The sequence below is a fragment of the Flavobacterium sp. T50_26 genome (assembly GCF_057652995.1).
Window position 1 is genome coordinate 3,827 of sequence record NZ_JBYFCC010000009.1, and the last position, 57,671, is coordinate 61,497.

Consider the following 57,671-nt stretch of genomic DNA (forward strand, 5'->3'; position numbering starts at 1 on the left):
TTCGTGCAATCCGTGTCAAATAAACCTCACCCCAACCCATCTCCAAAGGAGAGGGGTGCAAATGATGAAGTAAAATTATGAGATTTCTATTTTTTAAGTTTTACAGGATTTGTGAAATTTTTTAATCCGTGACAATTCGTGCAATCCGTGTCAAATAAACCTCACCCCAACCCATCTCCAAAGGAGAGGGGTGCAAATGATGAAGTAAAATTGTGAGATTTCTATTTTTTAAGTTTTAAAGGATTTGTGAAATTTTTTAATCCGTGACAATTCGTGTAATCCGTGTCAAAGAAGAATCTAAAAATTTATCCAATTGGAATTTGTAATTTCAATTTGTATCTTTGATTTTATTATATATTTTACTATGAACAACATAAAAAACTACGTTCAACAAAACAAAGAACGATTCATTAACGAACTCATCGAATTACTTAAAATACCTTCTGTAAGTGCCGATTCCGCTTATTCACAAGATGTTATCAATACAGCCGAAGCCGTAAAAACCAGCCTCGAAAAAGCCGGCTGCGATTTCGTAGAACTGTGTGAAACCCCCGGATACCCAATTGTTTACGGAGAAAAAATCATCGACAAGAATTTACCAACCGTTTTGGTTTACGGACATTACGATGTTCAACCGCCCGATCCAATGGAATTATGGACTTCACCACCGTTTGAACCGGTTATCAAAACCACAGAGATTCACCCCGAAGGTGCCATTTTTGCCCGTGGTTCTTGCGATGACAAAGGTCAAATGTATATGCACGTGAAAGCATTTGAATATATGATTGCCAACAATTGCTTACCTTGCAACGTTAAATTTATGATTGAAGGCGAGGAGGAAGTAGGTTCAAAAAGCCTTAGCTGGTTCGTAGAACGCAATCAAGAAAAATTGGCCAACGACGTAATTTTGATTTCCGATACCGGAATGATTTCCAACCAACAACCTTCCATTACCACCGGATTACGCGGATTGAGTTATGTTGAAGTCGAAGTGACCGGACCCAACCGCGACTTGCATTCCGGACTTTACGGCGGTGCGGTTGCCAACCCAATCAATGTTTTGACCAAAATGATTGCGTCACTTCATGATGAAAATAATCACATCACCATACCTGGTTTTTACGATAAAGTAGAAGAATTATCCTTGGAAGAAAGAGCCGAAATGGCCAAAGCTCCGTTCTCGCTCGATAACTATAAAAAATCAATAGATATCAATGATATTCATGGCGAAGCTGGATATACCACAAACGAACGCAACTCCATCCGTCCAACGTTAGACGTCAACGGAATCTGGGGCGGCTACACTGGCGAAGGTGCCAAAACAGTAATCGCCAGCAAAGCTTTTGCCAAAATTTCAATGCGATTAGTGCCAAACCAAGATTGGCAAGAAATCACCGAATTGTTCAAAAATCACTTTGAAAGCATCGCTCCAAAATCGGTAAAAGTAAAAGTGACGCCACACCACGGCGGTCAAGGTTATGTAACGCCAATCGACAGCATCGGTTATCAAGCGGCCAACAAAGCCTATACCGAAACTTTCGGAGTACCTGCTATTCCTGTGCGTTCCGGCGGAAGTATTCCAATTGTCGCTCTGTTCGAAAAAGAATTGAAATCCAAAACCATCCTCATGGGATTTGGTCTCGACAGCGATGCCATTCACTCGCCAAACGAACATTTCGGAATTTTCAATTACTTAAAAGGAATCGAAACCATTCCGTTGTTTTACAAGTATTTCGTGGAGTTGAGTAAATAGCATCACGCTTTTTTTAACAAAATAGATATTTGCGTCTTTGCGACTTTGCGTGAAATAATCTCGCAAAGTCGCAAAGACGCAAAACATTAAAACCGCTAATTCATTAGAGTAAGCGGATTTTTTTTGGCCCCATTTCGGGCTGTTCGCTGCAAGTCCTCACAAAAAATGCCATTTTCTACAACCCAAAAAGAGCTTCCGTTGGTCGCTTTTTTGGCTCGAGAAAATTGGCATTTTTTTGTTCCGGGCTTTTCGCTGCCATCCCGGGTGCAATCTGTGCAATCAACCCATTTCTTAAAACAAATTCCACTAATCACCAATTTTTCAACAAATTACAACAATTTGAAACTTTTGGCGTTAAATTTGTACTAATCAATCATCAATCAAAAATCAATCATCATGCTTAAAAAATTCTTCCTACTCTGTTCGGGTTCCGACAAGCAAATCATCGAAAGTTGTTCCAATGGCGAACAAAACAAATATGCCGGAATTGGTGCCACGGTTTTCTTTACGGCAGTTATGGCTTTTATTGCCGGCAGTTATGCACTTTACACCGTTTTTGATAACGTTTACACCGCTGTATTTTTTGGTTTCGTTTGGGGTTTACTCATTTTCAACCTCGACCGTTTTATTGTTTCCACCATCAAAAAAAGAGACAGTTTTCTGGACGAATTGATTCAAGCTTCACCCCGAATTGTGTTGGCGGTTATCATAGCCATTGTCATTTCAAAACCATTGGAAATCAAAATTTTTGAAAAAGAAATTAATACCGTTTTGTTGAAAGAAAAAAACGAAATGGCAATGAATAATAAAAAGCAAGTCGCCAATTATTTTCAGTCTGACGTTGATCAAAACAAAGCTCAAATCGATAGTTTAAAATCAGACATCTTAAAAAAAGAAAAAGAAGTCAACGATTTATATTCCGTTTTCATCACCGAAGCAGAAGGAACTGCCGGCACAAAAAAACTCGGTAAAGGTCCGGTTTACAAAGAAAAACGTGAAAAACACGATGCTGCTTTACAGGAATTAGCAGCTTTAAAAGCTACTAATCAAACAAAAATTACTGAATTGGAAGCAAAAGGTAAAACGCTTCAAACCGATTTAGATAAAAAAGTAGCCGAAACGCAACCTATCATTGATGGTTTTGATGGATTAATGGCTCGCATCAATGCCCTAGGAGATTTACCCTGGTTGCCGTCGTTTTTTATAATGTTACTTTTCTTAGCCATTGAAACTTCACCCATTATTGCCAAATTATTATCACCCAAAGGTGAATATGATTTTAAACAGGAAGAAGGAGAATTGGCGGTAAAAAACGTTTTAGCCCAAAATAAATACCAAAGTGATTTGCAAAAACAAACCGATGCATCTATTTACGATAAAGTTTATGCAGACATTCGGGAAGACAAAGGCTTATACGATTACAAGAAAAAAAGAGCTATCGAATTGTTAGAGTTGCAAGCCGATGGTTTCGTGGAGAAGCAGAAGAAATCACTTTAGTTTTAAAATAAATCCTTCCAGAGTTTTAAACGCTGGAAGGGTTATATTACATATAGCTCAAAATTTCTTTTTTAAAATTATCGTATTCGCCTTGTAAAATTAATCCGTTATCGAGCAGTTTTTTGTAGTTCTGTAATTTTTCAAATAATTCATCTTGAGACAGTTCACTCAATTTTCTCTCTGGAGTTGAGCTTGAAGAGGGAGTTTCTGTTTTAGGTTGTTCATAAGTGGTGTAATTGGAAACCGGAACAATCTCTGCAAAGTTAGTTACTTCTTCCGTTTCAATTTCTTCAATTTCAATGGTCGGCTGAACCGGAATTTCTTCATTCAAAATCTCATCTGTCACAATTTCTTCTTGCGAAACAAAAGAATTGACATTGTTGTTTTTCAATAAATCCAATTGTTCTTTTGCAAAAGTATATAGTTTTCGGGCTTGGGTTTTAGGTAAATAATCAACTGTATGCGTTAAATCCGATTTGGTGGTAAAAGTGAACTCGGCACCCAAAATTCCTTCTTTCACAAAACTAGCCGAAATATCATCCCAATCATAATCAATAAATTCCATTGATAAACCCAAATTTTTTGGTTTGCATAGTAAAATTCTTTTGTTGGTAACCACAATACTGTCGGGAAGAATCGTAACAGCAGGCTTTTTTTGAACGGCGATGTAGCCAATTTCTTCGTTCGTCATCAAGAGATTATGCAACTTAGCTGTAATCTTTTCGATAGCTTTTGGGTCTTGATCTTCGTTTAATATTTTCTTTAAATTTTCTATCATGGCTGTGTTGCTTTTTATATTTTGGTTGGTAAGAACTAATTTAGCACAAAAATACTACCTAATTTTCTAATTCAAGAATTTCATTTTGAATTTTCTTCGTCAAACTTTTGAAAACCAATTCATACGAATGGTTAATCAATTCCCGCATCATTTTGTCATCCACATCACTGTGAAAAGCAATTGTGTTCCAATGCACTTTACTCATGTGATAGCCCGGATTAATCGCATCGTATTCGGCACGAAGTTCCAATGCTTTTTCAGGATCACATTTCAGGTTTAAGGAAGGAGTTCTACTTTCCCAATCTTTTAAAGAAGTGAGACAGAACATTTTTCCGCCGACTTTAAAAACTAAGGTATCTTCATCGAAGGGGAAATGTTCGGTGACGCCTTTTTTGGACTGACAAAATTCGTAGAGTTGTTCAATATTCATCATTTAAATTATAAAATTTGAAATAGAATTGGTTTAGACGGCGAAGCATCATTTTCAAACGAAGCAATCTGCAAATTCAATAAATAAAAACCATCTTTTACATCCTCATCAACAAAAATCAATTCCGTAATTGTTGCATTTTTTCGTGCATCTTCATTTAAATTATTCACGTCTTTCACATTCCAAAAGCCTTTGTGAGCTAATAATTTGCCTTCGTCCTTTTCTTTGTCAACACTTGGCAAATCAATAAGAAGATGCTGAATACCTTCTTCGCGAATAAAAATAGCTGCATCTTCGTGTAAATAAGGCGGATTGGTATTCGAATAATTCTTGGTTTTTTTTTCGTTTAAATTGGGTAAGGTGCGAATCACAATCGCTTCGGGATTTGAATTACCTAAAGCTTTTTCCACTTGATTTTTCGTAATCACAAAATCATCTCCTTGTTTTTCAGATTGAATAGAAATCAGTTGAGCCGTAAAGAAAAATGTTTTCAGTGCTTGATTGATGCTGAAAAATTCCTTCGTAATATGTCCCAAACATTCAGTATGCGTTCCATGTCCGTGCGGATTGAAAAAGATGTTGTTGAAATTAGTTGTTGCTCCGCCTTTCACACTTCCCACCCAAGAGCCAAAACGAACGGGTTCAATTTGTGGTTTTTCAATGTACCAAGCAATCGGATTGTTTTCAGTATTGGATAATGGAAGTGAAATATCAATTGGTTTTGATAAATCTACTTGAAAGGTTTTGTTTTGGTGCGTGATTATTGCTTTCATATTTTTGTTTAACCGCAAAGGTCGCAGAGTTTTAAGCAGAGTTCGCAAAGAGATTATAAGTTGTTAGCAATACGTTTAATACCATTTTTAATTAAAGCGACATTGAAATTTAATAGTAATCCCAATTTACAGTTTGTCAATTTTAAATAGGTTAATAATTGTGCAAAATGGACATCATTTAATGATTCCACAGACTTTATTTCTAAAATTAATTTATTTTCAATGATTAAATCGATTCTATATCCAATCTCTAATTTCACTTCTTCATAAATAAGTGGTAAAGCTTTTTGTTTCTCAATTTTTAGTCCAGTTTTGTTTAGTTCATAAAATAGACATTCTTCATAAGCACTTTCCAATAAGCCTGGACCAAGACTGTTATGTACTTTAAAAGCACAATTAACCACAATTTTTGATAATTCATTTTCTGTCATACTAATTTTTTTTGGCGTTTATTTATTCCTTAACTCTCCGTCCTTTGCGTAAACCTTTGCGACCTTTGCGGTTAATTACTCCAAATTTAATAAAAATAAGTCTGATGCAATTCCATCACTTAAAAACTTTCCTTTTCGTGTGGTTCGCAAAATGTTTTCATCTACAAAAAGCAAATGATCTTCGATGTATTTGGCAGCTTGTTGGTTGAGGTAATCTAAATAGGTTTGACCAAATTCAGTATGAATTCTATCTAAGGAAATTCCCCAAATCGTTCGCAATCCCGTCATCACATATTCGTTATATCGATCGGTTTTGGACAACGTTTCGGTTTCAATTGGCAATTTTCCTTCTTGAATTGATTTGATATATATCGTATTATTAGACACATTCCAACCTCGCTTTTCGCCATCATAACTATGAGCAGACGGACCAATTCCTATGTATTTTTTGCCCAACCAATAACTCGAATTGTTTTTAGAAAAATAGTTTTCCTTTCCAAAATTGGATAATTCGTAATGAATAAAACCGGCTTTTTCCAGTTTTTCAACTAAAATTTCAAAATGTTCCTGAGCTACTTCGTCTTCCGGTGCAGAAATAATTCCTTTTTGAATAAACGAATGCAAAGCGGTTTTTGGTTCAACTGTCAACGCATAACTCGAAATATGCGGAATGCCAAAAGACAAAGCAGTGTCAATATTTTGAATCCATTTTTCATTGCTCATCCCCGGAATTCCATAAATTAAATCGAGGGAAATGTTGTCGAAATGTTTGGATGCTTCTTCTAAACAATTTTTGGCTTCATTGGCATTATGAGCACGATTCATCATCTTTAAATCGTCTTCAAAAAAGGATTGAATGCCGATGGAGAGACGGTTAATTCCGATTACTTTTAGTTCCTCAAAGAGATTGCTTCGCCAGTTCGCTATTGCTCGTGTTCTCGTTCCTCGGAATGACAAATCGGAGGATAAATCGTCAGGATTTGCTTCAACAGTAATTTCAGGGTTTTCAACAACGTTGTAATTCGCATAAACTGCATCAATCAACAACCTCAAATCTTCAATCGCTAAAACTGATGGTGTTCCTCCACCAAAATAAATGGTTTCAACAACATCATTTTTGAATTCTTCTTTTCGCAACTGAATTTCTTTCGCTAAAGCCAGAACCATCTCGTCTTTCTTCTTCATTGAAGTTGAAAAATGAAAGTCACAGTAGTGGCAAGCTTGTTTGCAGAAGGGGATATGTATATAAATTCCGGACATTTTAAGTGTTCAGTGTTCAGTTTTAAGTGTTCAGTATTTAGTTCTCAGGTTTCAGTATTCAGTTATCAATGACTACTAAAATCTGATAACTGGCAATTATTTTTTAACTCCAAATTTTTCAGGATTTAACATCATATAGTTTATCAACTTTCCAACTTCCAAACTAAAGTTTGTTAGTACATTAAATTTTTCTTCGGAAATATAATTACAAGCAAAACAGAACTCTAGCCATCCTTGTGTTTCAGAGTTTTCTGCATCGGCATCAGTTAATTTGCTATGGAAGTGTTTCGGATATTCTCTTTTTCTATAAGCTTCCGCAATTGTTATTGAAACACTTCTTGAGCTTCGCCTGATTTGATCGGTCAAAGAATAAATCTCTTCTTTTGGAAATGATTTTGATAATTCAAAAATGTTCATTGCTAAAGATAATGATTTTTTATAGGCTAATAAATCTTGAAATTTCATATATTTTGAATGGTTTATAATTATAAATTTTTTATGAAAGTATAACGATGCTGGGATTCACTGATCACTAAAAACTGACCACTGACCACTATTTCTTCACTCGACTCTCATTATTTTTCACAAACGCATCCCATCCAGAATAGCTAGTATTACCAACAATTTTTCCTGAATTAAAAAAATGACAAACCGCTGCCGCCAAACCATCGGTAGAATCTAAGTTTTTGGGTAATTCTTTCAAACCTAATAACTGTTGCAGCATTTTGGCCACTTGTTCTTTACTTGCATTTCCGTTGCCGGTGATGGCCATTTTTATCTTTTTTGGTTCATATTCGGTAATCGGGATTTGTCGTGATAATCCTGCCGCCATTGCGACACCTTGAGCTCTTCCGAGTTTGAGCATCGATTGTACGTTCTTGCCAAAAAACGGAGCTTCAATCGCAATTTCGTCAGGATGATGAGTTTCAATCAATTCGATGGTTCGTTCAAAAATCACTTTTAACTTGGTGTAATGGTCGTCGTATTTACTCAAAATCAATTCGTTCAACTGAATGAATTCCATTTTTTTGTTCACGACTTTAATTAAACCAAATCCCATAATGGTAGTTCCGGGGTCGATGCCTAAGATGATGCGTTCGTTTGCCAATCTTTTTTGTTTAAAATTTAATGTTTCAAGTTTAAAGTTTGTTTCTTTGTGTTGATGAATTCAATTCCTTACAAAGCTAAACAATTCCTCTTGGTTCTCCTCAAACTTTTAATCGTTTGTGGTGCTGTAGCATTTTTATATAGTCAACTAAAAACCAAAGACTTGTCCGATTGGCATTTGGTTTCCCAAAAATTTACTTTTCTGAGTTTTTTAGGAATTCTTTTTTTGTCATTTTTAAATTGGTTATTGGAATGTTTAAAATGGAAAAATTTAGTCTCAAGTTTTACAAAAATTAAGTTCAAACAAGCTGTCGATCAAACATTGGGTTCATTAACCGCTTCTATTTTTACACCCAATCGAATAGGAGAATATATAGCAAAAGGCATGTATTATTCTAAAGAAAAAACAAAAAAGATCATTTTTTTAAATTTTTTAGGGAACAGTGTACAAATGATTGTAACCGTTTTTTTTGGACTAATTGGATGTGTTTTTTTCTTTATTTTGTCGCCCAATCTTTTTGATGAAAATTATTTTACTTCCGGTTTTTTATTTTGGCTTCCGGTTATTTTTGCTTTCGGACTTGTTTTAGGTTTGATTTATTTTAAAAAATGGAAATTTTATGGCTATTCAATCGATAATCTAATTGGAAAAATTCACCTATTTCCCTCCAGAAAACATTTTGCTAATATTCAGTATTCTATTTTTCGGTACCTGGTTTTTTCTCACCAATTTTATTTTTTATTAGTACTGTTTCAAGTCGATTTGCCATATCCGGATGCAATTTTGACAATTTTTACAATGTATTTTTTGGCTTCTATAGTTCCGAGTATTCATGTAATGGATGTAGTTATAAAAGGTAGTGTAGCCGTCTTTTTATTTGATAAACTAGGAGTAAACCAATGGGCGATAGTTTCAATAACTACTATAATGTGGATTTTAAATTTAGTTATTCCGGTGCTAATTGGAAGTCTTTTTGTAATGAAGTTTAAACCAAAATTGCAATTATGATTTACCTACTAATTTTAGTGATTTCGGTTTATGTTTTTTTGATGATTTTCTTTTGGATGGGATTTAAAAATGTGCCAAAATCAAATGAAAATTCATCTACAGAAAAACTTTCTTTTTCCATAGTTATTCCTTTTCGAAATGAAGCTGAAAATCTTCCCATTCTTCTAAAATCTATCGAAAATTTAAATTATCCGATTGAGAATTTTGAAGTGATTTTGGTAGATGATGAGTCGGTGGATGGTTTTCGGGTTGCGAGTTGCGGGTTTCGGGTTTTGACTGTTGTAAATGAACGACTAACAAATTCGCCAAAAAAAGATGCCATTCAAACAGCAATAAAAAATTCAAAATTTGATTGGATTATAACCACTGATGCCGATTGTATAGTTCCTGAAAACTGGCTTTTAGATTTAAATAATTACATATTAAACACCAAAAAACAAATGGTTTGCGGACCGGTTTTTTTTCTAAATAAGTCCGGTTTTTTATTCGATTTTCAGCAAATTGAAATGATTAGTTTGCAAGCAGTCACGATAGGAAGTTTTGATTTCAACTTGGCTTTTATGTGCAACGGAGCCAATTTTGCCTATTCCAAAAATTTCTTTCATCAACTAAACGGTTTTGATGGAAATAATGAAATTGCCAGTGGGGACGATGTGTTTTTATTGCAAAAAGCAGTTCATAATTTTCCAGATAAAGTTGGATTTTTAATAAAGCAAGATTTTCAAGTTATAACCAATTCTGCAGAAAGCTGGTCTCAACTTTTTCAGCAACGCGTGCGATGGGCTGGAAAATCAAAAGCATATTCTTCCAGTTTTGGTAAATTTGTTGCTTTAACAGTTTTCTTAGCCAATTTAGCTTTTATCATTTCCTTAATTCTCCTCTTCTTCGGATTTTTTGAAATGATAATTTTACTTCTTATAAAAGTTATTTTCGATTTACTATTAGCCAATCAAACCGCACGATTTTATCAGATAAAAATAAAAAACACATTGTTAACGGCTTTATTTTATCCTTTTTTCAGTTCGGCCGTAGCATTTTATTCCTTATTTGGAAAGTATGAATGGAAGGGGAGAAGTTTTAAATCTTAATCTGTTTTTAAAACAACTGGCAAAATAAATTGAGTTTTCACCGGAATTCCTTCTTTTTGTGCAGGTTCAATTTTAGGAAAATCGGTTAATCTTGCTTTGATAATACTATCAGTTTTTTGCTTATCGTAAGCTAAACTATCAGTTGGAAAAAGCGGTTCAAACGTGATTTTAGAATCCGGAAAAACAGTCACTCTTACCTCAATAGTATCTAATATTTTTGTGTTGGTTAGCAATGAATCCGGAGCAATTTTCTGGTGAATGATTTCTGTCAAGTATTTAAAGAAGCACTCTTTTTGTAATTCTTTATCCAAAATACTATCGCATTCCGCTACCGACGGATAAACGGTAACTTCGTTCCAATTGATTTCCTTCAATCTTTTTTGTAATAATTCATCCTCCGAAGGCACACGCTTTTCGAAGTATTGGCACGAAACCAAAATTGAAATGAGGAGTAAAAAACAAAAGTATTTCAAGTCAAATAATTAAAGACAATTTGTTCAAAATTACAATTATTTTTAAAAATCAACCTTTTAAATGAATTTCTTTTTTAATTGCTTTGATTCGATAATCGATATAGGAAAGTTTTTCGCTGTCCATATCAGGAAATTTAGCTTTCAAATTTTCGAATGTTTTGAGTTTTATAGCCAAATCTTTTAAAGTTTCATCGGTAATAATCGCAATTTGATAATGAGCTTCCAGATATTCCGGTTGTTCCTGAATTGTTTTTTTGTAAAACGTTAATGCTTTAGTCAAATTTCCATTTTCTTGATTAAAAAGAGCAATTGAAAAATATTCATTTTCAAATGTCGCCGTTTTCAATTCTTTAGAAATCATAAAATGTTTTTCTGCTTTTTTCAGATTTTTTAAATAGCCGTAATTTAATCCGATATTATAATGAAAATCAGGATTGTCAATTTCTTCAAATTGAATCATCATTGCTTCGTAAGCATCAATTGATTTTTGATATTCTTTTAATTTCAGTAAACAAAGAGCTATTTTTTCATAGACAAATTGTTCTTTAAAATTTAATTCAATCAAATACTCAAATGCTTTTTTGGCATTCTTAAAATCAGATTTTCCATAAAGACATTGTGCTTTTAATGACAGAAAATCAGTATTTTCCTGTTGTTGTTTTAGTATTTTGTCAATAATTAGCGTTGCTTTTTCCCATCGTTCTGCTCGCATTTCAAACAAGGCTACTTTGTAATTGCTTTTTAAATGAAAATCATCCAATTCAATTACTTTTTGAAAAGTTTTTAATGCTTCAATAATTTTTAAATCTTGTTCATAGGCTAATCCTAAATAATAAAAGTAGGTTGGATTTTCGTTTTCCTTGGTTAGTTTTTCAAAAGTTGCTATCGCTTTTTTTGTTTCTTTAAGATGTAACAAAGTCTTTCCATACATAAAATTTGCCGAAGAATTTAAACTATCAATAGCGATAAATTTTTCTAAATGTTTTAAAGTATTTATAAAATCACCATTAGCTTCATGCACTTTGGCAATTTTAAATTCCTTTATATTTTCTTTGGAAAGCGAATAGTTTTCAATGGCTTTGTTATAAAAACCAGCGGCAAACAAATTATCGCCAGTTTCTATGTGTTGAGCGTTAAGATTAACAAATAGAATGTAAAATAGAACTAGAATAATGTTATTTCTTTTTAGCATCTTCTTTATCATCAAGTTTAAAAGTGATTGGAATAGACATTGACATATTTACTTCTTTTCTTTGATGAACTGCCGGTTTTAGTTTTGGCATTTTCATCATTAATTCATAAACACTTTTTTCTAAAATTTCTTCTGAAGCTCGAATGGCTTTGATAACAACTGCTCCATCTTTTTTAATAATAAAGCTGACAAAAACTTTACCGGAAATATTTTTTTCAATTGCTTCTTCAGGATAATAAAAATTTTGTTTGATATGATTTTGTAATTCATTTTGAAAGCATTCTTTCGTTTTGTCTTTTTCACAATTGTCAAAAAGTGGGACTTGGTCAACTTCTGCAAAGGGAATGGTTTCTTCATTCAAAACATCAGCCGGAACTAAATATTGATTTGTTTTTATTAATTCCGATTTTTTGTTGTTTTCAGTTTCTTGCTTTTTCCATTTAACATATTCGTCGTAACTTCTTCCTGTTTTAGTAAGGTTTGGGAACTCACTTTCTTTAATGATGCCTTTTTCGATAGATTCTTCGGCCATTAATTTCATTAACATCATAAATTTGTAATATGTTTCTTTTGATTGGATTTCATCTTCAGAAGATTTTTCTTTATCAATAAGGCGACTCAATTGCTCATAGGCTGATTCGCCTTTTGACGATTTTAGTCTTAATTCATCATAAATAAATTGCTTCATTTCATCATCATTCATTTTTTCCAGTTCTTGAGCTTGAATTTCCAACAATGATGACAGAAACAATACAAGCAGCAAACTTGGAATTAGCGATAAATACTTTAGTCCGGCCATTTTTTTAGATTTTTTGTTTAACATAATAATTCTTTTTTGTAGTAATGATTTTGTAGAAAATGAATTGGTAAAAGAAAAATTTTCTGTTCCAAAAACTTCCCGTAATAAGATTTCATATTTTTTATTTTTTTCAATACTTTGATCAGCAATAAATTCGTGAACTTCTGAACTGTATTTTTGATACAAATAAATCAACGGATTAAACCAAAGAAAAATTCTCAACAATTCAAAAAACAACAAATCATAAGAATGTTTTTGTTTAATATGAATCAATTCATGTTTTAAAATTGATGAATAGGATTCGTTTTTGACATTTTCACCAATAAAAAAACAATTCAAAAACGAAAAAGCAGCTTTCGAATCAGGAATTCTATATTCCACAAAATCTTCAGAAACAATTTTAGTGCTTTTCTGTTTTAATTGTTTTAAAAGATAAAATTTCCGCAAAAGTAATATCGCAAAAACAACGCACCCTAAAACATACAAATGTTCCAAGGAAAAGGAGAAATTTGATGGTTCTTCACTAATAATTTGAATACTATTTTCTTTCTTACTAGCCGAAGCATACAAAACAATTTCATTAATTGTTGTAGAAACCTTTTCCGAAATCGGTTTTCTAAACCAATTTATTTTTACAAAAGGAATAATAATCGAAAGAGCAGCTGTTGCCAACAAATAAACTCTATTCCATTGAAAAAAAGTTTCTCTTTTTAACAAGGTTTCATAAATCAGCAAAAAAACAAATTGACAAATGACTATTTTTAAAATAATTTCAATCATAATTATTCTTTTTTAGTATTTATTTCCTTTAAAATATCTTCTAATTCTGCCAAACTCATATCATTTTTCTTCATAAAAAAAGATACCATACTTTTAAACGATCCTTGAAAATAACCATCAACTAATTTGTTTATCGATTCGTTGCTATAATCTGTTTTCTTCACAATCGGAAAATATAAATAACCCTTTCCATCTTGTTCATGGTTCACAAAACCTTTGTTTTCTAAAATTCTAACAATGGTTGAAACCGTATTATAAGCTGGTTTTGGTTCGGGCAAATGCTCAATAATATCTTTTACAGAGGTTTTTTCTAACCTCCACAAAACTTGCATGATTTCCTCTTCGGCTTTCGTTAATTGTTTCATTTTTTGAACTAAGTTTTTAGTTGAATAAAACAAATGTACAAACTAAACCTTTAGTTTCAACTAATTTTTTAGTTTTATTTTTTAAAACAATAAATTTATACCTTTGAAACATGGATATCGCACTTTTACTCATCGCATTCATTTTAATGATAGTTGGCATTCTCGGCAGTTTTTTGCCCGTTTTGCCCGGACCGCCCATTAGTTGGGTCGGACTTTTGTTGTTGTATTTCACCAAAGCTGTACCAATGAGTTACACCGTTTTAGGCGTAACCTTATTCGTTGCACTAGTAGTCGGGATTCTCGATTACGTCATTCCCGCCAAAGGAACCAAGCGATTTGGTGGAAGCAAATATGGTATTTGGGGAACAAATATTGGTTTAGTCGTTGGCATTTTGGCACCCATTCCATTCGGATTCATCATCGGTCCTTTCGTAGGAGCTTTTGTCGGCGAAATGATCAATGACTCCAAAGATTCTCAAAAAGCATTCAAAGCTGCAACCGGCTCTTTTATTGGTTTTTTGGCTTCAACGTTTATGAAATTTGTCGTTTCGGTTGTGTTTTTCGGTTTGTTTCTCCTTAAAGTTTGGGAATACCGAAGCGAATTATTTTAATTTTTTGGGCCTTATCGGGCTTTTCTCTCCAAGTCCTCACAAAAAACACAATTTTCTATAAACCAAAAAGAGCTTCCTTTGGTCGCTTTTTTGCTTCAAGAAAATTAGTGTTTTTTTGTTCCGGGCTTTCCGTTACAATCCCGGGCAGGGGTTCAGAGCTTTAAAGGATATTTTGGCTCACAATAAACCCACTCGTCCAAGCATTTTGAAAATTGAACCCGCCCGTAATCGCATCAATATTCACAATTTCTCCTGCAAAATAAACTTTGGGAAGTAGTTTACTTTCCATTGTTTTAAAATTAATTTCCTTTAAATCAATTCCACCTGCGGTAACAAATTCTTCTTTAAACGTACTTTTTCCGTTTACTTGAAATTTTCCATTCGTCAATTGCAAGGTTAAATTTTGAAGTTGTTTTTTAGACAAATCTGCCCACTTGGTTTCCAACGAAATTTCTGAAGCCAAAACCAAACTTTCCCATAAACGATTCGGTAAATCAAATGGAGATTTTTTGGCTACGACTTTTTTCGCGTGTTCTAATTTTAAATCTTTTAACTGGTTTTCAGTTTCTTCTAAAGTTGAATCGTTGAGCCAATTGACTTCTAATATAAATTGGTAATTTTTATCAAATAATTCTCTTGCTCCCCAAGCGGAAAGTCGCAAAATTCCCGGCCCACTCATTCCCCAATGTGTGATCAAAAGCGGTCCCGAAGCCGAAAGTTTTGAGTTTTGCACTTTTACCGAAGCAAAAGCCGATAAACCCATCAAATCCTTAATTCGTTTGTCTTTAATGTTAAAAGTAAATAGGGAAGGAACCGGCGGAACAATGGAATGACCTAATTTTTCAAGCATTTCCCAAATTTTTGGATTGCTTCCGGTGGTCATCACTAAATTTTCACAACGAAAAGTTTGCTGATTGGTATCTACTTTCCAATTATCTTCGGAACGAAAAATAGATTGTACACTTTGTCCGGTTAGGATTTCAATGTTGTATTTTTTGGTTGCATTTAAAAAACAATCGATAATTGTTTGCGAAGAATCTGAAACCGGAAACATTCGTCCATCTTCTTCAATTTTCAACTCAACACCATGCTTTTCAAACCATTCAATCGTATCGCCGGAACAAAATTGATGAAAAGGACCACGTAATTCTTTTTCGCCACGCGGATAAAATTTCACTAAATCATTCGGAATAAAACAAGCATGCGTCACGTTGCATCTTCCGCCACCGGAAACACGTACTTTTGTGAGCACTTCCTTTCCACGTTCAAGAATCGCGATTTTATAATTAGGGTTTTTTTCGGCGAGGTTGATAGCGGTAAAAAAACCGGCTGCACCACCACCTACAATCAGGACATCATACATTAGTGTAATCTTTCGGGGAAATTACAAAAAATTCCATCCACACCCAATTCTGTTACAAATTTAATGTCTGAAGGTTCGTTAACGGTGTAGGTATAAATAAGAAAACCTTCGTTTTGAATTTGTTCTACGTTTCCTTTTGTCAAGGTTTTCCACCACGGATTGATGGCAACAGCTTTTAATTTTTTTCCTATCTCAATTGCATTTATAGGATTTTCTTCCGTTAGAATTGCGATAGATATTTTATCATCCAATTTTCTGAATGTTTCCAATTCATCCCATAAAAAACTAGAAATCACAAAATCGTCTTTCTTCAAGCCTTTTTGATAGTACTTTTCCAATAATTCAAAAGTCGGTTTGGCTGTATTTTTGCCTTTTAATTCAATGTTTAGTGGTACTTTTTTGTCAATCGTTTTAATAACTTCTTCTAACGTTGGAATTTGATGGTTTCCTTTCACTACCACTTTTTGTAATTCTTCAAGCGTAAAATCTTCAATCTTCCCGGAAGTATTAGTTAAACTGTCTAAAGTTTCATCATGAAAAACAACCAGCTCACCGCTTTTTATCAAAAAAACATCAATTTCAATCATATCCACATTTAACTCCAATGCTTTTTTAACGGAAGCAATCGTGTTTTCTGTTTCGTGTCCCATCGCACCTCGATGACCAATGTTGAGTGGTTTTTTCATTTTAGAGCAATTCATTAATGTCAAAGCGAAGATAACTAACAAATAGAAATTTGATTTCATTGGAAAAGATTTTCACAAAGTTTAGAAATCAATTTCACAAAGCTTATTTTTCAGCATCAAGATTAGGTTAATTTTTAGCCGCTGATTCGCTGATTTTTTCAAACTCAATCAGCGAATCAGCGGCTGTCAAAAAAATATTCGTGAATTCGTGGTAAAACCTAAAAATTAAATTTCATCCCAAACGCAATCCTACCTCCATCACTCGAATGAAAATACGAAAGTGTAGAAGAAATCATGTTACTGCTATTTAACCACAATCCAAACCCGGTTGATTGATGCCACTTTGAAGTGCTTTCGCCAGGAAACCAAACTCTTCCATAATCAAATCCAACAAAAGCACCATAATTTACAGGAGCAAATGGGTTTTTAATTTGTCCGATTGCATACCGCAAATCGGTTCCTTGAAAAGCAGCTGTTTTTCCGGAAAAGCGATTGTCTCTAAATCCTCGTAAATCATTATCGCCACCCAAATTAGCCGCTTGATAAAATTCGTAATCAGAACTAAAAAGTGATTTTCCTTTTATGGTAGTTTCCAAAATCCATTGAGCATCCGGTGTCAATCGGAATACAAAGTTTACAGCAGCTTCGGCCGAAGGAACTTGTCTTGAAAAATCACCCAAATTTGCATTCCATTTTCCTAAAACCTGAAAGCCCATTCCCAACGAAGGAATAAAAGGATTGTCATAATTTTTGAATTGATATTCTAATCCAACACCGGCAAAATTTTGATAATCAAAAACACGTTCATCTACAACTCCGGTTGAAATAAATCGTTCGGGTGTGTCTTCCACTTTGTAGGCTTCAAAATTTACACGACCAGTAAAACTGGAACTTTTGGTTTTTTGCCATACCAATCCGGGACTCACTTTGTAGGAAGCAATCCGAACCCGATTGAAATCAAATTCATCAGCATCATTGTTGGTGGCGTTTCCAAAACCAAAAAAGTTTTGTACAAAATTAGAGCTGGTCGCTTGAGCATCAATTACCAAATCAAAAAAGGAAAATGCTTTTTTTACAATTCCGGAATAACCTAATTCATAGCCTTTGGTAGCAAAATAATAGTTGAGATCGGCTGTGTGTTTTTGTGAAAACGGATTGCCTAAATATCCTTTTTTGGTAAAATCTAATCGAACGCCTAATCGAATGCCGTCATCAGGGTTATAGCCAACTAAAGGAACTCCGGTAAATTCATCAAAATTTGGTTTTTTATAATTGTAGGTGTTTGTTTCATAATCGTTTGAAAGTAAGACAGTTGTTTTCTTATCTACATTCAATATATTATTTGATTTGAAATCATGGATTTTGACTTTTTTACCGTTTTCAATCACATACGAATCTTGATTCAAACCACCAATTAATCTAATCTTGACGTTGCTGAATTCTTTTCCTTCCATACTAAATTCGTCTTTTCCTTCTAAGCCAAAAAGCCATATTTCTTTGGTTTGTTTTTTGGTAAATGTTTTTTCATACACAATGTTGGCGGGTACTTTTTTCCCATTATAAACCACAACAGAAGTTTTGCCGTTGGATAAACGATTAATCACAAAAACATCATCTTGCATTGTTCCAACAATCAACGTTTTTTTGTCTAATAACTTTTGATAATGTTGAGCGGTTTGATTTAATTTTTTGAGACGATTTCTCAAATACAATTTCAGTTTGGAAGTCGTTTCGTCCTGCAATTCATAAGGCAATTGTAAAAATGCTTTATTAATGATATCGTTGGTTAAATTGTCTTGAATAAATTTTGCCTGTTTTTCCCATGCTTTTTCATCAATATCCGATAAAAGAGCTAAGTCCAAAGCATACGCTTGTTTGTTGAATTCTTTGGTTTTTTTGTGATTATAAGAGTAGGAATGCATTTGTCCCATGGCCGGAATACTTTTCAAAAGCCATAAAAAGGCTCCGTCGTATTTGGCAAAAGCTTGGTCGCGATTCAATGGTATCGGGCGATAAATTGTTTTTCCTTTTTCTTGATGAACGCCCCATCGCCAATTTTTTTCCTGTCTATCACCATCGCCGATGAGCATATCAAAAAGACGAGCTCGGATATAATTTTCTTTGTCAACCACATGATTTTTATCGGTTCTAATGTTGTGAAGCATTTCATCCGTATCAATAATCGAAGACGGTTTTCCGAAAGTAGAAAGGCTTTTTTGAGAAGAATTTATTTTCTCTGAAATCAAATATAAATTACCACCAAAATTTTCGTTGTAATTGCCTAAGCTATTTTGATTAGGAACAAAAAATAATTTCGGTTGAGTTGAACTAACGCCAATCGCCTTAGAAAGTCCTGAAATAACTAACGGCGTAAACGGATGAATAGTTGTAAAATAATCCCTCAAAAAATCTTCTGAAAGAGCATTATCGGCCTGGTTTTTTTGTTTTTCATTTTTATAAGCTAACGATTTAAAAAACGAAGAAGCATCTTTTTCGAGCGGAGTCATTACAAATTCTTTTCCGTTTTTATCTTTTAACAAAAGGGAATTTGTTGTTCCTTCATTATCCAAACCGATTGGTTTTAAACCGCCATAAAGCGTGTCTAAACCAACAGTTCTTAATGCAATTTCTTGTTTATAATAGCCTTTGTAATGTTTTCCCCAAAGAAATTGATAAACGTCGCTTTTTCGACTAACCGGCTTTCCGAAAATAGATCTTTTTATTGTAGGGTCAAATTGTTTAGGATAATTTTGATGTTTGATGTTTAGCTCCGGTTCTCTAATTTTTTGTTTAAAAAGTAACACTTCTTTTCGGTTGGAAGTAGTGTAATAAGAAACGGTTGAAGCTCCGTTTTCATACACATCTACCACGGCATAGCCATAGCCTCCATAGCTAAAATCTTTTGGGTTAACTGCTCTTGCTGCTGAAAAATGAGCACCGGAACCACTTATGATTTGCTGAATTCCGTCTTTGTTGATGTACTGCAAGTTTTGTTCATGACCGGAAACTACGACAACATGATTGTATTTTTGAACGGTGGCTTTTATTCTATCGGCCATTTCGCGATAGGAAGCATGTTGCAAATCCTCGGTTTTATAGCCGCTTGCTTTTCGGAAAAGGTTATAAAAACTTCCGGCAATTGGAAGCGGAATTTTAGTATCAAACGGAAAAAGTTGTTCGTCCAAGGAATACTGACCGCCATAAATTCCGTTACTCAAAAGTGGGTGATGAATGGCTAAGAGAATTGTTTTTTCTTGATTTTCCAAAAGATGACTGTCGAGTTCATCAAAAAATTGTTCACGGGTTTTAATGCTACATCCTTTGTTGATTTCGGTGTGCTCATTCCAATCTTCCAAAAACCATTGCGAGTCGATGGCAACCAATTCAACTTCATTACTCAACGAAATAAATTCGATTCCGCATGCATTTTGAGGAATTAGTTTGCTTTCCTTTTTCTTATATTTTGAAATAAAATTTTCTTGAGCCAAAATGGAAGAAGTCGAATTTCCCCAATCGCTTTTGCCGGGAATAAAAAATACTTTTCCTTTGAATTTTTCGGTTAAATTTAATTGAGACGTGATTTTTTCTTCCGCTTTTGTTTTGTTTTGATTGAATCCGTTTAACGGAAAAATATTATCGCCTAAAAAAAGAGTCGTACTATTTTTTGAAGCTTTTTCCAATCGTTTTTTAAAATTGGATAGGGAAGGAGTCGCTCCATCATTTTGAGTATTAGCTGCGTTTCCCGTTAAAAAAACCGAATAAACAATGGTGGTTGTATCAAGTGTTTGATTACTGTAAAAAGATGTTGCCTGACTTCCCATTTGGGTTTTGTAGGAAGTGCAAGCGGTTAATAATCCAATAAAAAACACAAGAATAATTCGTTGGAGAAGTGGCTTTGAAACAGAATTTATGCTGAAAAAATTCATTAAAAAGGTTGTTTTTTATTGATGTGTTCAAATATAGGAATAAAGCAATTAATCTTTTAACTCTAAAAAAAATGATTTAAAAAAAGCGTTTACAATCTTTTTGATTATAAACGCTTTTGGTTAGGTAAAAGTATTTTGAATTTATTTTCTCTCCAATAATACAATTCCCATTTGACTATCAATTATCACTTTTCCATCTTTTACAATAGTTGAAATTCCGGAAAAAGCATCGTGAACTTCTGTTCCATCTTCAAAAATGGATGAGACATTAATTTCTTTTTTTCCGAAAGGCAATTCCAAACCAATTACCACTTTATCGGTAAAATCTCCTTTTGTAAATGTTCTGCTAAAAGTATAAAACGGAGCTTTTGAAATTTCTTTATGAATTCCTGCTCCAATCGCCGGATGATTTTTTCGGAATTGACCAATTTTTTGAAAGTGTGTCAATACGTTTTTGGTGTTTTCATTGGTTTTAATATCTTCCCAATTCATAAACGAACGCAAGGTAGCATCACCTTCGGTTCCTTCAATTTCTAACGAACGAGCTGTTTCATCGCCATAATACACTTGCGAAATTCCGGGAGTTAATAATAATTTAGTTCCGGCATCAAATACTTTTTCTCTTTTTTTATCAAATGGCCAACCGTCATCATGCGAAGAAACATAGTTCATCACACTCAACCCTTTTAAATCGGAACTTAAAACCGAAGAATAATTACTAAAAAGTTCTTCATACGGTTTATTGGCATCACCTTTAAAATCAAAATTGATGAGTGACTCAAAACCGTTTTCAAAATAGTTAACTTTTTTATCGCCAAAATTATAAAGTTGTTTACCACTGATTCCGTAACCGTATACTTCACCAACGATAAAAAATTCATTATCGTCCAGCACTTTAGCAGGATTGTCTTTTTTGTATTGTGCAAAAGCGTCTTTACACACTTTTTCAAAATCAGCCCAAACGTCTTCGGTAGTATGTTTCACGGTATCCACTCGATAACCATCAATTCCAAAATCGGTGATGTAATCGGACAACCATTTCATAATGTAGTATTTCGGAGCTCTTGGATAACCTGTTCGTTTGAAAAATTCATCCAATTCGGCAACTTCTTGGTCATAACGACCTTCTTTTTTCCATTTTTCTACTAAAGCCGGAGGCAATTCAACATCCTCATTGCTTTCGGTTTTAATGTCGGGAAGATTTTCAACCAACGTACAATCAATGAAGTTTTGATACGTGTCATACGAACATTTTGGCCCGGTTCGCACCCAACTTTCCGGCCAAACCGGGTCTAGTTCAGTAACTGGTCCGGTATGATTAATTACAGCATCCAACACAATTCTGATTCCTTTGGCGTGAGCTTTTTCAACCAATTCTTTCAAATCATCTTTTGATCCATAACTTGGGTCGATGGCGGTCCAATCTTTGGTCCAATAGCCGTGAAAACCATACGAATTTCCTGTTCCTTCATCCACTGATCCGTGAATTTGCTCTACAACAGGTGTCATCCAAATGGCATTAATTCCCAAATCGGTAAAATAACCTTCGTCAATTTTTTGCGTAATTCCTTTGATATCGCCACCCATAAAATTACGGAGAACGCCTGTTTCTTTATCTCTTCGAATGATTGAGTCATTTTCAGGATTTCCGTTGTTAAATCGGTCGATTAACAAGAAGTACAAATTGGCACCTTCCCAGACAAAAGGTGTTTCCACCTGAACGGTTTCTTTTTTTGGTGAACATCCTACAATCATACAGCATAAGATTAATGTGGAAAAGAATTGTTTCATTATAATTTAATTTTTATGTTCATTTTAGTAGTACTTAGCAAATAATCGAATTCCAATTTTTTTGATTTTTTGTTGTATTGAAATTTCATTTTTTTATTATTGACGATGATAGATTTCGGTTTTTTATTCAAATGATAAATGTGAAATTTACCGTTTTTCCCTTTAGATTGTAATGAATTACTTTCCATCGAAAGAAGAAGTTCTTTTTCTGAAATTTCTGTTTCGCAAGTAAGCAATTCTGGATTATTTTCAGATGAATTATTTCCTTCATCAAAATAAAATTGGCGTTCGCTTGACGTTATTTTTTCATCAAAATAAAGATGTAAATCTAAGTTGGAATTATCATAATTTTGAGTGGTTTGCACAACTTTTGTCATCGGAATCAAAACGCCATTTCGCACAAAAGTTGGAATGTAATTTTCACTTACATTTATTTTTTCAGTTGAACCGCCGCTATATTTTTTAGTAGAATTAATTTCCGTCCAATTACTATTTTTAGGAAAATACACTTCTTTTACTGTCTGTTTTGCTTCCATAATCGGATAAACCAGAAAATCTTTTCCCCATAAATAACCATCGGATTTAGTCAATAATGCTTCATTTTCAGGTTCTTCAAAAAACAGTGGACGCATCAACGGTTTTCCCGTTTGCGAATTTTCATAAGCCAAACTATAATTGTAAGGAAGCATTTGATAGCGTAATTCGATCGCTTGTTTGGCTAAACTTTTTGCCCAATCACTTCTAAAAATAGGTTCAGAAGCCACATCCGATTGTGCGTGCGGTCGAAATATCGGATTGAAAACGCCGTATTGCAACCAACGAACATACAATTCGTCATCTAAGTTGGCACCCGCAAATCCGCCCAAATCAGAATGCATATAGGCCAAACCTTGCATTCCCATTTGGAGTGAAATTTCCACCTGACCCGAAAGTCCGCCCCAAGTTCTGTTCACATCGCCACTCCACGGAATCATTCCATATCGCTGCGAACCCGAATAACCGGAACGCATCAAAATAAAAGGTCTTTGCGTTGGAAAATCGTTTTGATAACCTTCAAAAACTAATTTTGCCCAATTGTGACCGTAAATATTGTGTACTTCATCAGCGGTTCCGCCAAATGTATTTGCTGCTGCCGGAAAAACTTCGGGTTCACCCAAATCACCCCAAACTCCACTTACGCCTTTGTCGGCTAAATCTCGGTAAATATCCCAAAACCATTTTTTGCCAGACGGTTTAAAAATGTCAATGATACCGGTGTTTCCAAAATAAAAATCATAGGTAAAAGGATTTCCAACGGAATCTGTTGCAAGAATTTTTTTATCAACACCTTCTTGCCATTTTTTGGAAGTTGTTAAAATAAAAGGTTCTGTAATCGGAATGGTTTTGATGCCCATTTTATTAAAATCGTCCACCATTTTTTCAAAAGTTGGAAAGCTATCTCGATACACTTCTAGATTTCCCATTGTGCCTTGCAATTCTTTTCCAAACCAATATAAATCTAAGATTATTGCATCTACCGGAATATTTTCGTCTTGAAACTTTTGAATGGTTCTTCGTGCTTCCGCTTCGGAATGATAGCCAAAACGGGAAGAAAAATTACCCAACGCCCAACGAGGCGGTAACGGTTGTCTTCCTGTTAATTCGGTGTAATTGTAAATTAAATCTTCCCACGTATTTCCCACAATCACTTGATAGGTTTTTCTGCCGGAAATGGTTTCGTATTCCAACACATTTTCTTTTTTACTATCCAAATTCAAATAACCTATGGGAGCATTATCAAAGTGAACCATGTATCTTTGCGAAGAAATCACGATTGGAATGGTAAAATTCATCAATTCTGAGCGGGTTTCATAACCGTAATCTGCTCGGTTATAAAGTGCTAAACGGTTTCCACGACGGTTCATTCCCAACACTCTTGCTCCGCCACCGTAGAGTTTTTCAGTTGAATTGATATTAAACTGAATTACTTCAGTGGAATCATAAACGATATTTCCTTTTACTTTTTCAAGCGGTTCGTGTTTGCGTTTGAAATAACCTAATTTTTCTGAAAGAAGTAATTCGCCTTTTTTGTAATATGAAATTTTAAAAGGTGACTTTATAATTTGAATTTCTAATTCTGAGGTTTTAATTTCTAAATAATCCGTTGATTGTTTAAATTCAAAACCATTGTTGTCCGGTTTTAAAACAAGAGCGTGTGAGTTTGGATTAAATTTTTCTCCGTTTGGAACGAAAGAAGTTTCAACAATTTTATCATTATATAATTGAAGAAAATACATTCCATCGGAAGTTTTTATTTCCAGAACGTTTTCATTCAATTGATGCGAAATGTATTTTCGATTCGCATTTTGAGCAAATCCAACTGTTGAAAGTAATAATAGTAAAAAGAGTTTTTTCATTCTTTAATTCATTTTGGTCGTAAAAATAAAGGCTCCTTTTTTACTTAAATTCAATTCTTTATCCCAAATAATTTCTTCTCCTGTTACAATGTTTTTCATTTTTTTACCTTCAAAACCTAATTCTTTATAAGTAGAAAGATCAACTTTTGCAGATTCATTTTTATTTAAAATTAAAACAACAATTTCATCATTCAATATTCTAAATAGCGTGTAAATTCCATTATTTGGTGCAAAATGAATGGTTTTTCCTTCGTGAATGGCTTTGCTGTTTTTTCTGTAATTTAAAATTTTAGTCAAATAGCTTTGCATTTCTTTTTTCTCTGAAGAAAGTCCATCGCCAGTAAAAGCATTTACTTTATCACCTTTCCATCCACCAGGAAAATCGGTTCGGATTAAGCCATGATCACCTGGTTTTGCTGTATTTTGCATTAGAATTTCTGTTCCATAATACAACTGTGGAATTCTTGGTAAAACTAAATAAGTAGCCAAAGCCATTTTTGTGTTTTCTACATTTTCCTCCATTTGTGTAAAAATGCGGTCCATATCGTGATTATCCGGAAAAATCATAATGTCTTTTGGCGAAGCATAATGAAAATCGTTGGCTAAACCATCGTAAATCTTCGCCAAACCTTTGTCCCAACTTTCTGTTTCTTTGATGGCTTGCGGAATGAGTGTTTGCATTGCAAAATCCATTGTTGAACGCAAATTGGATTCGTAACCGTCTTTATTATTTGCACCTTTTTGCCAATAACCAATGAGCAACGGATTCGAACTCCATTCTTCTCCAACGATATTAAAATTAGGATATTCAGCCATAATTTCACCTGCCCAATTTGACATAAAAACTTTGTCAGGGTAAGGATAAGTGTCTTGACGGATGCCACTTAGATGAAGTGTTTCAATCCACCAAATACTATTTTGGATAATGTATCTCGCTAAAAACGGATTACGTTGATTCAAATCGGGCATTGAAGAAACAAACCAACCATCGGCCATTTCTCTTTTGTCTTTTTCAGAGGCATACAAATCTTGATTGCTTGTTCTTCGGTGATTGGAAGTGACGTATTTTTTTTCTTTTTCAAACAGTTCTTGATAATTTACCCAATCTGAAAAAGGTAAATCTTTCATCCACCAATGTTCGCTACCGCAATGATTGGCCACTTGATCCATAATGAGTTTCATACCATTTTGATGAAGTTTTTCGGATAGATTTTTATAATCTGCTAAAGTTCCAAATCGTGGATCTACTTGATAAAAATCGGTCATCGCATAACCGTGATATGAACCACCTTTCATATCATTTGTCAAAACCGGAGTTGGCCAAATAGCGGTAAATCCTAAGTTTTTGATATAGTCAATATGGTTGGTAATTCCTTGAATATCACCACCGTGACGTTTGTAGTCGTGGGTTCTGTCTAACGTAGTTTCTTGCATCGATTTCACAATGTCATTTGCTTCATTTCCGTTGGCAAAACGATCAGGAGTGATGAGGTAAATAGCATCAGAACTATTGAAACCGATGAAATCTTCTGAAGGTTTTGATTTCGGTTTTAATTCGTACGATTGTGTGATTTTTTTGCCTTTTTCCGATTCAAAAATGATATTGAACTTTCCCGGTTTTGTGGATTGAGCAATTTTTACATCGATGAATAAGTAATTTGGACTTTTGGCCTTGTGAACTTTGATAATTGAAACACCATCGTAGGAAATTTTTGGCGTTGCATTTCCGATGTTCGGATGATGCACGAGCAATTGCAGATTTTCATTTTTGAATCCTGTCCACCAGTTTGTGGGTTCAATTCGATTGACTTGAGCGGATAAAAATGAAAATGCGAGACAAAACAGAAGTAATGAAATTTTTTTCATAATTGATTGTTTTATCTCGCAAAGTCGCAGAGACGCTAAGCAAACCTTTGCGACTTAGCGTCTTTGCGAGAATTTATTATACGGTAACCAAACTATTCGGTTCCACCAAGATTTCTTTTCCTTTTACAAAAACAGTAATAGGTTTATTTCCTTCCAATGAAAATTTCGTTTCATTAGATTGCACAGAAACTTTTAAAATTTGATTTCTGAAATTAATTTTAAACGAATATCCTTTCCATTGTGTTGGGATTTTTGGTTCAAAATGTAAGGTTTCATTTTTAACACGCATTCCACCAAAACCTTCTACAATACTCATCCAAGTTCCGGCCATCGACGTGATGTGTAAACCTTCGTGCACTTCTTTATTATAATCATCTAAATCCAAACGGGAAGTTCGTAAATAGAACGTGTATGCTTGTTCCATTCTATCCAAAACAGCCGCTTGAATCGAGTGAACACAAGGTGAAAGCGAACTTTCGTGAACGGTAAACGGTTCGTAAAAATCGAAATGTTTCTCTAATTGTTCTTTACTAAAATGATCTTCAAAAAAGTAAAATCCTTGTAAAGTGTCAGCTTGTTTGATGTAAGGCGAACGCAAAATTCTATCCCACGACCATTTTTGGTTAATTGGTCGCTGACTTTTATCTAAATCAGAAACTTTTACCAATTCTTTATCCAAAAATCCATCTTGTTGTAAATACACATCATGTTCCTCCGAGTAAGGGAAATACATATTGTCGGCAACTTCTTTCCAATGGTTAATTTCAGCCACAGAAAGTTTTACTTTATTTAAAATTCGAGTATAATCCGTCGAATATTCTTTTTCAATTTTTTGAATTTGTTCGATTGTATAATCAATACACCATTTTGCAATATAATTGGTGTAGAAATTATTATTGACGTTATTTTCATATTCATTCGGGCCGGTTACACCTAAAATTACATATTGATTTCGATAGGTAGAGTAGGTGGCTCTTTGATGCCAAAAACGAGCAATTCCGATTAAAACTTCCAGTCCTTTTTCAGGAATATAGCTGTAATCTCCGGTAAAACGATAGTAGTTAAAAATAGCAAAAGCAATCGCACCATTTCGGTGAATTTCTTCAAACGTAATTTCCCATTCGTTATGGCATTCTTCGCCGTTCATCGTCACCATCGGATACAAAGCAGCACCGTTTTTAAAACCTAGTTTTGCTGCATTTTCAATCGCTTTTTCTAAATGATTGTAGCGATAAGTCAATAGGTTTCTGGCCACTTGTTGATCTTTAGTAGCCATATAGAATGGAATGCAATACGCTTCCGTATCCCAATAAGTTGATCCACCGTATTTTTCGCCGGTAAATCCTTTTGGACCGATATTTAAACGAGAATCTTTCCCTAAGTAGGTTTGATTTAATTGAAAAATGTTGAAACGAATTCCTTGTTGAGCTTTCACATCACCATCGATGGTAATATCACTCATTTCCCAAATTTTTGCCCAAGCTTTGATTTGGTCTTCTAATAATTGGTTATAACCGATGGAAATTGCATCAGATACAACTTTTTTAGCTGCTTCTTCTGTGTTTTCATGGTTCATCGAAATGGTGTAACCACCTATTTTTTGAATAGTCGTTGATTGATTTCTATCAACTGAAACTTCATACGAAAATTCAATTTTATCATTGGATGATTTCACATTTGAAGGAGAAACATTCACATTTTTCCCATCAACCAAAATCGTATTTTGCATGAAAGTGGTTGCAGTAAAATGTGTTTTAAAGGTTCTGGCGGTTACAAAAGCTTCGTTTCCATTATTTTTTACATTTAATGGCTCCCAAAATTTTTCTTCCCAGTTGGCATCTTCGTTGTGAACGCCGGCATCAATATATGGTTTGAAAACAATTGTAGCATCCTGATTTAAAGCGGTAACTTGGTAATTGATAACGCCGACTTCATCCAAATCTAAGGAAAGAAAACGACGTACTTGTACTTCAATTTCAGTTCCGTTTTGAAGCGTTGCAATGAAAGAACGATGATACCAACCTTCTTTCATATTCAATTCTCTGCGGAAATTTTTCACTGCTCTACAATTGGCCAAATCTAAATTTTCACCGTTGATTTCGATGTTAATTCCAATCCAATTAGGAGCATTTAGCACTTTGGCAAAATATTCGGGATAACCGTTTTTCCACCAACCCACTTTTGTTTTATCGGGATAATAAATTCCGGCAATATAGCTTCCTTGGAAAGTTTTTCCGGAATAATATTCTTCAAAATTTGCACGTTGTCCCATGGCACCGTTTCCAATGCTGAACAAACTTTCGGAAGACTTAACCAGGTCTTGTTCAAATCCTTCTTCAATAATCGACCAGTTATCTGGTATGATATAATCTTGGTTCATTAATTTTAGTTTAAAGTTTCAAGTTTCAAGTTTCAAGTTTTTGTTGAATAATTTCAAAATCTTGACAACATTAAAATTTTACTATTTATTTATTAGGTTTTGTATGAAATTCAAATCGATGTGTGTAAAATCAGGAAATACGAATTGAGCTTCATGTAAAATGCTTTCTTCACCTATTCCAACACTCGTCATTCCGGCTATATTTGCGGCTTGAACTCCGGCAACAGAATCTTCAAAAACGATACATTCTTCGTTTGAAAAATTCACTTTTTTGGCTCCTTGAATAAAAACTTCCGGATCCGGTTTGGCATTTGATACATCGTTTCCGTCCACAATGGCATCAAAATAATTGATGATTTTTGCTTTTTCTAAAATTGGTTTTGCGTTTTTACTGGCAGAACCCAATACAATTTTTTGGTTGTTTTCTTTAAGATAAATGAGAACCGGTAAAACTCCCGGCAAGATTTCACTTTCGTCCATATCCACCAAATAGGAAAGATAGTCTTCGTTTTTTTGAACGAGCCATCTGTTTTTGTCTTCCTGAGAAGCTTCCATATTTCCTAAGGCTAAAATGAGGTCGAGTGATCGAACACGACTTACACCTTTTAGTTCTTCGTTGTGTTCGGGCGTAAATTCGATACCCAATTGGTGAGCAATCTTTTGCCAAGCTAAATAATGGTATTTGGCTGTGTCAACGATTACACCGTCGAGATCGAATATGAAACATTTTTGATTCATTAGTTTTGTACTATATCATCCACATCTTTTACTTTGTAAACTAAAGCAGCGGCAATTAAAAAACTGACACCACTAGTTACAAGGGCAAAAATGGCATGATCATTATATAAATATTTAACAAGTAATCCTCCAATGAGGGCATTAATAATTTGCGGAATTACGATAAAGAAATTGAAAATTCCCATATAAACTCCCATTTTCTTAGGTTGAATAGATCCGGCAAGGATGGCATAAGGCATCGATAAAATACTCGCCCAAGCAATTCCGACACAAATCATAGAAAAAATAAGTGCTTCTTTGTTTGGCATAAAATACACGGATATCAAACCGATTCCACCAATGATTAAAGAAATTGCATGTGTTTTCTTTCTTCCAATTTGTTTTGCAATGTAAGGAAGGGTGAAGGCAAAAATCATTGAAACGAAATTGTAAACACCAAATAGAATTCCGACCCAATTTCCAGCGTCATCAAATAGTGGATTTTTTACATCATCTGATGCTAGTCCATAAATGTGTTGAGCAATTGCAGGAGTTGTAAACACCCACATTCCAAAAAGACCAAACCAAGAAAAGAATTGCACCATACTTAATTGACGCATAGTAGTTGGCATTTTTGCAAAATCTTCAAAAATGTCTAATAATCTTGAAGGTTTTTCATCGCCAATAGCTTCTTTATGAGCTTTTTCGTCTGTAAAATTTTCTAATTCTTGTGGCGAATACTCGTGCGTAGTAATTACGGTAACCAAAATGGTAATAATTAAAATGACTGCACCAATTACGAACGACCATATTAAATCATTTGGAATTCCGCTTTCGGTTTCGCCTACAACACCAGCCCATCTTAAAAAGGAAGGTAGGATGGAGCCTACAACTGCACCCATGCCAATTAATGCCGTTTGCACACTAAAACCTAATGTCCGTTGATCTGTTCGAAGGTTGTCTCCAACCAAAGCACGAAAAGGTTCCATGGCAATGTTGAACGAAACATCCATAATCATCAGCATTCCGGCACCTACCCATAGAGCAGGCAAAAAGACGATGAAAATTTCAGATTGTGGCATTAAAATTAATCCAACAGAAGCTAGAACAGCACCAAGTAAGAAAAATGGTTTTCTTCTTCCAAAGCGACCCCAAGTATTATCACTGTAGTGACCTATAATTGGTTGAACGATTAATCCTGTGAGTGGAGCAATAATCCAAAACCACGAAAGTTCGTGAACATCGGCACCAAATTTTTGAAGAATTCTACTGGCATTTGCATTTTGAAGGGCAAAACCCATTTGTATTCCCAAGAAACCGAAACTCATGTTCCAAATTTCCCAGAAACTTAACTTACGCTTTTCCATTATCGTAATTAATTGATTAATAATACGATAAGCGGTTTATGGCTTATCAAAACTTAGGTTCGAAGTAAAAATACAAGCTTTGATAATTGGTACAAATATAGTTTTTTTTTAAAGCGAAATTATTTTTTTGAAAAAATTATGAAAGTCATTTTTCTGATTTATAATTTTCAAAGTCAATAAAATCAATGGTTTACAGTTACTACAACGTTGGCGTAGATTCTCTTTCAACTAAGTGAGTTTCGATAACTTCTGTTCTGTAATGTTCATCATCTTCGTCTTCACTTTCCAATCTTTCAATCAGCATTTTCGCTGCTTTTCCGCCCATTTTAATTCCGTTTTGACTCACGGTTGTAATGCTTGGGGAGGAATATTTAGAAATAATTCCGTCTGTAAATCCTATAACGGCAATATCTTCCGGAATTTTCAATCCAATTTTCAAGGCCGATTTTATTGCTGTAACTGCAAAAAGTTCGTTCACGGCAAAAATGGCATCGATTTTTTGAGAGTTAATTAGATTATCAATGGCTTCATCACAATGTTCTATATCTTCAATTTTAAGAATTAAATTTTCATCAATTTTAATATCGTTAGATTTTAAAGCTTTCAAGTAACCCTCAGTTCTCAATTTTCCAACGCTTACATAATCTACAGTAGTTATGAGGGCTATTTTCTTTAATCCTTTATCGATAAGCGTTTGAACCGCTTGAATGGCAGATAAATTATCATCAATAATAACTTTATCACACAAAATATCATTTGTAACACGATCAAACATAACAACCGGCATTCCTTGATTGATAACTTCGGAAATATGATGGAAATCTCTTTTTTGTTGCGTTTCTTTTGACAATGACATAATGAATCCATCTATACTTCCGTTGGCCAACATTTCCATATTGATTACTTCTTTGTCAAAGGATTCATCTGATAAACATACTATTACGTTGTAGCCATGTTCATTTGCTACATTTTCTACTCCACTAATTACGGTAGCAAAAAAATGATGGACGATTTCTGGGATAATTATTCCGATTGTTTTAGTTTTTTTATTTTTTAAGCTAAGTGCAATATTATTAGGCTTGTAGTTGTATAGTTTTGCAAAAGCTTGCACTTTTTGACGGGTATCTTCGCTTATTTCGGCACTGTCTTTTAATGATTTTGAAACGGTAGAAATGGAAACATCTAATTCTTTTGCAATTTGTTTTAATGTAACTTTTCTTTTCATGTTTTTTTGTACTTATTAATGATTTGCGAATAAAGATAAATTTTATTTTTTAGAATCGGAATTTTTAGCTTAAAAATACTGATTATTCTAAAAGTTTTCAACACGAAAACGTTTTCGGAGACTGTTTCGTAAATGTTTATTCAAAAAGACAAAAATTTTACTTAAATTTAACATTCGAAGTCAAAAATACAAGCAAAAACACAATTTTTAACCTAAACAAACTGTATGAAAACAATTTCTAAAAAGTTGTTATTTTTATTGCTACTACTGCCGCTAAGTGTGCTGGCTCAGAGCACTGTAAGTGGCGTTGTGATTGACAAATCGTCTGGACAACCCCTGCCGGGAGTAAACGTAATTATTAAAGGTACCACTAAGGGTACTACAACCGATTTTGATGGTAAATATATGCTGTCAAATGTAAAAAGCGGTGAAGTGATCGAGTTCACTTATGTAGGTTTTACTACACAAGATGTTCCTTACACTTCGCAAAAAACAATTAATGTTTCCCTTGAAGAGGAAGCGGCCAAGTTAGATGAAGTAGTCTTGGTTGGTTATGGTTCTGTTAAAAAGAAAGATGCTACAGGATCGGTTACAACCATTACTACGGAAGATTTTAACAAGGGAGCAAACGTAACTACCGAAAATTTGTTGCAAGGTAGAGTTGCTGGTTTGGCTATTAATACTTCAGGAGCACCAGGTTCGGGTTCTGAAATTAGAATTCGTGGTGGGTCTTCGCTGTTTGCATCTAATGATCCACTGATAGTAATTGATGGACTGCCAATTGAAAATTCAACAGGAACAGGTTCAACTTCTTTTTTAGCTTCTTTGAATCCTAGTACGATTGAATCTTTAACTGTTTTAAAAGATGCCTCTGCTACAGCAATTTATGGTTCTAGAGCTTCTAATGGTGTAATTTTAATTACAACAAAAAAAGGAGGAAAAGAATTGGCAGTTGATTACAATTTTCAATACGGTTCAGGTAAATTGGTTGATAAAATAGATGTTTTTTCAGCTAACGATTATAGAGCCCTTATTCAAGAAGTTAGACCTCAAGATGTGTCAAGATTAGGTAATGCTAATACTGACTGGCAAGATGAAATTTACAGAAGAACTGATTTTGTTGACCAGAATTTATCATTAAGAGGTAATTTATTTGGAGCAATTCCTTCAAGATTAACAATAGGAAACACATATCAAGAAGGATTAAGATTAACTAATAAATTTAATAGAAGTACAGTTGGTCTTTCTTTAAGCCCTTCTTTATTGAAAGATCATTTAAAGTTTAGAATTAATGCAAATTATGCAAATGAAAAAAATAGATTTGCAGATGCCGTTGAAGGTTCAGCTTTAGCATTCGATCCTACACAACCTGTTTATGATAATAATTCGATTTATGGAGGTTTTTTCGAATATTATAACCCTTCAAATGGTGAATTGACTACACAGGTACCTAGAAATCCTGTTGCTCAATTATTGCAAACTTATGATAAAGGACTTAACAATAGATTTTTTGGTAATATAGAAATGGATTATAAGTTTCATTTTATTCCGGAATTAAAAGCTGTTGTAAACGTAGGTTTTGATGAATCAATTGGAGAAAGAACTAAAGTTGCTGGTACTGATGTTGCAACTTCTGGATCACTTAACAATATACCTTTTGGAACAAATGAGTTTACTAGAGGTTACAGAAAAAATAAATTATTAGATGCTTATCTTAATTATAATAAGACTTTTAATAATTTAGTTTTTGATGCTACTGCGGGTTATTCATACCAAAAATGGGATTCTTACACTTATGTGACGGGTAATTTAAATGATCCTAACTTACCAACAGGTACAACAGGTTTTCCTCAAACAAACGTTGATTTTGATCGTGTAAACATTGGTTTTTTTGGAAGAACAAACTTCAATTTGTACGATAAATATTTATTGACGTTTACTTATCGTAGAGATGGTTCATCTAGATTTGATGAAGAAAATAGATGGGCAAATTTCCCTGCAGCAGCATTTGCATGGAAAGTTAATCAAGACTTTTTTAAAGACAGTAAAACTATCAGTGATTTAAAACTTAGATTAGGTTGGGGTATAACAGGTCAACAAGATATTGGTAACAGAAATGACTTTTTACAACAATATAACATTGGTAGTGGTAGTTCTCAATATGTATTTGGAGAAACTCCTTATCCAATCGCAGTGTCTGCTAGACAAAGTAATAATTTAAAATGGGAAGAAACTACTACCTATAATGCAGGTATCGATTTTGGACTTTTTAACAACAGGATTACAGGTTCAATAGATGCTTTTTACAAAGACTCTAAGGATTTATTAGCCGATGTAGCTACAGCAGATGGAAGTAACTTTTCAAACAGAGCATGGCAAAATATTGGAAATTTTACAACAAGAGGTATTGAATTGTCGTTAAACTCTGATGTAATTAGACAAGAAAATCTAAACTTAAATTTAAGCTTTAATGCAACTACTTATCAAAGAGAAATTGAACAATTAGATGCTCAATTTATAATAGTAGGTAGTAATATTGCAGGTACAGGTACACAAGCCCAAGCTCATTTTGTTGGATTTAGTCCATCTTCATTTCTTGTTTATAAACAATTATATGATACTAACGGAAGACCTATTGAAGGAGCATTTGCCGATTTAAATGGAGATAGTGTTATTAATTCTGAAGATAAATACATCTATAGAAATCCAGATCCAAAATTGATTTTAGGATTTGCTTCAACTTTAAATTACAAAAATTTTGATTTCTATTTCAATCTAAGAGCAAATTTGGGTAATCGAGTATTTAATCAAGTAGACGCAAGTAGAGCTCAATATAATTTGTTAAATACCGGTGGTACTATTGGAAATATACCAACATCGGTTTTGGAAACAGGTATAATCAATCAGAATGATAGAAATGTATTGTCTGATATGTATGTGGAAAATGCATCATTCCTAAGAATGGATAATATAACTTTGGGGTACACTTTCCCTAAATGGTTAGAAGGCAAAGCATCATTAAGACTATTCACAGGTGTGCAAAATGTATTTGTATTAACTGATTATTCCGGTTTAGATCCTGAAATAACAGGTGGTGTAGACAGTACTATTTACCCAAGACAAAGAAGTTTCTTGTTTGGGGCTAATGTTAAATTTTAAAAAAAAAAGTTATGAAAAAATTAAAGATTATTTACTTACTCCTAACGTTTGGAGTAATTATGTCTTGTACCGATGATTTAAATGTTGCTTCTGAAGATCCCAGAACAGTAACTCCAGAAATTCTGTTTACATCAGTACAAGGTTACAAACAAGCTTTAGCCGGCGTTTATGGTAATTTATCATTAACAGGCACAGGTGATGCAGGGAGTTCATTTTTACAAGGAATTGACGCAGGTACAAGTCAATTTGGTAGAACTTTATGGTATTTACAAAATTTGACCACTGACGAAGTGGTTTGGACCTATGAGAATGATGAAGGTGTTGCAGAGTTGCAAAGAAACACTTGGACGGCTACGAACCCTATAGTTTTAGGATTTTTTAGCAGAACTATGGCAGAAGTTGCTTTTGCAAACGATTTTCTAAACCAATCAACTCCAGAATTGCTTGCAACAAGAGGAATTACAGATCCAGAAGATGTTGCAGAAATTGAAATTTTTAAAGGAGAAGCAAGAGTATTAAGAGCTTTGGCATATTATTACATGATGGATGTTTTTGGAAAAGCTCCTTTTGTAACAGAAAATGATCCAATTAGTTTTAAAGGACCAGAATATAACAGACAACAGTTGTTTGAATTCGTTGAGAGTGAGTTGATAGCAGTAATTCCAACCCTTAAAGATGCAAGAACAAATGAATACGGAAGATTAGACAAAGCAGTTGCTCAAATGATTTTAGCAAAAATGTACCTAAATGCAGAAGTATATATTGGAACATCAAAATATGCTGAATGCATGACACAATGTCAAAATATTATAGCAGGAGGTTACGCTTTAAATACAAATTATTTAAATAACTTTAAAGCAGATAATCATACCTCTGGAGAAATGATTTTTACATTGCAATCAGATGGTGTAAGAACACAAAACTATGGTGCAACAACGGTAATTATCAACGGTCAGATTGGATCTCTTGAAGCAAACGCCTCTGAATTTGGTGTTGGCGGTTGGGGTGGTGCTCTACGTTTAAGAAAGCAATTAGTTCAAAAATTTGACGGAGATGCTTTTTCCAATGACGTGAGAAACACATTTACAGATAACAATGGAGCACGACCAATTGACATTGCTGTAATTACAAATGCTGCACAAGGTCATATTCTAAATAAGTTTTCTAATAAAACTGTTGCAGGTGTGGCTGGTTCAAATTCAACTTTTGTTGATACTGATTTTCCTTTATTCAGATTAGCAGATGTGTACTTAATGTATGTTGAAGCTCAAATGAGAAAAGATGGTGCAACAAATGGAAGTAATGTTAAAAATGCAAATGCTCAATCTATTGGATACATCAATGATTTAAGAGTAAGAGCGAATGGTGGTTCATCTAGTGCGAACGTGGCGGCAGGAGACGTAGATTTGAATTTTGTACTTGATGAAAGAGCAAGAGAATTGCATTGGGAAGGTCATAGAAGACAAGACCTTGTTCGATTTGGTAAATTTACAGGTGGTAGCTATAATTGGGCATGGAAAGGAAATATTCAAAACGGGACGTCAATTTCTGATAATTTGAAAATTTTTCCAATTCCTGCAAATGCAATAACTGCAAATCCAAATTTAACTCAAAATCAAGGATATTAATAATCATTTTATAAAGAAATAAACATGAAAAAAATTTCAAAACTTTTATTAGTGCTTTTTGGGCTAATAATTATATCATGTTCAGATGATATTCAAGACATTGAGGCTACAACACCAGCAGAAGGTATTTCATTAATCAATCCTACATCTAGTTTTAATTCTATCTTAGATGGTAGCAAATTAAACCAATTAGCAACAACTTTTGTTTGGACAGATTCAGACGCAACTAGCGACTCTTCAACTACATATACTGTTGAAGCAGCTCTTGGAGGTACAGATTTTGCTTCTCCAATGACTATAGGAACTGCTACGGAATTGTTTTTAGATGTTACAATTGGTACTTTAGATTCAACTGCAAAAAGTTTAGGTATCGAACCACTAACAGAAGGTGTTATTGACATTAGAATTAAATCTACAAGTTGGACTTCCAATGTAGTTTCAATTAAAGTTACACCTTATCAACCTAACTGGGGTATAATAGGTAGTGCAACTCAATATGGTTGGGATAATAGTACTGCCATGACATACAACCCAATGAATGGAAAATATTCTATTTCAGTTTATCTTTTAGACGGAGCGTTTAAATTTAGATTAGACAACAGTTGGGATACAAATTATGGCGATACTGGAAATGATTTATCTTTAGATGCTGGAGGTTCAGATATTCTTGTAACGGCTGGTAATTATACAATTGTGTTAGACTTAGACAATCTAACCTATTCTATTACTCCTATTATAGACGCATGGGGAATTATTGGAAGTGCTACACCAACAGGTTGGGATAGCGACACACTTTTAGATTATGACTCAACTACAAATACATATTCAATTGTTATGGATTTAGTTGAAGGAGCATTTAAGTTTAGATTAAACCAAGATTGGGGAACTAATTATGGGGATAGTGGGAATGATTTAACGTTAGATTCTGGGGGTTCTGATATTCCTGTAACCGCTGCTGGTAAATATTATATTACAATTGATTTTACTGGGTTAACATATACCATTACACAACTATAATTTTAAAGTAATTAATTATGAAAAATATATTAAAATTTCTAATTCTAAGTATTGGTCTCTTTACGCTGTCATGTACAGATGATGTTGCCGATACAGAAAGAGAATCTATTAACACAGATGTTGCACCTGTTTTACAATCACCTGGAGATGGCTTTTCAATGGTTCTTGAAAATGAAAATGCAAGCGATTTTGCTACATCTTTTGTTTGGGACTATGCAGCATACACAGGAACGTCTACCGTAGTGAATTATGCTATTGAATTTGATGCAGCAGGAACAAATTTCGAATCACCAACCGTTGTAGCTAATTCAACCACCAAATTCAAAGAGTTCACTGTTGGCGAATTAAATCAAGCAGCTTTAGATGCTGGTTTTGTTCCATTTACGGAAAGTAGTATTGATGTTAGAATAAAGTCTACTGTTGGAACAACCGGAGTTAGTACTCCACAGTATTCAAATCATTTCACAATCACTTTAACACCTTATCCAGCTTGGCCAAATTGGGGTATAATCGGAAGTGCTACACCAACAGGTTGGGATTCTGATACTAATTTAGACTATGATTTGGGCACCAAAATTTATTACATAACGATGCCATTAATCGAAGGTGCATTCAAATTTAGATTGGATGATAGCTGGACAACTAATTATGGAGATAATGGTAATGATTCAATAATGGAGTTAGGCGGAGCAGATATTCCTGTAACTGTCCCAGGAACATATCTTATTAAAGTAAATTTTGGAACTGAAGCTTCTGATGGAATTCAGCCTAAAAGTTATACTATGACTTTACAATAAAAAAAAACTATATTAATTTTCGGAGCTGTTGTAATTTGTTGAAAAGAGGGCAATAAATAAATTTTACGAATAATGATTTAATAATGAAGGCTTCCTTTTAAGCTTAGTTTAAAATCTAATTTGTAGAAATAAATAAAAGCACTATCAATGAATTGCAATAACTCCGAAAATATTTAATAAAATTTGAACTATGAAAAAGATTTTACTATTTTTATTAACCTTGCCAGTTTGCGTTTTTGCTCAACAACAAACAGTAACATATTCTATAAATCCATCACCTACTTTCGAAGGAACAGACGCATTGACTATAACAGTAAATGGTTCATCAATAAATGAAGGAACCTGGGGAGTTGCAAACAATCAATTATATGCCTGGGTTTGGGCTTTAAATAGCTCAAATGCTAACATTCCTTATTCCGGAAATGGAATTTGGGAAAATTCAGACAACAGTAAACTGATGACCTATAATTCTTCAAATGACACTTATTCATTTACTTACAATCCAGGTGTCTTTAACTTTTTTGGAAGTACAGAAGTTGCAAAAGTTGGCTTTTTAATTAAAGCAAAAGACGGAACAGGTAATAAAAAGTCACAAGATATTGTGCTAAATGTTGGCTCGTTTCAAGTTACATTGTTAAATAACATTGTGGCTGGAGGAACACAGCTTTTTACAACTTCCTATACTGTTTCAGCAAGACATACTGGTAGTGCAGCAAATTATGTATTAACAAGAAACGGAACGGTCATAAATACACAAAATAACTTGCCGGCTAGTTCGGGAAGCCCAAGTTATATTTTTTCAGATGCTTCTGCAGAAAACATAAACAATTATACTTTGGCGGTTACACAAAGCGGTTCAACAAAAACTTATAATTTTTCTGCAATTAAAACGATTAACCCTTTAAGTGAAGCATTGCCGTCTAATTTACAAGATGGTATTAATTATAATGATTCAGATTTAACCAAAGCAACGTTAGTGCTTTCTGCTCCAAATAAAGACTTTGTATATGTTGCAGGTAATTTTAATAATTGGGAACCAAATTCTAATTATGCCATGAAAAAAGATCCTACAAGTGGTAAATTTTGGCTTGAAATTAATGGTTTAAATCCTGGAACTTTTTATGCTTATCAATATTGGGTTTGTGATAATACAAGTGTACCTGCCAACTCACCGAGAATTGTTAAAACGGCAGACCTTTATTCAACCTTAGTTTTATCGCCTTTTGATGATGAAGAAATTATTGCTTTAGGTAAATTTCCTAATTTGCCAGATTATAATACAATAGCTCCAAATCAGCAAAGAGAAGTTACCGTTTTACAAACAGGTCAAACACCATACAACTGGAGTGATGCTACCTTAAATTTTGTAAAACCAAATAAAGATAATTTAGTCGTATATGAAGTTTTAGTAAGAGATTTTGATGCTGATCAAAGTTACCAAGATTTTATTGATAAAATAGATTATTTTAAAGATTTAGGGATTAATGCAATCCAATTTATGCCGGTCATGGAATTTGAAGGTAATAAAAGCTGGGGATATAATACCTCATTCCATTTAGCTTTAGATAAATTCTATGGAACTCCTGCAAAATTTAAAGAATTGGTTGATGTATGTCACCAAAATGGAATAGCAGTTATTTTAGATGTTGCATTGAACCATGCGTTTGGTCGAAATCCGGGAGTAAGAATGTGGATGAGTGACCCAGATGGCGATGGTTGGGGACCTCCAGCAACAGATAATCCATATTTCAATACAACCGCAAGACATAGTTATAGTGTTGGCGACGATTTTAATCATCAGTCCGCATTAACACAATACTACACAAGAAGAGTTATTCAACAATGGATTGAAGAATTTAAAATCGATGGTTTCCGTTGGGATTTAACCAAAGGGTTTACACAAAATTGTACCGCTGGTGATGAAGGCTGCACCAATTCCACTCAGCCTGATAGAGTACAGGTTTTAAAAGACTATGCAGATTATTCATGGAGTTTAGATTCTAATCACATCGTGATTTTTGAACATCTAGGTTCTGACGGAGAAGAACAACAATGGGCAAATTATAAATTAAATGAAGGTAAAGGTATTTTAATGTGGGGCGAAATGTTCACACAATACAAAGAACTTGCCATGGGTTATACAGGCCAAAACATCAACAGAATGGGGCATGTAAGCAGAGGTTTCGCTGGTAAACGTTTAATCGGATATCCAGAAAGTCATGACAAAGATCGTATGATGTATGAAGCTATTACATACGGAAGCAACAGTGGTTCTGCACCTGTTAGCGGAAACTTAAATAATGCTCTAGCCAGAATGGGAGCCATTGGAGCAACTAGCATATTAGTGCCAGGGCCAAAAATGATTTGGCATTTCGGAGAACTCGGAAACAATCAATCTATCTATACTTGTGAAAACGGAACAGTTAATGATGAAGGAGGTACCCCACCAGGCGATTGTAAATTAGATTCAAAACCACAAGTTCAATGGTCAGAAAATTGGCTTTCAGACCCACGAAGAACAGCTATTTATGATGATTGGTCCAGAATGATTAAATTGAAAATCAATGAACCAGTATTCAATGGTCAATATGCAATTAGTCCTGATGGAAACAATAGTAAACAAAGAATTTATATAGAGGATTTATCTTTATCTGGTCAACTTAACAGAGTGGTAATTTTAGCAAACTTCTCAGTTAATACAGAAAACATTAACCCTAGTTTTCCATCACTTGGAACTTGGTATAACCTAATGGATGATACACCAATTAATGTAACAAATGCTACAACACCTATCAATCTTCAACCAGGTCAATTTCGAGTATACGGAAATCAACCTTCAACCTTGTCAACCAATAATTTTGAAATGAATACAAACGTAACGTTGGCTCCAAACCCAACTTCTAATTCGTTTACTATTTCAGTTGCAACAACAAAAGTTGAAATTTACTCTGTAACAGGACAATTGGTAAAATCATTCAACAATTCGTTTGATAATAATTATTCTTTTGATGTTACGGATTTAAACAAAGGAATATATTTTGTTAAAGCTGCCGATCAAAACGGAAGTGAAAAAACAATGAAATTACTTAAAAATTAATATTTAGAGTTAGTTAATTATATTACAATGCCATTAAACCCAGTTATTTAGCTGGGTTTTTTGTTTTTTTAGAGCTATTGTAAATTAGATTTGAATATTTTAATTTCGTGCTATGAAAAAGCCAATTAAAACAACCGTTTTAAAAGTTCTAAAAAGAATAGGAATTACCATAGCCATTTTATTGTTATTACTGGTTCTAATGCCTACACTTTTTCCAGAAACTATAACCAATAAAGTTAAATCATTTGCAAACGAAAAGCTTAATGGAGAATTAAGTTTCAAAGAAACAAATCTTTCCTTTTTTACTCATTTTCCTTCTCTAACACTATCATTGGAAGATTTTTTGTTAAAAGGTTCAGCTCCGTTTGAAAAAGATACGTTAATTTCTGCCAGAGAAATTGCATTCGGAATTAATGTAAAATCAATTTTTTTTGGTGAGAAGATTAAAATTGATAAAATTTTTGTGTCAAATGGATTTATCAATGTAAAAGTTAACAAAAAAGGGCAGCCCAATTATAATGTATATATTTCAGAAAGCAAAGAAGAGTCAAAAGATTCAACTTCTGCTTCTATTAAATTAGAGCGTATTGACATCAAAAAAATGCGGTTGGTTTATGATGACCAATCTGCTAAAATGCTTATCAAAGCCAAAGATTTCAATTATGTGGGAAAAGGAGATTTGCATGAATCTGTATTCGATCTAAAAACAAATGCTCAAATTGCAGGTTTTGATTTTTCGTTTAATAATGAAGAATATTTAATAAATAAAAATGTAAACGCCGAACTCATTACAAAAATAAACACCAACTCTTTTGCCTTAATTTTTGAAGAAAATAACCTCAAAATTAACAAACTTCCCGTTGAATTTAAAGGAAAACTTGACTTCTTAAAAAATGGTTACGATTTAGATTTTAATGTGAAATCACAAAACAGTAAACTTAATGATTTTTTTACGGCCTTGCCACCGCAATTCATTACTTGGCTAACCAAAGCAAACATCAAAGGAAAAACTGATTTGCTTTTTTCGTTAAAAGGGAAATACATTGCAGAGGAAAATAAAAAACCGGATATTCACTTTAATATGAAAATTAGAGATGGATTTATCTCATACAACAAAACACCATTTCCTGCGGAGAATATTTTTCTGAATTTTGACACAAAATTACCTTCTTTAGATACAGAAAAGCTGGTTTTAAAAATAGATTCCATCTACTTTGATGTTGGAAAAGATTTTTTCAACGGAAATCTAAAAGTTAAGGGTTTGTCAAGTCCAAAGATTGATGCCAGAATTCGATCAAAATTAGATTTAGCCAAATTAGATCAGGCTTTAGGAATAGAAAATATGGATTTAAAAGGAAGTTTTTCTGCCAACATAGTTTCCAAAGGAGAATACAACAAGCAACTTAAAAAATTTCCAATAACAAAAGGTAATTTAGAACTTAAAAATGGTTTTGTAAAGTCACTTTATTATCCAAATCCTATAAAAAACATACAATTTAAAGCTTTGGCAAATAATGAAACTGGTGAACTTAACGACTTGGCTTTATTGATTTCTCCTGCAAAATTAGAGTTTGAAGGAAAACCCATTGATGTGTATGCATCGCTTAAAAACTTTGACGATATTGTTTATGATATCAAAGCAAAAGGCGAATTAGATATTGAAAAAATATACAAAGTATTTTCGCAAAAAGGAGTAGGCGTGACCGGTTCTGCCAAAATGGATGTGGCTTTTCAGGGCAAACAAAGTGATGCAACAAATGGAAAATACGCTAATTTGAATAATAAAGGAACACTTGAACTCAAACAAATTAAAATTAATTCAGAATTTTTACCAAAATCATTTATAATCAATGAAGGGTTGTTTTTGTTTAATCAGGACAAAATGAATTTCAATAATTTTATCGCATCCTACGGGCAGTCTGATTTTAAAATGAATGGGTACATGCAAAATGTCATCAATTTTGCTCTTTCTGACAATGAAATTTTAAAAGGCAGTTTTTCTGTTGATTCCGATTTTATTCAAGCAAATGAATTCATGGCTTTTGCCAATGAAACGCATGAAGAACCTGATAGTACAACTCAAAATGGTGTGATTGTAATTCCATCTAAATTTGATTTTACTCTTAATGCTAACGTAAAAAAAATCAATTTTGATGATTTGAATATTGAAAATTTGAGTGGAAAAGTAACTATCAACCAAGGAAAATTGTCTCTGCAAAACACTACTTTTTCTTTAATTGGCACAAAAGTGAATATGGATGCGGTTTATTTTCATGAAACGGCTACCCGAGCTGATTTTGATTATAAAATTAAAGCTTCCGATTTCGACATAAAACGAGCTTATAATGAAATTGCACTATTTCGTGAAATGGCTTCTGCGGCAGAATATGCAGAGGGAATAGTTTCATTAGATTATAAAATTGCAGGAAAATTAGATGGGAACATGACGCCTGTTTTTCCTTCGTTAGTTGGAGGAGGAACACTTTCTGTGAAAAATGTAAAGATGAAAGGATTTAAACTATTCAATGTAGTTAGTCAAAAAACCGAAACAGATGCTCTGAAAGATCCTGCTATTTCCAAAATAGATATCAAAACAACAGTAAAAAATAATTTAATTAAAATTGAACGTTTCAAATTCAAAGCAGCCGGATTTAGACCTAGAATTGAAGGCGAAACCAGTTTTGACGGAAAAATTAATTTGAAAATCCGAATCGGTCTTCCACCATTAGGAATCATCGGAATACCAATAAAAGTCACCGGAACTCAAGAGAATCCAGAAATTGGAGTAGGAAAAAAAACTGAAGATTTAGAAGAAACTGAATATTTGGAAGGAATGGAGTTAGTAAAACCCGAAGTCAAGACAATAACTCCAAGTGTTTCTGATGAATTGAAACCTCAAACAGTGAAAGATTCGATAAAAACGGATTAAATCAGAATATAATAAAAAAACAAAAAACCCGAATATTTCTATTCGGGTTTAAGTGGTACCTCCAGGGATCGAACCAGGGACACATGGATTTTCAGTCCATTGCTCTACCATCTGAGCTAAGGTACCTTTTAACAATTTAAAGCATTACTGCTTGTTGATTGCGGGTGCAAATATAGAACGATTTTTATTTTATACAAAACAATTATTAAAAAAAATCTATTCGTACCTTCGTCCACAGAAATATAAAGTATGGTTTTAGTTGTTGATATAGGAAATACACGAATAAAATGTGCTGTTTATGAGGGTGATACACTCATTGAGTTGTTTGTGTTTACCGACAAAGAAGCTGAAAATAAAATTCAAAATATTTTTTCAGTATATCCAAAAATCACTGATTTAATTGTTTCTTCTGTTGGAAAAGGCTTGAATTTCGATTTAAAATCATTTTCAAAAAAGACAAATGTTCATGTTGTTTCCCATCTTGATTCTTTTCCTTTCCAAAACAACTATGCCACACCAAAAACATTGGGAATTGATAGAATGATCCTTGCAACCGGTGCAACGCTGTTATTTCCCAATCAAAATCGGTTAATTATTGATGCAGGAACTTGCATAACCTATGACTTTGTTGATGAAAATAATAACTATTGGGGCGGAGCAATTTCACCAGGATTTAGGCTTCGGTATGAATCTTTGCATCAATTCACAGCAAAATTGCCGTTACTGACATTTGAAGAACCCGAAAGTTTAATAGGAAATTCAACAAATCAATCCATTCATTCCGGAGTGGTAAACGGAATAATCTCTGAAATCGATGGCTTTATAGACCGTTATAAACAGGAAAATAAAAACTTTACCATAATTTTAACGGGAGGAGACACTGTTTTTTTGGCAAAAAGATTAAAAAATACCATATTTGCCAATTCAAATTTCCTTTTGGAAAGTTTGAACCAATTTTTTCAATATAAAATCGAAAATGATTAAAAAAATTCTAATAAGCTTTTGCTTATTTTTTTCAGCAATTAGCTGGGCTCAGGAGGGAACTTCTTCACCCTATTCTTTTTATGGAATTGGAGATGTCAAATTTAAAGGTGCTGTAGAAAATCGTTCAATGGGTGGTGTCAGTGTTTTTAGCGATTCTATTCATGTAAATTTACAAAACCCAGCCTCTTTTTCACATTTAAAATTCACTACATTTACAATTGGTGCAAATTATAACAATGTAAAATTAAAGACAGAAACACAATCTGAAAATGCAACCCGAACAACTATAGATTATCTAGTTGTTGCAATGCCTATATCAAAAAAGTTTGGAGCGGCTCTTGGTCTTCTTCCTTTTTCTTCAGTTGGGTATAAAATTGAAAACGCTAACGAAGATACATCACAAACCAGTTCAAGATATTTTGGAGAAGGTGGTGTAAACAGATTTTTTGGTGGTTTGGGATATAAAATTACTGACAATTTGAGCATTGGTGCCGATATAAATTATAATTTTGGGAGCATATCAACTAATTCAATCGATTTTATTCCCATTGTTCAGTACGGAACAAGAGAATTAAATTCTAGTAGAGTTAATGGTGTAAATTTCAATTTTGGAATGATGTATAACCGAAAAATAACCGAAAAAATGACTCTTTTTGGAAGTATGGCCTATTCTCCGGAAAGTTCTTTGAATATTGATAATGAAAGAAATATAACTACAGTTTTAGTGGCAGAAAATTTTAACTTTGTGCCGCAAGAAGAAGGAATTACTCAAACAAGTACTTCTAAACTCAAATTGCCATCAAAATTTGTGTTTGGAGTTGGAATTGGAGAAGTGCGAAAATGGATGATTGGAACCGAATTTACAATGCAACAATCAAGTAATTTTGGTAATCGTTTTAATGATATTGATAATGTTGATTATGAAAATTCAACAAAATTTAGCTTAGGCGGATATTATATTCCAAATTATAATTCGTTTAATAAGTACTTAGAAAGAGTAACTTATAGAGCCGGATTTAACTATGAAAACACAGGTTTGATCATAAACAATGAGTCAATAAATAATTATGGCATAACTTTTGGTTTAGGTCTACCACTTGGAGGAAGTTTTTCAAATATCAATGTAGGATTTGAATTTGGTAAAAGAGGAACAACGAATGCAGGTCTAATTGAAGAAAACTATTCCAATGTGCATATAAGTTTATCATTAAATGATAGATGGTTTGTTAAAAGAAAATATGAATAATACAGAAATTTTATAACTATGAAAACTAAATTAATTATTGTATTTGCGTTTCTAATAGGAATGATGAATGGAAAGGCTCAGAACGCCGCTGATTGTGCAGAAAAATTATCCATTTTTAATGAGCTTTGTAAAGCAAAAGACTTTGCAGCAGCCTATGAACCATGGATGTATACTCGTAAAAACTGTGCTTCTTTTCACGAAGCAATTTACATCAGAGGAGAGCAAATCTTAAATTATCGAATTGAAAATGCTAAAACTCCTGCTGAAAAAGAAACAGAAGTTCGTGATTTGATAAAAATGTATGGTGAATACGACACGCATTTTCCTAATAATAATAAAGGAAATAAAGTGAGAAAATCAATGGCTTTATTCGAAAACAATGTTGGAACTCCAGATGAAGTGTATCAATTGGTAGAGGATGCTTTTAAAAATGATAGAGCAAACTTTTCAAACGCAAAAGCTTTATATGTTTATTTTGAAATATATGTAAACGATTTTGAAGCAGGTAAAAAAGGAATCAAACTTCAAGATTTATTCAACAAGTACGATGAGATATCTGACAAAATTGATGAAGAAGAGAAAAAGCTTTCTGACGAATTAGATGCAATTTTGCAAAAAGAAGAAGCTGGTACAGAGTTAACAAAAAAAGAAGCCAGCGTTAAAAATGCAAATCAAATCAACCTAGATGCTTTTCAAACCATTAGAACAAGCATGGATGCCAAAATCGCTCAGTTATCAACTTGTGATCGCTTGGTTCCATTTTTAGGAGGAAGTTTTGAAGAGAAAAAAGGTGATGCAGAATGGTTAAGAAGAGCGGCAGATCGTTTAGACAAAAAAGGATGTGCTTCAGATCCGTTGTTTTCAAAAATTTCAGATGCATTGCATGCTTTAAACCCAACTGCAGAGTCTGCTTATAATTTAGGTGTTTCTTTTTATAACAAAAAGAATACAGCAAAAGCATTAGAGTATTTTAATCAATCGGCAGAATTGCAAAAAGACAATACCAAAAAAGCAACTGTTTATTACACAATTGCTAGAAATATCTACGGAAGTAGCAACAAATCGCAAGCAAGATCTTATGCAGAAAAAGCATTAGCAGCAAAACCATCTTTTGGTGAAGCACATGTGTTTATCGCACAACTTTATGCAAATAGTGCAAACGATTGTGGGAATGATCCTTTTGAAAAAAGAGCCATTTATTGGTTAGCCGCTCAAACTGCAAGAAAGTCAGGAACCGCAGCTGGAAATGCAGCAGCAGCATCCTATGAAAAATTAGCTCCATCAAAAGCTGATATTCACTCAGCCGGCAGAGCTGGACAATCTATCCGCTTTAGTTGTTGGGTAGGAAGAAGCGTTACAGTTCCTAATTTATAGTCTATGCTTCGCATGCATAAAATAATCAATATCAGTGTCACAGTTTTTACTGTGACATTGTTTTTTGGTTGCCAAAGCAATTTTAAAGATATTCAACGAATCAATGTTTCAGAATTTATGGCTTCCGGCGAAGCAGATTCTGTTAATCTTAAATATACCGATTCCGGCAGAATTAAAGCAATAATGGTAAGTCCGAAAATGTTGAATTATGGAACCGTTCTTTATCCATTTACAGAGTTTCCTAAAGGAATAGAAGTAACATTGTTTGATCAAAATGGCAAAAAAAATTATATCAGGTCTGATTATGCTATTAAATTTGATGGAACGGAAATTATCGATATGCAAGGCAATGTAAGAATGACATCTGAAGGAGGTCAATATCTAGAAACCGAACAATTGTATTATGACCAAAAGAGCGAATGGTTTTTTACAGAAAAAAAGTTTAAATTTACAGACCCCAATAAAGGTGAAACACAAGGTGATGGTTTAGATTTTAGTAAAGATTTTAAACGAATAAACTTTCAAAAAGTTTCCGGTGTAATTAACGAAGCAGAATAAATTAGTTTGAATTAATTGTTCTCAGTGAACAGACAACCAACAACCGATAACAAACAACAGACATGACTTACTTAAAATACATTCAATATTTTTATCTTTTTGCAGCCGGATTTTTTATATATCAAGGATTTGCTAATTTGAATTCTGAAGAAAAAAGTCCGTGGTTAATGTTCTTTTTTGCAGCGATGGCCATTTTTATGTTCTTTTTTAGAAGACGGTTTTTGAATAAAATGGACAATCGAAACAAAAAATAAAACCTCATGGAAATCAGTATAATTTTAATTTGTTTACTGCTTTCGGCGTTTTTTTCCGGAATGGAAATCGCATTTGTTTCTTCTAATAAAGTTTACCTCGGTATTGAAAAATTACAAGACGGTTTTGTTCCAAAAATTTTAACCAAAATCACCCAAAATCCGTCTAAATTTATTGCCTCAATGTTAGTTGGAAACAATATTACATTGGTTATTTACGGATTTACAATGGGCGATTTAATCATCAAACTAATTTATCCGGAGTACATAAACAATGATGATTTGCCATTTAAAATTCTACTTATTCAAACGTTGATTTCTACTGTAATCATTTTAATTACAGCAGAATTTTTGCCAAAAGTGTTTTTTCAAATTTATGCAAATACTTTTATTAAGATTTTTGCTGTTCCGGCTTACGCTTTTTATCAATTGCTTTATTATATATCTTCTTTCGTAATTTGGATTTCAGATTTTTTTCTTAGAAAACTCTTCAAAACCGAAGGAGATGAGGCACAACTTTTCTTTAGTAAAGTAGAATTAGGAAATTTTATTTCAGAACAAATGAATTCTGTAGAAGATCACAATACCGTCGATTCTGAAATTCAAATGTTTCAAAATGCTTTAGAGTTTTCCGGTGTTAAAGCTCGAGATATTATGATTCCTAGAACCGAAATTTCTGCTGTAGAAATTCATGATTCGGTTAAAGAATTAAAAACACTTTTTATTGAAACAGGTTTTTCTAAAGTAATGGTTTTTCAATCCTCATTAGATGATATAATTGGTTATGTGCACTCATTTGAATTATTTCGAAAACCCAGAACAATCAAATCTGTCATGATTCCGGTAGAATTTGTTCCCGAGACAATGTTTATCAAAGATGTGATGAACCTCTTAACCAAAAAAAGAAAAAGTGTTGCTATTGTGTTAGATGAATATGGCGGAACTTCCGGGATGATTACCATTGAAGATATTGTAGAAGAACTTTTTGGAGAAATTGAAGATGAACACGATTCTGATGAAACACTTATTGAAGAACAATTGAGTGAAAAAGAATTTAGATTTTCAACTCGTTTAGATGTTGAATATATTAATGAAGTATACAAATTAAACATTCCAGAAGATAATTCATATTCCACTTTGGGTGGATTTATTGTAGATCATGTGAAGGAAATTCCGCAAAAAGGTGATATAATTGAAATTGATAAATTTCAGTTCTTAATTGAAGAAGCTTCGAACAAAAAAATCGAATTAGTAAAAATGATAATTGACTATTCCGATTAAGATTGAACAACCTTTTATGCAAGCATAAAAGCGAATATTCTTCTTTATTCATCGTCATTATTTTTTACTACATAAAAAATCCACAAAATATATTAAATTCTTTATAATTATTTCCCAGATAATTGTATTTTCGCAAACTGAAATAAAATTAAACACAAATAGAAATGGCGATTTTAGGAAAAATTAGACAACGTTCATTTATTCTTATAGTGATTATTGCATTAGCATTATTCTCTTTTGTATTAGCAGATGTAATTCAAAGTGGCGGTTTTAGCCAAACTTCAAACAATGTAGGAAGCATTAATGGAAAAGATATTCCGTTTGAAGAGTTTAGAATGAAAGTTGGAAATGTAGAAAAATCTGGTCAAGGAATGTCTAACATACAAGCTGTTAATCAAGTTTGGAATCAAGAAATTAACCTTGCTTTATTATCGGAAGAACTTGAAAAATTAGGAATCAGAATTGGTGAAAATCATTTAATCGAAACATTGAAATCAGATCCTAATTTTGGTCAAAATCCTGCTTTTCAAAATGAATTAAAACAATTTGATATCAATAAGTATAGAGAATATATCAAATCAAGTTCAAATCCTCAAGAAGTTGACTATTTTGAAAATGTAGAAGAAAACGCAAATATTAATGCAAAATATCAATTGTATAGCAGTTTGGTTAAATCTGGGTTTTTTACAACTCAAAATGACGCCAAATTCAAATATAATTTAGAAAACAAAAAAGTTACATTCGATTTTGTTGCCGTTCCTTATTCTTCTATAAAAGATAGCGATGTAAAAGTTTCTGATGCAGAAATTATAGATTACATGAAAAAGAATGAGAAAAAATATAAATCAGATGAAACACGTGAAATTGAATTCATAGTTATTAAAGATGAACCATCTGAAAGCGATAAAAACGAAATTAAAAATAAATTAAATTCACTTTTATCTCCACGTGTAGTTTATAACAAGGAAAAAGATGCAAATGATACTATTCCAAGTTTTTCTGCAACAACAGATGCAATTAAATTTGTAAACGAAAATTCTCAATTTCCTTATGATTCAACCTATATCGGAAAAACTGATTTACCAGCAGAACATGCAGAAGCTATTTTCAATTTAGCAGATGGTCAAGTGTATGGTCCATATCAATATGGAGAATATTTTGCTTTGAGCCGTTCTATGGGAAGAAAAGCAGGAGCAAAAGCAAGAGCAAGTCATATCTTAATTAGTTTCACGGGTTCAAAAGCTCAACCAAAAGAAGACAGAACCAAAGAAGAAGCAAAAGCGAAAGCAGAAGGAATTTTGGCAGAAGTTACTGCAAATCCTGAAGCATTCACAATGCAGGCATTTACAGCATCAGAAGATCAAGGTTCTGCTCAAAGAGGTGGAGATTTAGATTTCTTCGGTCCTGGTCAAATGGTTCCAGCTTTTAATGATTTCGTTTTCAACAACCCAATTGGAAAAGTTGGATTAGTAGAAACTGAATTTGGTTACCACATCATCAAAGTAACAGACAAACAAGATGCTATTCGTTTAGCTACTATTGCTCAAAAAATTGAAGCTTCAGAAAAAACTTCTGAAAATGCTTATACAAACGCTGTGAAATTTGAATTAGCGGCTAATGATAAATCATTTGAAGCGGCTGCAAAAGAGGCTAAATTAACAGTTAATCCATCTGTACGTGTGAAAGCGTTAGATGAAACGTTAGGTCAATACGGCTCACAAAGACAAGTTATTCGTTGGGCTTTTGAAAAAGATACTGATGTGAATGATGTTAAACGTTTTGAATTACCTAAAGTAGGTCACTTAATCGCTAAATTGAAAAAGGTAAATGAAGAAGGTTTGTTAGCCATCGAAGATGCCAGAATTCAAGTTGAACCAATTTTAAAGAACAAAAAGAAAGCTGAGAAAATCATGGCAAAAATGAAAGCAACTTCATTAGATGCTATTGCTCAAGCAAATGCTGTTCAAGTGCAAACCGCTACAGACATTACATTAGAAAATCCGGCAGTAGCTTCTGCAGGTTATGAGCCTAAAGTAGTAGGAACAGCTTTTGGAACTGGAGTTAATAAAATTTCTGCTCCAATTGAAGGTAATGCAAGTGTGTTTGTGGTAAAAACTACCAAAGTAACAGAGCCTTTGCCAACCAAAGATTATACAACTCAAGTAAATACTTTAAAATCTCAAAACGCTTCTGCAGTAGGTAGAGTTTTTGGAGCATTAAAAGATAAAGCAAAAATTAAAGATAATAGATTCCAGTTTAATTATTAATTCAAACTGAACTAATAGAAAAATCCCAACCTTTTCGAAGTGTTGGGATTTTTTTATTTTAGAATCATTTCGTCGTAACGAAGAATAGTTTCAAAACCACGTTCTTTAAAATAACCACTAGGATCATTTTTTGAAACCACAAGCACAAAATCTCCGCCCCAAGCTCCTAAACTCTTAATTACACCTTTAAAATCATAAAAAAAGGCTTCTTTGATAGTGATGGTTTCTAAAACTTCGCTCATTATACTTTCATGTTTTTCCATATCATAAACAAATGACTTTAAATCGGAAGAGGAAAGGACAGAATTTGTAATCTTATTTATTTTTTCAATAGTTTTTCCAATGTTATGCTGATTGTTGATGTAATTGGCAATTGCCGATTTACTACTTTGTTTTCTGTTTAAATAAACAAAATACAAGTTGTTTCGAAATTCCGGATAAAATTCAACTGTCTTAAATTGCGGTTGATTGTTTACTAACTGATAAACGATTGGCGAATCTCTTTTTGCACAAGCGATATCATAACCACTTCCGCCAAAACTTCGGTTTAACAATTCAAAAGCATCAATGTGTAACCATTGCCCAATGTTGTTGATTAATGTAGAAGAAGTACCCAAACCCCAATTTTTTGGAAAAGTCAAATTGGTTTCGATGTTAAAACCATTTTTATCTAAAAAATCCGGATTCATTTGAAAAGCTTCGTTCAAAATTTCCAACAACGTATTTCGAACTGAATTTTCAGCATCAAAAGGTTTGTTGATGATTTCGTCAAACGTAAATTCATCTTCAAACCAAGTGCTTCCGTCTTGATCAAAACTTTTCCATAGAATTTGCTTTGATGGAATTGGTTCAACGCTTAAATTCTGTCCAAATTTCGTTGGTAAAGCTAAAGCTAAAGCTCCGTCTAGTACAACATATTCTCCGGTTAAGAGTAATTTTCCGTTGCTGTAAAAAGTTTGTTTCAAGGTGATTTATTTTCTAATTTCCTCCAAAAATCCCGCCACAGAAGCGTGTGAAATCGTATTGTCTTTAAAATACTCCGCTACTTTTATTCTCTCTTCAGCCGTAGCATGATATTGATTTAAAATATTGTTGATGTGCATTTTCATATGACCTTCCTGAATTCCTTTAGTGGTCAATGATCGCAATGCGGCAAAATTTTGAGCCAATCCAACAGCAGCAACAATTTGCATTAATTCGCGAGCCGATGGTTTTTCTAAAATTTCTAAATTTAATTTCACTAAAGGGTGTAACGAAGTTAATCCGCCAACGGTACCTAACGCTAACGGAATTTCTAACCAAAATTTAAAAATGCTGTTTTCAATTGTTGCGTGTGATAAACTGCGGTATTTTCCATCGCGAGAAGCATACGCATGTGCTCCGGCTTCCACGGCTCTAAAATCATTTCCTGTTGCTAAAACTATGGCATCGATTCCGTTCATAATTCCTTTATTATGTGTCACTGCTCGATAAGGTTCAATTTGTGCAATTTGAACGGCTCGCACAAACTTCTCGGCAAATTCTTTTGGGTTTTCGATTTGTTTTTCGGCTAATTCTTCAATTGGACAAGAAACTTCTGCACGAACAATACAATTTGTAACATAATTTGACAAAATACTCATCACCACTTCAATGTTTTTTTCTTCTTCCGAAAAAGAATTAAAAGATTGAGCTTCTTGTTTCAAGGTTTTAGCAAATTGTTCCAAACAAGAATTGATGAAATTCGCACCCATACTGTCTTTGGTTTCAAAAGTAGCGTGCAATTGATAGTAATTTTCTAAATCAGCGGTTTTGTCATTCAAAATTATATCCACAATTCCACCACCACGTTTTTGCATATTTTTAGTGATGCTTTCCGTTTCTGAATAGAATTTTGGTTTCGTTTGATTAAAAAAATCTACTAATTTCGATTTATTTCCTTTATAAATAAAATGAACTTGTCCGATTTTTTCGGTGTTCAAAACCGTCGTTTTAAATCCGCCACGTTTCGACCAAAATTTTGCAGATTTAGCCGCTGCTGCCACCACTGAACTTTCTTCAATCACCATCGGAACGGTATAATTTTTTTCGTTAATGTTGAAATTCGGTGCAATTCCCAACGGTAAATAAAAATTGGAAATCGTATTTTCGATGAATTCGTCGTGCAATTGTTGCAGTTTTTCATCTGAATTCCAATAGTTTTTGACTAATGAAATGGCTTCTTCAGGTTGTGAAAAATACTGCTTTGCAATCCATTCAATTTTTTCAGCTTTGGATAATTTAGAAAATCCGGAAATTTCGTGGTTCATTTTTGTTGCTTATTGTGGTGCAAAGATAATGAAGAAAAAATTTTAGAGCGGTTTTTCAAAATGATAATAAGATTCTTTTAATTCCAAACCATTCAAAATTCCAAAAATTGCTATTTAACAGAAAAAAACACGATTTATTCCGAATTTTTCACTAAAATTGAATCTTTTTTTAATGCATCAAAAATGAATCAATTGTCAAAACTCGTTTGTTTCTTACTTCTTGTGTCCGCGACCGCGATAGGTCAGCAAAAAATCACCTTAGAAGACATCTGGTCCTCAGGAACTTTCCGAACAAAAGGAATGGATGCTTTGCAAGCTCTCAAAAACACCAATCAATATACGGTTTTAAATTTTGACAGAAATTCCAATACTTTTCAAATCGATTTGTACGATTTTGCTACGTTGAAGAAAGTGAGCACGCTCATTGATACGAAAAATCATACCGAATTAAAATCCATTGATAGTTACACATTCAATTCAACTGAAACGCAATTGCTGATTGCATTGAATTCGGAACAAATTTACCGACATTCTTCCGTTGCCGATTTTTATATTTATGACTTATCATCGAAGAAATTGCAAAAAGTAGCCGATTATAAAATTCAAGAACCAACGTTTTCTCCTGATGGAAAAAAGATCGCATACGGTTTTGAAAATAATTTATATGTGTATGATTTAGGTTCTGATAAACATACTCAAATTACGACAGACGGAAAGAAAAATCACATCATTAACGGAATTACCGATTGGGTTTATGAAGAAGAATTTGCTTTCGTAAGAGCTTTTGATTGGAATAGTTCAAGCACACATTTAGCTTACATCAAATTTGATGAAACCGATGTGCCGGAATTTTCAATGGATGTGTTTGGGAAAGAATTATATCCTTCGCAAGAAGTTTTTAAATACCCAAAAGCAGGAGAAAAAAATGCGTTGGTTTCTTTGCATACGTATGAAATAGCTTCAAATCAAACCAAAAACATCAATTTGAGTCAATATAATGATTTTTATATTGCTCGAATGAAATGGACAAATGATGCAAATGCGTTGAGTATTCAAGTGTTAAACCGTCATCAAAATAATTTAGATTTACTTTTTGTGGATGCTAAAACCGGAACGACAAAAGTAGTTTTGAATGAAAAAGACGCAGCTTATGTTGATGTAACCGATAATTTGACCTTTTTGAAAGACAATAGTTTTATTTGGACTTCCGAAAAAGATGGATTTAATCATATTTATCATTACGACAAAAACGGAAAACTTCGCAATCAAATCACTAAAGGAAATTGGGAAGTGACTTCCTATTATGGTTTTGATGAGAAAAATGGACAAGTGTATTATCAATCGGTTGAAAATGGTTCTATCAATCGTGATGTTTATAAAATCAAATTGGATGGAAAAAGTAAAGTTCGATTAACCAACAAAACCGGAACTAACAAGGCAACTTTCAGTCCAAATTTTCAATATTTTATCAATTCTTTCTCGAGTTCAACTGAACCAACTTCCTACACATTACACAATTCCAAAGACGGAAAGCTAGTTCAATCCATCGTTGATAATAAAGAATTAGCTTCCAAATTAGAAAGTTACAATCTTCCCACCAAAGAATTTTTCGAATTAACTACAGAAAAAGGTCATAAATTGAATGCTTACATCATCAAACCGAAAGATTTTGATGCTTCCAAAAAATACCCATTATTATTATTTCAATACAGCGGACCGGGTTCACAACAAGTAGCCAATCAATGGTTGGGAGCGAATGATTATTGGCACATGCTATTAGCCCAAGAAGGCTATTTGGTAGCTTGTGTGGATGGAAGAGGAACCGGATTCAAAGGAGCTGCTTTCAAAAAGGTGACTCAAAAAGAATTAGGAAAATACGAAGTAGAAGATCAAATTGATGCGGCAAAAGTATTAGGAAATTACCCTTACATCGATAAAACCCGAATCGGAATTTGGGGATGGAGTTATGGCGGATTTATGTCCAGCAACTGTATCTTAAAAGGAAACGACGTTTTTAAAACCGCCATTGCTGTTGCTCCGGTAACCAATTGGCGTTTTTATGATTCGATTTACACCGAAAGATATATGCAAACTCCACAGGAAAACGCAAGTGGTTATGATGATAATTCGCCTATCAATCACGTAGATAAATTAAAAGGAAATTACCTTATCATTCACGGAACAGCCGATGATAACGTACATTTTCAAAATGCAACTCGAATGATTCGTGCCTTGCAATTGGCCAACAAACAATTTGACCAAGCTATTTATCCCGATACAAACCACGGTATTTACGGCGGAAAAATACGTTTACAATTATATACTAAAATGACTAATTACCTTAAAGCTAACTTATAACCAAACTTATGACAAACGATACTTCGCTGGACAAAAAAGAATTATTCGGACATCCATTTGGACTTTTCATCCTTTTCCTTACTGAAATGTGGGAACGATTTTCCTTTTATGGAATGAAAGCTTTACTAATTTATTATCTAGTAAAATATCATTTATTTTCAGATGAAGCTGGAAATTTTATTGTTGGAGGATATGCCGCAATGGTTTATGCTCTTCCCGTTGTGGGAGGTTATTTAGCCGATAAATATTTAGGATTTAGAAAAGCAGTAATTTTCGGTGGAGTTTTACTAGTACTCGGACATATTGGTTTAGCTTATGAAGGCCATCAAGCCTTTTTAGCTGAAAATGGTGAAGTAGTTCAAGATAAGTTTGCC

At 33.5% G+C, this 57,671-nt stretch carries 43 protein-coding genes and 1 tRNA gene (1 of these 44 cut by a window edge); 20 read left to right on the top strand and 24 right to left on the bottom strand.

Going from position 1 to position 57,671, the window contains the following annotated elements; genetic code table 11:
* Positions 1-364: 364 nt before the first annotated feature.
* Entirely contained in the window at positions 365-1,753 is a 1,389-nt protein-coding gene (locus AC23MC_RS06750) for a dipeptidase (protein ID WP_487567641.1), read from the top strand.
* Positions 1,754-2,149: 396 nt separating this feature from the next.
* Positions 2,150-3,250, top strand: a complete 1,101-nt coding sequence (locus AC23MC_RS06755) for a DUF4407 domain-containing protein (protein WP_487567642.1) — start codon at positions 2,150-2,152, stop codon at positions 3,248-3,250.
* A 46-nt stretch (positions 3,251-3,296) separates the two neighbouring features.
* Here AC23MC_RS06755 and AC23MC_RS06760 read toward each other — a convergent pair whose 3' ends face one another.
* The 7 genes from AC23MC_RS06760 to ruvC all read right to left on the bottom strand — a co-directional run bounded on the left by AC23MC_RS06760 (position 3,297) and on the right by ruvC (position 8,030).
* Positions 3,297-4,028 (bottom strand): PH domain-containing protein, encoded by a 732-nt coding sequence (locus AC23MC_RS06760; RefSeq protein ID WP_487567643.1) that lies wholly within the window; start codon positions 4,026-4,028, stop codon positions 3,297-3,299.
* Between the two features lie 58 nt (positions 4,029-4,086).
* Entirely contained in the window at positions 4,087-4,458 is a 372-nt protein-coding gene (locus AC23MC_RS06765; RefSeq protein WP_487567743.1) for an MmcQ/YjbR family DNA-binding protein, read from the bottom strand.
* Positions 4,459-4,466: 8 nt separating this feature from the next.
* Positions 4,467-5,231, bottom strand: coding sequence for a cyclase family protein (locus tag AC23MC_RS06770; protein ID WP_487567644.1), 765 nt, complete (start codon positions 5,229-5,231; stop codon positions 4,467-4,469).
* 53 nt (positions 5,232-5,284) lie between these two features.
* Positions 5,285-5,662 (bottom strand): GxxExxY protein, encoded by a 378-nt coding sequence (locus AC23MC_RS06775; protein ID WP_487567645.1) that lies wholly within the window; start codon positions 5,660-5,662, stop codon positions 5,285-5,287.
* Positions 5,663-5,737: 75 nt separating this feature from the next.
* Entirely contained in the window at positions 5,738-6,922 is a 1,185-nt protein-coding gene (hemW, locus tag AC23MC_RS06780; protein WP_487567646.1) for a radical SAM family heme chaperone HemW, read from the bottom strand.
* A 96-nt stretch (positions 6,923-7,018) separates the two neighbouring features.
* Positions 7,019-7,387, bottom strand: coding sequence for a four helix bundle protein (locus AC23MC_RS06785; RefSeq protein WP_487567647.1), 369 nt, complete (start codon positions 7,385-7,387; stop codon positions 7,019-7,021).
* Between the two features lie 88 nt (positions 7,388-7,475).
* Positions 7,476-8,030 (bottom strand): crossover junction endodeoxyribonuclease RuvC, encoded by a 555-nt coding sequence (ruvC, locus tag AC23MC_RS06790; RefSeq protein WP_487567648.1) that lies wholly within the window; start codon positions 8,028-8,030, stop codon positions 7,476-7,478.
* Positions 8,031-8,120: 90 nt separating this feature from the next.
* Here ruvC and AC23MC_RS06795 point away from each other — a divergent pair, with 90 nt between their 5' ends.
* Together AC23MC_RS06795 and AC23MC_RS06800 are read left to right on the top strand one after the other, a co-directional pair.
* The gene (locus tag AC23MC_RS06795; protein ID WP_487567649.1) at positions 8,121-9,038 is read left to right on the top strand and encodes a lysylphosphatidylglycerol synthase domain-containing protein; all 918 of its coding nucleotides are present in this window, start codon (positions 8,121-8,123) and stop codon (positions 9,036-9,038) included.
* On the top strand, positions 9,035-10,126 hold the full coding sequence (locus AC23MC_RS06800; RefSeq protein WP_487567650.1) for a glycosyltransferase: 1,092 nt from the start codon (positions 9,035-9,037) through the stop codon (positions 10,124-10,126). Before AC23MC_RS06795 ends, AC23MC_RS06800 begins: the two co-directional genes overlap by 4 nt.
* On the opposite strand, the gene AC23MC_RS06805 is transcribed toward AC23MC_RS06800, so the two are convergent.
* From AC23MC_RS06805 to AC23MC_RS06820, 4 genes are read right to left on the bottom strand one after another with little or no spacing between them, the layout of a single operon-like run.
* Positions 10,123-10,599, bottom strand: a complete 477-nt coding sequence (locus AC23MC_RS06805) for a hypothetical protein (RefSeq protein WP_487567651.1) — start codon at positions 10,597-10,599, stop codon at positions 10,123-10,125. The genes AC23MC_RS06800 and AC23MC_RS06805 overlap by 4 nt on opposite strands.
* Positions 10,600-10,648: 49 nt before the next feature.
* On the bottom strand, positions 10,649-11,791 hold the full coding sequence (locus tag AC23MC_RS06810; protein ID WP_487567652.1) for a tetratricopeptide repeat protein: 1,143 nt from the start codon (positions 11,789-11,791) through the stop codon (positions 10,649-10,651).
* Positions 11,775-13,370, bottom strand: coding sequence for an energy transducer TonB (locus AC23MC_RS06815; RefSeq protein WP_487567653.1), 1,596 nt, complete (start codon positions 13,368-13,370; stop codon positions 11,775-11,777). The genes AC23MC_RS06810 and AC23MC_RS06815 overlap by 17 nt, the downstream gene beginning before the upstream one ends.
* A 2-nt stretch (positions 13,371-13,372) precedes the next feature.
* The gene (locus AC23MC_RS06820; protein ID WP_487567654.1) at positions 13,373-13,735 is read right to left on the bottom strand and encodes a BlaI/MecI/CopY family transcriptional regulator; all 363 of its coding nucleotides are present in this window, start codon (positions 13,733-13,735) and stop codon (positions 13,373-13,375) included.
* A 110-nt stretch (positions 13,736-13,845) separates the two neighbouring features.
* Between AC23MC_RS06820 and AC23MC_RS06825 the strand changes: the two genes are divergently transcribed.
* Positions 13,846-14,346, top strand: a complete 501-nt coding sequence (locus AC23MC_RS06825; RefSeq protein WP_487567655.1) for a DUF456 domain-containing protein — start codon at positions 13,846-13,848, stop codon at positions 14,344-14,346.
* A 160-nt stretch (positions 14,347-14,506) separates the two neighbouring features.
* On the opposite strand, the gene AC23MC_RS06830 is transcribed toward AC23MC_RS06825, so the two are convergent.
* The 10 genes from AC23MC_RS06830 to AC23MC_RS06875 form a co-directional block, all read right to left on the bottom strand.
* Positions 14,507-15,709, bottom strand: a complete 1,203-nt coding sequence (locus AC23MC_RS06830; protein WP_487567656.1) for a BaiN/RdsA family NAD(P)/FAD-dependent oxidoreductase — start codon at positions 15,707-15,709, stop codon at positions 14,507-14,509.
* On the bottom strand, positions 15,709-16,395 hold the full coding sequence (locus AC23MC_RS06835) for a glycerophosphodiester phosphodiesterase (protein WP_487570638.1): 687 nt from the start codon (positions 16,393-16,395) through the stop codon (positions 15,709-15,711). Before AC23MC_RS06835 ends, AC23MC_RS06830 begins: the two co-directional genes overlap by 1 nt.
* A 218-nt stretch (positions 16,396-16,613) precedes the next feature.
* Positions 16,614-20,321 (bottom strand): BamA/TamA family outer membrane protein, encoded by a 3,708-nt coding sequence (locus AC23MC_RS06840; protein WP_487567658.1) that lies wholly within the window; start codon positions 20,319-20,321, stop codon positions 16,614-16,616.
* A 141-nt stretch (positions 20,322-20,462) separates the two neighbouring features.
* On the bottom strand, positions 20,463-22,112 hold the full coding sequence (locus AC23MC_RS06845; protein WP_487567659.1) for an alpha-amylase family glycosyl hydrolase: 1,650 nt from the start codon (positions 22,110-22,112) through the stop codon (positions 20,463-20,465).
* A complete protein-coding gene (locus AC23MC_RS06850) occupies positions 22,112-24,508 on the bottom strand; it encodes a glycoside hydrolase family 31 protein (RefSeq protein WP_487567660.1) in 2,397 nt (798 codons plus the stop codon). Before AC23MC_RS06850 ends, AC23MC_RS06845 begins: the two co-directional genes overlap by 1 nt.
* 3 nt (positions 24,509-24,511) lie before the next feature.
* Positions 24,512-26,374, bottom strand: a complete 1,863-nt coding sequence (locus AC23MC_RS06855; protein ID WP_487567661.1) for a glycoside hydrolase family 13 protein — start codon at positions 26,372-26,374, stop codon at positions 24,512-24,514.
* 76 nt (positions 26,375-26,450) lie between these two features.
* Positions 26,451-28,754 carry a glycoside hydrolase family 65 protein gene (locus AC23MC_RS06860; RefSeq protein WP_487567662.1) on the bottom strand — a complete coding sequence of 768 codons (2,304 nt, stop codon included), beginning with the start codon at positions 28,752-28,754 and terminating at the stop codon, positions 26,451-26,453.
* Positions 28,755-28,835: 81 nt separating this feature from the next.
* Complete coding sequence (gene pgmB / locus AC23MC_RS06865) at positions 28,836-29,492, bottom strand: beta-phosphoglucomutase (RefSeq protein WP_487567663.1); 657 nt, start codon at positions 29,490-29,492, stop codon at positions 28,836-28,838.
* Positions 29,492-30,838 carry an MFS transporter gene (locus AC23MC_RS06870; RefSeq protein WP_487567664.1) on the bottom strand — a complete coding sequence of 449 codons (1,347 nt, stop codon included), beginning with the start codon at positions 30,836-30,838 and terminating at the stop codon, positions 29,492-29,494. Before AC23MC_RS06870 ends, pgmB begins: the two co-directional genes overlap by 1 nt.
* A 199-nt stretch (positions 30,839-31,037) precedes the next feature.
* Positions 31,038-32,063: a LacI family DNA-binding transcriptional regulator gene (locus AC23MC_RS06875; protein ID WP_487567665.1), complete on the bottom strand. Its 1,026-nt coding sequence runs from the start codon at positions 32,061-32,063 to the stop codon at positions 31,038-31,040.
* 225 nt (positions 32,064-32,288) lie between these two features.
* On the opposite strand from AC23MC_RS06875, the gene AC23MC_RS06880 reads away from it, so the two are divergent.
* The 6 genes from AC23MC_RS06880 to AC23MC_RS06905 all read left to right on the top strand — a co-directional run bounded on the left by AC23MC_RS06880 (position 32,289) and on the right by AC23MC_RS06905 (position 44,690).
* Positions 32,289-35,222 (top strand): SusC/RagA family TonB-linked outer membrane protein, encoded by a 2,934-nt coding sequence (locus AC23MC_RS06880; RefSeq protein ID WP_487567666.1) that lies wholly within the window; start codon positions 32,289-32,291, stop codon positions 35,220-35,222.
* Between the two features lie 11 nt (positions 35,223-35,233).
* A complete protein-coding gene (locus AC23MC_RS06885; protein WP_487567667.1) occupies positions 35,234-36,850 on the top strand; it encodes a RagB/SusD family nutrient uptake outer membrane protein in 1,617 nt (538 codons plus the stop codon).
* Between the two features lie 24 nt (positions 36,851-36,874).
* Positions 36,875-37,867 (top strand): SusE domain-containing protein, encoded by a 993-nt coding sequence (locus AC23MC_RS06890; RefSeq protein WP_487567668.1) that lies wholly within the window; start codon positions 36,875-36,877, stop codon positions 37,865-37,867.
* A gap of 17 nt (positions 37,868-37,884) precedes the next feature.
* Positions 37,885-38,664: a SusE domain-containing protein gene (locus AC23MC_RS06895; protein WP_487567669.1), complete on the top strand. Its 780-nt coding sequence runs from the start codon at positions 37,885-37,887 to the stop codon at positions 38,662-38,664.
* A gap of 190 nt (positions 38,665-38,854) precedes the next feature.
* Positions 38,855-41,761, top strand: coding sequence for an alpha-amylase family glycosyl hydrolase (locus AC23MC_RS06900; protein WP_487567670.1), 2,907 nt, complete (start codon positions 38,855-38,857; stop codon positions 41,759-41,761).
* A 112-nt stretch (positions 41,762-41,873) separates the two neighbouring features.
* Positions 41,874-44,690 carry an AsmA family protein gene (locus AC23MC_RS06905; RefSeq protein WP_487567671.1) on the top strand — a complete coding sequence of 939 codons (2,817 nt, stop codon included), beginning with the start codon at positions 41,874-41,876 and terminating at the stop codon, positions 44,688-44,690.
* A 53-nt stretch (positions 44,691-44,743) separates the two neighbouring features.
* On the opposite strand, the gene AC23MC_RS06910 is transcribed toward AC23MC_RS06905, so the two are convergent.
* Positions 44,744-44,816, bottom strand: a tRNA-Phe gene (locus tag AC23MC_RS06910).
* 123 nt (positions 44,817-44,939) lie between these two features.
* On the opposite strand from AC23MC_RS06910, the gene AC23MC_RS06915 reads away from it, so the two are divergent.
* From AC23MC_RS06915 to AC23MC_RS06945, 7 genes are all read left to right on the top strand, one after another.
* Positions 44,940-45,674, top strand: coding sequence for a type III pantothenate kinase (locus AC23MC_RS06915; protein ID WP_487567672.1), 735 nt, complete (start codon positions 44,940-44,942; stop codon positions 45,672-45,674).
* On the top strand, positions 45,667-46,920 hold the full coding sequence (bamG, locus tag AC23MC_RS06920; RefSeq protein WP_487567673.1) for a BamG family beta-barrel-assembly machinery protein: 1,254 nt from the start codon (positions 45,667-45,669) through the stop codon (positions 46,918-46,920). The genes AC23MC_RS06915 and bamG overlap by 8 nt, the downstream gene beginning before the upstream one ends.
* A gap of 18 nt (positions 46,921-46,938) precedes the next feature.
* On the top strand, positions 46,939-48,294 hold the full coding sequence (locus AC23MC_RS06925) for a tetratricopeptide repeat protein (protein WP_487567674.1): 1,356 nt from the start codon (positions 46,939-46,941) through the stop codon (positions 48,292-48,294).
* Positions 48,295-48,306: 12 nt separating this feature from the next.
* Positions 48,307-48,852 carry an LPS export ABC transporter periplasmic protein LptC gene (gene lptC / locus AC23MC_RS06930; protein ID WP_487567675.1) on the top strand — a complete coding sequence of 182 codons (546 nt, stop codon included), beginning with the start codon at positions 48,307-48,309 and terminating at the stop codon, positions 48,850-48,852.
* 62 nt (positions 48,853-48,914) lie between these two features.
* Positions 48,915-49,106 carry a hypothetical protein gene (locus AC23MC_RS06935; RefSeq protein WP_487567676.1) on the top strand — a complete coding sequence of 64 codons (192 nt, stop codon included), beginning with the start codon at positions 48,915-48,917 and terminating at the stop codon, positions 49,104-49,106.
* A gap of 6 nt (positions 49,107-49,112) precedes the next feature.
* Complete coding sequence (locus AC23MC_RS06940; protein WP_487567677.1) at positions 49,113-50,384, top strand: hemolysin family protein; 1,272 nt, start codon at positions 49,113-49,115, stop codon at positions 50,382-50,384.
* 164 nt (positions 50,385-50,548) lie between these two features.
* Positions 50,549-52,651, top strand: a complete 2,103-nt coding sequence (locus AC23MC_RS06945) for a peptidylprolyl isomerase (protein ID WP_487567678.1) — start codon at positions 50,549-50,551, stop codon at positions 52,649-52,651.
* A gap of 53 nt (positions 52,652-52,704) precedes the next feature.
* Here AC23MC_RS06945 and AC23MC_RS06950 read toward each other — a convergent pair whose 3' ends face one another.
* Positions 52,705-53,616, bottom strand: a complete 912-nt coding sequence (locus tag AC23MC_RS06950) for a GYDIA family GHMP kinase (RefSeq protein WP_487567679.1) — start codon at positions 53,614-53,616, stop codon at positions 52,705-52,707.
* Positions 53,617-53,622: 6 nt separating this feature from the next.
* Positions 53,623-54,939 (bottom strand): hydroxymethylglutaryl-CoA reductase, degradative, encoded by a 1,317-nt coding sequence (locus AC23MC_RS06955; RefSeq protein ID WP_487567680.1) that lies wholly within the window; start codon positions 54,937-54,939, stop codon positions 53,623-53,625.
* A gap of 183 nt (positions 54,940-55,122) precedes the next feature.
* Here AC23MC_RS06955 and AC23MC_RS06960 point away from each other — a divergent pair, with 183 nt between their 5' ends.
* On the top strand, positions 55,123-57,297 hold the full coding sequence (locus AC23MC_RS06960; protein ID WP_487567681.1) for a S9 family peptidase: 2,175 nt from the start codon (positions 55,123-55,125) through the stop codon (positions 57,295-57,297).
* 8 nt (positions 57,298-57,305) lie between these two features.
* Positions 57,306-57,671, top strand: partial view of a peptide MFS transporter gene (locus tag AC23MC_RS06965; RefSeq protein ID WP_487567682.1) — the beginning only. The gene runs 1,170 nt beyond the window's last position; the window shows 366 of its 1,536 coding nt (coding positions 1-366); the start codon lies at positions 57,306-57,308; its stop codon lies beyond the right edge, outside the window.

Coding starts and splice junctions, on each gene's coding strand:
- AC23MC_RS06875 (WP_487567665.1), bottom strand. CDS start 32,063: ATGAAAAGAAAAGTTACATTAAAACAAATTGCAAAAGAATTAGATGTT.
- AC23MC_RS06770 (WP_487567644.1), bottom strand. CDS start 5,231: ATGAAAGCAATAATCACGCACCAAAACAAAACCTTTCAAGTAGATTTA.
- AC23MC_RS06890 (WP_487567668.1), top strand. CDS start 36,875: ATGAAAAAAATTTCAAAACTTTTATTAGTGCTTTTTGGGCTAATAATT.
- AC23MC_RS06850 (WP_487567660.1), bottom strand. CDS start 24,508: ATGAAAAAACTCTTTTTACTATTATTACTTTCAACAGTTGGATTTGCT.
- AC23MC_RS06760 (WP_487567643.1), bottom strand. CDS start 4,028: ATGATAGAAAATTTAAAGAAAATATTAAACGAAGATCAAGACCCAAAA.
- AC23MC_RS06940 (WP_487567677.1), top strand. CDS start 49,113: ATGGAAATCAGTATAATTTTAATTTGTTTACTGCTTTCGGCGTTTTTT.
- AC23MC_RS06870 (WP_487567664.1), bottom strand. CDS start 30,838: ATGGAAAAGCGTAAGTTAAGTTTCTGGGAAATTTGGAACATGAGTTTC.
- AC23MC_RS06815 (WP_487567653.1), bottom strand. CDS start 13,370: ATGATTGAAATTATTTTAAAAATAGTCATTTGTCAATTTGTTTTTTTG.
- AC23MC_RS06860 (WP_487567662.1), bottom strand. CDS start 28,754: ATGAACCAAGATTATATCATACCAGATAACTGGTCGATTATTGAAGAA.
- AC23MC_RS06945 (WP_487567678.1), top strand. CDS start 50,549: ATGGCGATTTTAGGAAAAATTAGACAACGTTCATTTATTCTTATAGTG.
- AC23MC_RS06835 (WP_487570638.1), bottom strand. CDS start 16,395: ATGAAAAAACCACTCAACATTGGTCATCGAGGTGCGATGGGACACGAA.
- AC23MC_RS06810 (WP_487567652.1), bottom strand. CDS start 11,791: ATGCTAAAAAGAAATAACATTATTCTAGTTCTATTTTACATTCTATTT.
- AC23MC_RS06820 (WP_487567654.1), bottom strand. CDS start 13,735: ATGAAACAATTAACGAAAGCCGAAGAGGAAATCATGCAAGTTTTGTGG.
- AC23MC_RS06925 (WP_487567674.1), top strand. CDS start 46,939: ATGAAAACTAAATTAATTATTGTATTTGCGTTTCTAATAGGAATGATG.
- AC23MC_RS06885 (WP_487567667.1), top strand. CDS start 35,234: ATGAAAAAATTAAAGATTATTTACTTACTCCTAACGTTTGGAGTAATT.
- AC23MC_RS06895 (WP_487567669.1), top strand. CDS start 37,885: ATGAAAAATATATTAAAATTTCTAATTCTAAGTATTGGTCTCTTTACG.
- AC23MC_RS06845 (WP_487567659.1), bottom strand. CDS start 22,112: ATGAAACAATTCTTTTCCACATTAATCTTATGCTGTATGATTGTAGGA.
- AC23MC_RS06765 (WP_487567743.1), bottom strand. CDS start 4,458: ATGAATATTGAACAACTCTACGAATTTTGTCAGTCCAAAAAAGGCGTC.
- AC23MC_RS06905 (WP_487567671.1), top strand. CDS start 41,874: ATGAAAAAGCCAATTAAAACAACCGTTTTAAAAGTTCTAAAAAGAATA.
- AC23MC_RS06750 (WP_487567641.1), top strand. CDS start 365: ATGAACAACATAAAAAACTACGTTCAACAAAACAAAGAACGATTCATT.
- AC23MC_RS06960 (WP_487567681.1), top strand. CDS start 55,123: ATGAATCAATTGTCAAAACTCGTTTGTTTCTTACTTCTTGTGTCCGCG.
- bamG (WP_487567673.1), top strand. CDS start 45,667: ATGATTAAAAAAATTCTAATAAGCTTTTGCTTATTTTTTTCAGCAATT.
- AC23MC_RS06755 (WP_487567642.1), top strand. CDS start 2,150: ATGCTTAAAAAATTCTTCCTACTCTGTTCGGGTTCCGACAAGCAAATC.
- lptC (WP_487567675.1), top strand. CDS start 48,307: ATGCATAAAATAATCAATATCAGTGTCACAGTTTTTACTGTGACATTG.
- AC23MC_RS06880 (WP_487567666.1), top strand. CDS start 32,289: ATGAAAACAATTTCTAAAAAGTTGTTATTTTTATTGCTACTACTGCCG.
- AC23MC_RS06825 (WP_487567655.1), top strand. CDS start 13,846: ATGGATATCGCACTTTTACTCATCGCATTCATTTTAATGATAGTTGGC.
- AC23MC_RS06900 (WP_487567670.1), top strand. CDS start 38,855: ATGAAAAAGATTTTACTATTTTTATTAACCTTGCCAGTTTGCGTTTTT.
- pgmB (WP_487567663.1), bottom strand. CDS start 29,492: ATGAATCAAAAATGTTTCATATTCGATCTCGACGGTGTAATCGTTGAC.
- AC23MC_RS06775 (WP_487567645.1), bottom strand. CDS start 5,662: ATGACAGAAAATGAATTATCAAAAATTGTGGTTAATTGTGCTTTTAAA.
- AC23MC_RS06915 (WP_487567672.1), top strand. CDS start 44,940: ATGGTTTTAGTTGTTGATATAGGAAATACACGAATAAAATGTGCTGTT.
- AC23MC_RS06785 (WP_487567647.1), bottom strand. CDS start 7,387: ATGAAATTTCAAGATTTATTAGCCTATAAAAAATCATTATCTTTAGCA.
- hemW (WP_487567646.1), bottom strand. CDS start 6,922: ATGTCCGGAATTTATATACATATCCCCTTCTGCAAACAAGCTTGCCAC.
- AC23MC_RS06955 (WP_487567680.1), bottom strand. CDS start 54,939: ATGAACCACGAAATTTCCGGATTTTCTAAATTATCCAAAGCTGAAAAA.
- AC23MC_RS06855 (WP_487567661.1), bottom strand. CDS start 26,374: ATGAAAAAAATTTCATTACTTCTGTTTTGTCTCGCATTTTCATTTTTA.
- AC23MC_RS06830 (WP_487567656.1), bottom strand. CDS start 15,709: ATGTATGATGTCCTGATTGTAGGTGGTGGTGCAGCCGGTTTTTTTACC.
- AC23MC_RS06840 (WP_487567658.1), bottom strand. CDS start 20,321: ATGAATTTTTTCAGCATAAATTCTGTTTCAAAGCCACTTCTCCAACGA.
- AC23MC_RS06800 (WP_487567650.1), top strand. CDS start 9,035: ATGATTTACCTACTAATTTTAGTGATTTCGGTTTATGTTTTTTTGATG.
- AC23MC_RS06935 (WP_487567676.1), top strand. CDS start 48,915: ATGACTTACTTAAAATACATTCAATATTTTTATCTTTTTGCAGCCGGA.